Origin of the sequence: Actinoplanes sp. NPDC051343, assembly GCF_044455125.1 — a bacterium.
GTDB lineage: Bacteria > Actinomycetota > Actinomycetes > Mycobacteriales > Micromonosporaceae > Actinoplanes.
Genome location: NZ_JBITEL010000023.1, coordinates 56,461 through 107,135, shown reverse-complemented (window position 1 = coordinate 107,135; position 50,675 = coordinate 56,461). Strand labels below are relative to the sequence as shown.

General features: G+C 70.9%; 51 protein-coding genes and 1 pseudogene (1 of these 52 running past the window's edge). 23 read left to right on the top strand and 29 right to left on the bottom strand.

The window, feature by feature from the left end; genetic code table 11:
* The first annotated feature begins 87 nt into the window (after positions 1 to 87).
* Positions 88 to 426 carry a nuclear transport factor 2 family protein gene (locus ACIA5C_RS45710; protein WP_396067043.1) on the top strand — a complete coding sequence of 113 codons (339 nt, stop codon included), beginning with the start codon at positions 88 to 90 and terminating at the stop codon, positions 424 to 426.
* Between the two features lie 5 nt (positions 427 to 431).
* Positions 432 to 1,037, top strand: a complete 606-nt coding sequence (locus ACIA5C_RS45705) for a GrpB family protein (RefSeq protein WP_396067041.1) — start codon at positions 432 to 434, stop codon at positions 1,035 to 1,037.
* On the opposite strand, the gene ACIA5C_RS45700 is transcribed toward ACIA5C_RS45705, so the two are convergent.
* Both ACIA5C_RS45700 and ACIA5C_RS45695 read right to left on the bottom strand, forming a co-directional pair.
* Entirely contained in the window at positions 1,003 to 2,175 is a 1,173-nt protein-coding gene (locus tag ACIA5C_RS45700) for an ROK family protein (protein WP_396067039.1), read from the bottom strand. The genes ACIA5C_RS45705 and ACIA5C_RS45700 overlap by 35 nt on opposite strands.
* 74 nt (positions 2,176 to 2,249) lie before the next feature.
* A complete protein-coding gene (locus tag ACIA5C_RS45695) occupies positions 2,250 to 4,559 on the bottom strand; it encodes a fibronectin type III domain-containing protein (RefSeq protein ID WP_396067037.1) in 2,310 nt (769 codons plus the stop codon).
* 136 nt (positions 4,560 to 4,695) lie between these two features.
* On the opposite strand from ACIA5C_RS45695, the gene ACIA5C_RS45690 reads away from it, so the two are divergent.
* The 5 genes from ACIA5C_RS45690 to ACIA5C_RS45670 are packed head-to-tail and all read left to right on the top strand — an operon-like array spanning position 4,696 to position 9,755.
* Entirely contained in the window at positions 4,696 to 5,634 is a 939-nt protein-coding gene (locus ACIA5C_RS45690) for a carbohydrate ABC transporter permease (protein ID WP_396067034.1), read from the top strand.
* 9 nt (positions 5,635 to 5,643) lie between these two features.
* Entirely contained in the window at positions 5,644 to 6,519 is an 876-nt protein-coding gene (locus tag ACIA5C_RS45685; protein WP_396067032.1) for a carbohydrate ABC transporter permease, read from the top strand.
* A gap of 16 nt (positions 6,520 to 6,535) precedes the next feature.
* The gene (locus tag ACIA5C_RS45680) at positions 6,536 to 7,873 is read left to right on the top strand and encodes an ABC transporter substrate-binding protein (protein WP_396067030.1); all 1,338 of its coding nucleotides are present in this window, start codon (positions 6,536 to 6,538) and stop codon (positions 7,871 to 7,873) included.
* Positions 7,874 to 7,899: 26 nt separating this feature from the next.
* The gene (locus ACIA5C_RS45675) at positions 7,900 to 9,384 is read left to right on the top strand and encodes a glycoside hydrolase family 36 protein (protein ID WP_396067028.1); all 1,485 of its coding nucleotides are present in this window, start codon (positions 7,900 to 7,902) and stop codon (positions 9,382 to 9,384) included.
* Positions 9,381 to 9,755, top strand: coding sequence for a DeoR family transcriptional regulator (locus ACIA5C_RS45670; RefSeq protein ID WP_396067026.1), 375 nt, complete (start codon positions 9,381 to 9,383; stop codon positions 9,753 to 9,755). The genes ACIA5C_RS45675 and ACIA5C_RS45670 overlap by 4 nt, the downstream gene beginning before the upstream one ends.
* Here ACIA5C_RS45670 and ACIA5C_RS45665 read toward each other — a convergent pair.
* The 3 genes from ACIA5C_RS45665 to ACIA5C_RS45655 are packed head-to-tail and all read right to left on the bottom strand — an operon-like array spanning position 9,680 to position 10,776.
* Positions 9,680 to 10,030 carry a UBP-type zinc finger domain-containing protein gene (locus ACIA5C_RS45665; protein WP_396067024.1) on the bottom strand — a complete coding sequence of 117 codons (351 nt, stop codon included), beginning with the start codon at positions 10,028 to 10,030 and terminating at the stop codon, positions 9,680 to 9,682. The genes ACIA5C_RS45670 and ACIA5C_RS45665 overlap by 76 nt on opposite strands.
* 54 nt (positions 10,031 to 10,084) lie before the next feature.
* Positions 10,085 to 10,276, bottom strand: coding sequence for a hypothetical protein (locus ACIA5C_RS45660; RefSeq protein ID WP_396067021.1), 192 nt, complete (start codon positions 10,274 to 10,276; stop codon positions 10,085 to 10,087).
* Positions 10,277 to 10,314: 38 nt separating this feature from the next.
* Positions 10,315 to 10,776, bottom strand: coding sequence for an aminoacyl-tRNA deacylase (locus tag ACIA5C_RS45655; protein WP_396067019.1), 462 nt, complete (start codon positions 10,774 to 10,776; stop codon positions 10,315 to 10,317).
* A gap of 47 nt (positions 10,777 to 10,823) precedes the next feature.
* On the opposite strand from ACIA5C_RS45655, the gene ACIA5C_RS45650 reads away from it, so the two are divergent.
* Complete coding sequence (locus ACIA5C_RS45650) at positions 10,824 to 11,216, top strand: DUF427 domain-containing protein (protein WP_396067017.1); 393 nt, start codon at positions 10,824 to 10,826, stop codon at positions 11,214 to 11,216.
* 144 nt (positions 11,217 to 11,360) lie between these two features.
* Here the strand turns inward: ACIA5C_RS45650 and ACIA5C_RS45645 are convergent, their stop codons facing one another.
* From ACIA5C_RS45645 to ACIA5C_RS45630, 4 genes are read right to left on the bottom strand one after another with little or no spacing between them, the layout of a single operon-like run.
* Positions 11,361 to 11,924: a hypothetical protein gene (locus ACIA5C_RS45645; protein WP_396067015.1), complete on the bottom strand. Its 564-nt coding sequence runs from the start codon at positions 11,922 to 11,924 to the stop codon at positions 11,361 to 11,363.
* Positions 11,906 to 13,168: an MFS transporter gene (locus ACIA5C_RS45640; RefSeq protein ID WP_396067012.1), complete on the bottom strand. Its 1,263-nt coding sequence runs from the start codon at positions 13,166 to 13,168 to the stop codon at positions 11,906 to 11,908. Before ACIA5C_RS45640 ends, ACIA5C_RS45645 begins: the two co-directional genes overlap by 19 nt.
* A 42-nt stretch (positions 13,169 to 13,210) precedes the next feature.
* Positions 13,211 to 14,227 carry a TIGR03617 family F420-dependent LLM class oxidoreductase gene (locus ACIA5C_RS45635; protein ID WP_396067010.1) on the bottom strand — a complete coding sequence of 339 codons (1,017 nt, stop codon included), beginning with the start codon at positions 14,225 to 14,227 and terminating at the stop codon, positions 13,211 to 13,213.
* 13 nt (positions 14,228 to 14,240) lie between these two features.
* Positions 14,241 to 15,071: a class I SAM-dependent methyltransferase gene (locus ACIA5C_RS45630; protein ID WP_396067045.1), complete on the bottom strand. Its 831-nt coding sequence runs from the start codon at positions 15,069 to 15,071 to the stop codon at positions 14,241 to 14,243.
* A gap of 140 nt (positions 15,072 to 15,211) precedes the next feature.
* On the opposite strand from ACIA5C_RS45630, the gene ACIA5C_RS45625 reads away from it, so the two are divergent.
* Entirely contained in the window at positions 15,212 to 16,384 is a 1,173-nt protein-coding gene (locus ACIA5C_RS45625) for a PLP-dependent aminotransferase family protein (RefSeq protein WP_396067008.1), read from the top strand.
* Here the strand turns inward: ACIA5C_RS45625 and ACIA5C_RS45620 are convergent.
* The 5 genes from ACIA5C_RS45620 to ACIA5C_RS45600 form a co-directional block, all read right to left on the bottom strand.
* Positions 16,381 to 17,298, bottom strand: a complete 918-nt coding sequence (locus ACIA5C_RS45620) for an RICIN domain-containing protein (protein WP_396067005.1) — start codon at positions 17,296 to 17,298, stop codon at positions 16,381 to 16,383. The genes ACIA5C_RS45625 and ACIA5C_RS45620 overlap by 4 nt on opposite strands.
* Positions 17,299 to 17,407: 109 nt before the next feature.
* Positions 17,408 to 18,040 carry an SRPBCC family protein gene (locus tag ACIA5C_RS45615; protein ID WP_396067003.1) on the bottom strand — a complete coding sequence of 211 codons (633 nt, stop codon included), beginning with the start codon at positions 18,038 to 18,040 and terminating at the stop codon, positions 17,408 to 17,410.
* Positions 18,037 to 18,387: an ArsR/SmtB family transcription factor gene (locus ACIA5C_RS45610; RefSeq protein WP_396067000.1), complete on the bottom strand. Its 351-nt coding sequence runs from the start codon at positions 18,385 to 18,387 to the stop codon at positions 18,037 to 18,039. The genes ACIA5C_RS45615 and ACIA5C_RS45610 overlap by 4 nt, the downstream gene beginning before the upstream one ends.
* A 38-nt stretch (positions 18,388 to 18,425) precedes the next feature.
* Complete coding sequence (locus tag ACIA5C_RS45605; protein WP_396066998.1) at positions 18,426 to 19,289, bottom strand: P1 family peptidase; 864 nt, start codon at positions 19,287 to 19,289, stop codon at positions 18,426 to 18,428.
* A gap of 36 nt (positions 19,290 to 19,325) precedes the next feature.
* Positions 19,326 to 19,475, bottom strand: a complete 150-nt coding sequence (locus ACIA5C_RS45600) for a hypothetical protein (protein ID WP_396066996.1) — start codon at positions 19,473 to 19,475, stop codon at positions 19,326 to 19,328.
* A 56-nt stretch (positions 19,476 to 19,531) separates the two neighbouring features.
* Here ACIA5C_RS45600 and ACIA5C_RS45595 point away from each other — a divergent pair, with 56 nt between their 5' ends.
* Positions 19,532 to 21,646 (top strand): alpha-galactosidase, encoded by a 2,115-nt coding sequence (locus ACIA5C_RS45595; RefSeq protein WP_396066994.1) that lies wholly within the window; start codon positions 19,532 to 19,534, stop codon positions 21,644 to 21,646.
* On the opposite strand, the gene ACIA5C_RS45590 is transcribed toward ACIA5C_RS45595, so the two are convergent.
* The 3 genes from ACIA5C_RS45590 to ACIA5C_RS45580 form a co-directional block, all read right to left on the bottom strand.
* Positions 21,624 to 22,196 (bottom strand): NADPH-dependent FMN reductase, encoded by a 573-nt coding sequence (locus ACIA5C_RS45590; RefSeq protein WP_396066992.1) that lies wholly within the window; start codon positions 22,194 to 22,196, stop codon positions 21,624 to 21,626. The two genes, ACIA5C_RS45595 and ACIA5C_RS45590, sit on opposite strands and share 23 nt — an antisense overlap.
* The gene (locus ACIA5C_RS45585; protein WP_396066990.1) at positions 22,189 to 22,722 is read right to left on the bottom strand and encodes an AraC family transcriptional regulator; all 534 of its coding nucleotides are present in this window, start codon (positions 22,720 to 22,722) and stop codon (positions 22,189 to 22,191) included. Before ACIA5C_RS45585 ends, ACIA5C_RS45590 begins: the two co-directional genes overlap by 8 nt.
* A 234-nt stretch (positions 22,723 to 22,956) precedes the next feature.
* Entirely contained in the window at positions 22,957 to 23,355 is a 399-nt protein-coding gene (locus ACIA5C_RS45580) for a hypothetical protein (protein ID WP_396066988.1), read from the bottom strand.
* 25 nt (positions 23,356 to 23,380) lie between these two features.
* Here ACIA5C_RS45580 and ACIA5C_RS45575 point away from each other — a divergent pair, with 25 nt between their 5' ends.
* Positions 23,381 to 23,842, top strand: coding sequence for a MarR family transcriptional regulator (locus ACIA5C_RS45575; RefSeq protein ID WP_396066986.1), 462 nt, complete (start codon positions 23,381 to 23,383; stop codon positions 23,840 to 23,842).
* Here the strand turns inward: ACIA5C_RS45575 and ACIA5C_RS45570 are convergent.
* Entirely contained in the window at positions 23,839 to 24,711 is an 873-nt protein-coding gene (locus ACIA5C_RS45570; protein ID WP_396066983.1) for an AraC family transcriptional regulator N-terminal domain-containing protein, read from the bottom strand. The genes ACIA5C_RS45575 and ACIA5C_RS45570 overlap by 4 nt on opposite strands.
* A gap of 84 nt (positions 24,712 to 24,795) precedes the next feature.
* Between ACIA5C_RS45570 and ACIA5C_RS45565 the strand changes: the two genes are divergently transcribed.
* Both ACIA5C_RS45565 and ACIA5C_RS45560 read left to right on the top strand, forming a co-directional pair.
* Positions 24,796 to 25,878 carry an aldo/keto reductase gene (locus tag ACIA5C_RS45565; RefSeq protein WP_396066981.1) on the top strand — a complete coding sequence of 361 codons (1,083 nt, stop codon included), beginning with the start codon at positions 24,796 to 24,798 and terminating at the stop codon, positions 25,876 to 25,878.
* Positions 25,879 to 26,184: 306 nt separating this feature from the next.
* Entirely contained in the window at positions 26,185 to 26,580 is a 396-nt protein-coding gene (locus tag ACIA5C_RS45560) for a hypothetical protein (protein ID WP_396066979.1), read from the top strand.
* On the opposite strand, the gene ACIA5C_RS45555 is transcribed toward ACIA5C_RS45560, so the two are convergent.
* Positions 26,550 to 28,046, bottom strand: a complete 1,497-nt coding sequence (locus ACIA5C_RS45555) for a CHASE3 domain-containing protein (RefSeq protein ID WP_396066976.1) — start codon at positions 28,044 to 28,046, stop codon at positions 26,550 to 26,552. The two genes, ACIA5C_RS45560 and ACIA5C_RS45555, sit on opposite strands and share 31 nt — an antisense overlap.
* A gap of 170 nt (positions 28,047 to 28,216) precedes the next feature.
* Here ACIA5C_RS45555 and ACIA5C_RS45550 point away from each other — a divergent pair, with 170 nt between their 5' ends.
* Entirely contained in the window at positions 28,217 to 28,990 is a 774-nt protein-coding gene (locus ACIA5C_RS45550) for a SigB/SigF/SigG family RNA polymerase sigma factor (RefSeq protein ID WP_396066974.1), read from the top strand.
* Here the strand turns inward: ACIA5C_RS45550 and ACIA5C_RS45545 are convergent.
* The gene (locus ACIA5C_RS45545) at positions 28,987 to 30,072 is read right to left on the bottom strand and encodes a magnesium transporter CorA family protein (protein WP_396066972.1); all 1,086 of its coding nucleotides are present in this window, start codon (positions 30,070 to 30,072) and stop codon (positions 28,987 to 28,989) included. The two genes, ACIA5C_RS45550 and ACIA5C_RS45545, sit on opposite strands and share 4 nt — an antisense overlap.
* Positions 30,073 to 30,149: 77 nt before the next feature.
* Entirely contained in the window at positions 30,150 to 31,631 is a 1,482-nt protein-coding gene (locus ACIA5C_RS45540) for a GGDEF domain-containing protein (protein WP_396066970.1), read from the bottom strand.
* Between the two features lie 81 nt (positions 31,632 to 31,712).
* On the opposite strand from ACIA5C_RS45540, the gene ACIA5C_RS45535 reads away from it, so the two are divergent.
* Positions 31,713 to 32,594: a Ku protein gene (locus tag ACIA5C_RS45535; protein ID WP_396066968.1), complete on the top strand. Its 882-nt coding sequence runs from the start codon at positions 31,713 to 31,715 to the stop codon at positions 32,592 to 32,594.
* 4 nt (positions 32,595 to 32,598) lie between these two features.
* On the opposite strand, the gene ACIA5C_RS45530 is transcribed toward ACIA5C_RS45535, so the two are convergent.
* On the bottom strand, positions 32,599 to 33,027 hold the full coding sequence (locus tag ACIA5C_RS45530) for a GGDEF domain-containing protein (protein WP_396066966.1): 429 nt from the start codon (positions 33,025 to 33,027) through the stop codon (positions 32,599 to 32,601).
* 322 nt (positions 33,028 to 33,349) lie between these two features.
* Here ACIA5C_RS45530 and ACIA5C_RS45525 point away from each other — a divergent pair, with 322 nt between their 5' ends.
* Positions 33,350 to 34,510, top strand: a complete 1,161-nt coding sequence (locus ACIA5C_RS45525; protein ID WP_396066964.1) for an LCP family protein — start codon at positions 33,350 to 33,352, stop codon at positions 34,508 to 34,510.
* Here ACIA5C_RS45525 and ACIA5C_RS45520 read toward each other — a convergent pair.
* The 5 genes from ACIA5C_RS45520 to ACIA5C_RS45500 form a co-directional block, all read right to left on the bottom strand.
* The gene (locus tag ACIA5C_RS45520) at positions 34,507 to 34,758 is read right to left on the bottom strand and encodes a hypothetical protein (RefSeq protein ID WP_396066962.1); all 252 of its coding nucleotides are present in this window, start codon (positions 34,756 to 34,758) and stop codon (positions 34,507 to 34,509) included. The two genes, ACIA5C_RS45525 and ACIA5C_RS45520, sit on opposite strands and share 4 nt — an antisense overlap.
* Positions 34,759 to 34,789: 31 nt before the next feature.
* The gene (locus ACIA5C_RS45515) at positions 34,790 to 35,476 is read right to left on the bottom strand and encodes a cellulose binding domain-containing protein (RefSeq protein WP_396066960.1); all 687 of its coding nucleotides are present in this window, start codon (positions 35,474 to 35,476) and stop codon (positions 34,790 to 34,792) included.
* 32 nt (positions 35,477 to 35,508) lie between these two features.
* The gene (locus tag ACIA5C_RS45510; RefSeq protein ID WP_396066957.1) at positions 35,509 to 36,318 is read right to left on the bottom strand and encodes a polysaccharide deacetylase family protein; all 810 of its coding nucleotides are present in this window, start codon (positions 36,316 to 36,318) and stop codon (positions 35,509 to 35,511) included.
* 142 nt (positions 36,319 to 36,460) lie between these two features.
* Positions 36,461 to 37,576 carry a hypothetical protein gene (locus ACIA5C_RS45505; RefSeq protein ID WP_396066955.1) on the bottom strand — a complete coding sequence of 372 codons (1,116 nt, stop codon included), beginning with the start codon at positions 37,574 to 37,576 and terminating at the stop codon, positions 36,461 to 36,463.
* Positions 37,577 to 37,618: 42 nt separating this feature from the next.
* Positions 37,619 to 38,080, bottom strand: coding sequence for a universal stress protein (locus ACIA5C_RS45500; protein ID WP_396066952.1), 462 nt, complete (start codon positions 38,078 to 38,080; stop codon positions 37,619 to 37,621).
* Between the two features lie 149 nt (positions 38,081 to 38,229).
* Between ACIA5C_RS45500 and ACIA5C_RS45495 the strand changes: the two genes are divergently transcribed.
* From ACIA5C_RS45495 to ACIA5C_RS45480, 4 genes are all read left to right on the top strand, one after another.
* Entirely contained in the window at positions 38,230 to 41,817 is a 3,588-nt protein-coding gene (locus ACIA5C_RS45495; RefSeq protein WP_396066950.1) for a hypothetical protein, read from the top strand.
* Positions 41,818 to 41,898: 81 nt separating this feature from the next.
* Positions 41,899 to 42,942, top strand: coding sequence for an acyltransferase (locus ACIA5C_RS45490; RefSeq protein ID WP_396066948.1), 1,044 nt, complete (start codon positions 41,899 to 41,901; stop codon positions 42,940 to 42,942).
* Positions 42,943 to 42,965: 23 nt separating this feature from the next.
* Positions 42,966 to 43,958 carry a S1 family peptidase gene (locus tag ACIA5C_RS45485; RefSeq protein WP_396066946.1) on the top strand — a complete coding sequence of 331 codons (993 nt, stop codon included), beginning with the start codon at positions 42,966 to 42,968 and terminating at the stop codon, positions 43,956 to 43,958.
* A 364-nt stretch (positions 43,959 to 44,322) separates the two neighbouring features.
* Entirely contained in the window at positions 44,323 to 45,105 is a 783-nt protein-coding gene (locus tag ACIA5C_RS45480) for an SGNH/GDSL hydrolase family protein (protein ID WP_396066944.1), read from the top strand.
* Here ACIA5C_RS45480 and ACIA5C_RS45475 read toward each other — a convergent pair.
* Positions 45,078 to 48,080: a hypothetical protein gene (locus tag ACIA5C_RS45475; protein ID WP_396066942.1), complete on the bottom strand. Its 3,003-nt coding sequence runs from the start codon at positions 48,078 to 48,080 to the stop codon at positions 45,078 to 45,080. The two genes, ACIA5C_RS45480 and ACIA5C_RS45475, sit on opposite strands and share 28 nt — an antisense overlap.
* Between ACIA5C_RS45475 and ACIA5C_RS45470 the strand changes: the two genes are divergently transcribed.
* Together ACIA5C_RS45470 and ACIA5C_RS45465 are read left to right on the top strand one after the other, a co-directional pair.
* Positions 48,033 to 48,653 carry a hypothetical protein gene (locus tag ACIA5C_RS45470; RefSeq protein WP_396066940.1) on the top strand — a complete coding sequence of 207 codons (621 nt, stop codon included), beginning with the start codon at positions 48,033 to 48,035 and terminating at the stop codon, positions 48,651 to 48,653. The genes ACIA5C_RS45475 and ACIA5C_RS45470 overlap by 48 nt on opposite strands.
* A 58-nt stretch (positions 48,654 to 48,711) precedes the next feature.
* Complete coding sequence (locus tag ACIA5C_RS45465; protein WP_396066938.1) at positions 48,712 to 49,434, top strand: dienelactone hydrolase family protein; 723 nt, start codon at positions 48,712 to 48,714, stop codon at positions 49,432 to 49,434.
* On the opposite strand, the gene ACIA5C_RS45460 is transcribed toward ACIA5C_RS45465, so the two are convergent.
* A complete protein-coding gene (locus ACIA5C_RS45460; RefSeq protein WP_396066936.1) occupies positions 49,418 to 49,996 on the bottom strand; it encodes an O-methyltransferase in 579 nt (192 codons plus the stop codon). The genes ACIA5C_RS45465 and ACIA5C_RS45460 overlap by 17 nt on opposite strands.
* A gap of 145 nt (positions 49,997 to 50,141) precedes the next feature.
* Between ACIA5C_RS45460 and ACIA5C_RS45455 the strand changes: the two are divergent.
* Positions 50,142 to 50,675: pseudogene (locus ACIA5C_RS45455) on the top strand (NAD(P)H-dependent flavin oxidoreductase) (its annotated part continues 111 nt past the right edge of the window); the annotation flags it as partial.

The following is a 50,675-nucleotide window of genomic DNA, read 5'->3' as shown; positions in this document are numbered from 1 at the left end:
ATGCAATACCGCACCCGTCTGATCGACGGCTACCTCACCGGAACAGGTCTATCTCCACCAACACCGACCAGACCCTGACCGCGAAAGATGTCTAGAGGTGTCCCGGACGGGCGAGCGGCCCGCGAGCACGTCGACCGCTTCAACCGGGCCGTGACCAGCGGTGACTGGTCGGCTCTGGTCGCGACCCTCCACCCGGATGCGGTCCTCGAGTTCGTCGGCCCGCCGGTCGGGCCGTTCGAGGGTCGGGCGGCGATCGCCGCCGCCTACGAGGCGAACCCGCCCGACGACACCATGCGCATCCGCGGTGTCCGCGCCCGCGGGGACACCGACCTGGTCGCCTTCGAGTGGTCGAGGGGCGGCACCGGCACGATGGAAATCGAGCGGGCGGAGGGGCTCATCACGCGCCTGCTCGTGCGGTTCGACTGATCGCCGTGCCCTTTCCGGACGAGAGCCTCGTCGCGACCGTCGTCGACTATCGGCCGGGGTGGCCGCACGAGTTCGCGGCGATCGCCGCGGAACTGCGCGGCCTGCTCGGCGGCAGAGCGGTTGCCATCGATCATGTCGGGTCGACTTCGGTGCCCGGGCTGGCGGCCAAGGACTGCATCGACGTTCAGGTGCAGGTGGCGGCTCTCGATGAGGGGACGCTGGTCGCGCTCTTCGAGGGCGGCGGCTTCCGCGTCCGCCCCGAACCGTGGAACCGGGTCGAGGTGACCGGCGGCCGGGAGTTTCGCAAACTGGTGTTCGCGCCGCGAAAGGGCAGCCGGGCGGTGAACGTCCACGTGCGCGTCGCGCAGGGCGCCAACGCGCGATTCGCCCTGCTGTTCCGCGATTATCTGCGGGCCGACGACGATGCCCGGCGGGCGTGGGGCGCGTTCAAACAGCGCCTCGCGGCCGGCGTGCCCGATCTGCTGGCCTATGGCCGGATCAAGGCGCCGGCCACCGAGATCCTGATGGCCGCGGCCGAACACTGGGCGGCCGGCGGAAACCAGGAAAGCGTCACGGTCAAACGTCGCGCCGCGGAGCGACCGGCGCGCTGAGCCCGGCCGAGAAGAGGCGCTGGTCGACCTCGTTGAGCGCGAGCCGCAACGCCCCCAGCGCCACACTGTCGGCGCCGAGCGTCGACGCACGGACGTCGGGCACGCGGAGGCACAGTTTCTGCAACTCGCGCCGGAGCGGGTCCAGCACGAGGTCGGCCGACCGCGAGAACCCGCCGCCGAAGACCACGACCTGCGGATCGAGGGCGAGTACCAGAGCCGCGGTGCCCACGGCCAGGTCTTTCACGTAACGGTTCACGGCCGTACGCGCGTCGCGGTTGCCGTCGCGGGCCGCGTTGAAGACCCAGGCCGCCGCGTCGTCGGGGGTGACCGTGGCCGGCACGCCGGGGCACTTCTGCAGGTGGGCGGGGGCGGCCAGCCAGCGTACGGCCTTGAGCGCACCGATCTCGCCGGCCGCACCACCGAAACCGCGGCGCAGCACGCCGTCGATGATCAGGCCGGCGCCGGTGCGCATGCCGCCGAGGACGAAGACGATGTCGTCGGCGTCGCTGGCCGTCCCCCGCCAGCGTTCGGCCAGCGCCGCCAGCTTGCAGTCGTTCTCGACCAGGATCGGGCAGGTGAACCGGTCGCTGAGGTGGGCCGCCAGGTCGACGGTGCGCCAGCCGGGCAGCGGGGTGAACAGCGTGGTGCGGCCGCTGGCGTCGACCGGGCCGGTGACGCCGATGGTGACGGCCCAGATCTCGGAGGCGCTCTTGCCGGATTCCTCCAGCGTGACCGCGACGATCTCGTCGAGGGCGGCGAGGCGCGCGGACGGGTCGGCGTCCGCGTCGACCGAGCGCCGCACGGTGTGGGTGACGTTGCCGTCGAGGTCGGCGAGGAGGGCCAGTATTTTGTGCGCGCCGACGTCGATGCCGATGACGTAGCCGGCGGTGGCCCGGAACCGGTAGCGCCGTGCGGGCCGGCCGACCGTGCTGCTCGCGCCCGGCTCGACCACCTCGGCCCAGCCGCCGGCGACCAGCCCCTGGGCGATGACGTCGACGCCGGGGCGCGAGAGCCCGGTCAGACCGGCGAGTTCGGTGACGGTGGTCGGCGGCTGATCGCGCAGCGCGCGGACCACCGTCAGCGAGTTGAGCTCGCGCAACCGTGACAGGTCGGCTCCCGTAGTGGCCTGATCCGTCACAGCACGACCCCCCACCGCCCGGCAATATCGCTATGGAGTTTACGAACTGTCCCCGGCGATGGGAAACCGGTACATCAGGTGGTGAAGGAGAGGCTGTCGATGCTGATCGCGCTGTTTCCGCCGTACCAGAAGCCCATGGACAGCTGGCCCGGTGCCGATCGGCTGATGCCGTTGGCCGTCAGGGGGATCTTGATGTCCTGGTAGGACGTGGTGATCGCGGGGTGGCCGCCGCCGTCGAGCACGAAGTCACCGAAGATCTTCGTCGTCCCGCCGAGGCTCAGGTGGAAGTGGCTCTGCTCCCCGCCGCTCGCGCCCCTGATCCGCATGACCAGGTACTTGTACGCGGACAGGTCGGTGTTGACGTCGCTACCGAACCACCCGCAGTTGTTGTACTGCAGGGCCAGCGCCCCGCCCGACTCGACGCCGTTGCCGCCGCCGTTGAGGAAGCAGTTCCCGCCGGTCCACTTCCCGAGGTCGTTCAGCGCGGCGCCCGGGTAGACCGGCGTCCCGTCGAAGTCGTCGAGGACCAGGCCCGGCGGCGTAGTGTTCCCGGCCGAGGTGGTGACGGTCAGCGCGGAGGAGGCAGCCGACGTGTTGCCCGCGGCGTCGTAGGCCTTCACCGAGTACGTGTACGCGGTCGACGGCGCGAGCCCGCTGTCGGTGTACGAGGTCGTCGACGTCGTGCCGACCTGCGTGCCGCCACGCAGCACCCGGTAGCCGGCCACCCCGACGTTGTCGGTCGACGCGTTCCAGCTGAGCGAGACGCTGTTCGAGGTCCTGCTCGGCGCGGTGAGCCCGGTCGGCGCGGACGGCACGGTCGTGTCGCCGCCCCCGCCGCCCGAGCCGACCGAGAACGCGCCCAGGCCGAGCCACCCGTCCGCGTTCTGGGTCGCGTTGCCGAAGCGCAGCTTCTTGGCCGCCGGGCTGAGCGCCTCGAGCGGGTTCTTCACCTTCATGACGAGCTGATACGAGCCACCGGCCACTCCGGCCAGGTCGACCGCGGACTGGTAGTACTGCGGGTAGCCGTAGTCCAGGTACGTCGGGTCGGCGCCGACGTTCCAGTCCGGGAACGCCCGGATCTTCAGGGGCATGACCTTGCGCAGGTCCCACGAGGTGTCCCAGGTCTTGACCACGTTGCCCGACGAGTCCTTGAGGCCGAGCGACACCGTCCACGGGTAGTAGAACGGCGCCACCCCGTTGTTCGCGACGGTTACGCCCACGGTCGTACTCCCGGTGGCGCTGTTCGGGAAGTACGCGTGGGTAGCCGTGAAGTCGTACCCCATCAGGCGGACCGCCGCGGCGACGTTCGGATCCGACGGCGAGTAGCTCTCGCTGGTCTGATTGATCTTCCAGGTGGTGTGCTCGAGCTCGATGCACGCCTTCATGTTGTCGACCTGGCCGGAGCCGCCGGGCCAGGACGTGAAGGCCGAGCTCTGGATCTCCGGGCGCACCTCGCCGCCCATCGAGTCGGTGGTCCACTTGTTCTCGACGCCCTGGTTGAGCGCGCGTTGCAGCTGGGCGTAGTCGGCGCCGCCGAGTGACTGCGGCAGCGTGACGCCGGCCAGTGGCGAGCCCTCGCGATAGCAGAACGAGTCGTCGTGATAGCCGATGTCGCGGGCGTTCGCCGCCCCGCCGGCCGAGTCCGGGTAGCGGATCTCCAGCTTGGTCTTGTTGAACGCCGTGTCGTACGCATTGATGATCTTCGCCGCGTCGGCGTCGGTCGGCATCAGGTTGGGATAGCCGTCCGCGGTGTCGGTGTCGAAGGGCCAGGTGTGCCATTCGCCCCAGAGCCCGACGATGCCGAGGTTGATGAACCCGATCCGCGGGTCACCGTCGTAGCGGGCGCCGAACGCGGCGATGAATCTGGTGACCGCGTCGAGCAGGTACGGGCTGTCGTAGTCGGGCGAGACGGTGCCCCAGTACGTGTTGTTGCGGTAGGTCACGTGCCCGTCGAAGCAGTGCGGGATCGCGTTGCCGGGATGGCTGCCGGTGCCGCCCGGATATTCCAGGTAGAAGCGGATCGCGGCCTGGTTGCCGTACGACGCGATCTCGTCGAGCGCGTTGTCGACGATCGACCAGTCGTAGGTGCCGCAGTTGGAGGCGCTGGTCATGACCTCGGAGAGGCCGAAGTAGCTCCAGGCCAGCGAGCGGGGATAGCCCGAGTTCTGGTTGTCGCCCGGGAAGTAGAAGCGCGCGAACCCCTTCAGCGGGTTGTCGAGCGGGCTCGGGGCGGCGGTCAACGGGTGGTCGGTGAGGGACGGGCCCGGCGCCGACGGTGGCGCCGGTCGCGGGGGTGGGCCGGCCGGTGCCGCGGCGGCGGCGTGCGGTGCCACCAGCACCGCGGCGACCAGTACGGCCGGGACGAGGGATCGAAGGAAGCGCATGGGGCCTCCGAGCTTTTTTGAGGAGATGTTGACAAAGTTTCCATGAGCTTCATCATTATTAGCGGCCGCAGGGCCTCTACCGCAAGACACCGATGTCGACGAACTTCGATTGATGAAAAGAGGTCGGATCGTGGCGATGTCCCACCCCGTCGCGGCGCCCGCCCCACCCCTGCCGAACCCGCCCGCCGCGCCGGCCGGACCCCGCCGCAGCCGCGACGACCGCGGCGTGGCCTGGCTGTTCCTGCTGCCGGTGCTGCTCGGCTTCGCGGTGTTCTACCTCTACCCGACGATCCGCGGCGCCTGGTACTCGCTCACCGACTACAGCCTGCTCAACATCCCGTCCTTCGTCGGCGGCCGGAACTACGCCGACCTCGTGCACGACACCCAGTTCTGGAACTCGATGAAGGTCACGGCGTACTACGTCGTGCTCAACATCGCCTCACAGACGCTGCTCGCGCTCGGCCTGGCCGCACTCATGCACCGGCTCACCCGCTCGGTCGTGCTGCGGGCGACCCTGCTGCTGCCCTGGCTGGTGCCGAACGTGACCGTCGGCCTGCTCTGGATGTGGCTGCTCGACGCCAACCTCGGCTTCGTCAACCACCTGCTGACCGCCGTCGGCCTGAGCAACCAGGGCTTCCTCACCTCGCCGGGCTGGGCCATCCCCTCGATCGCACTGATCAACAGCTGGGCCTACACCGGGTACACCGCGCTGCTGCTCTACGCGGGCATGCTGCAGGTCCCGGAGCACCTCTACGAGAGCGCGTCGCTCGACGGAGCGGGCGAACTGCGGATGTTCCGCCGGATCACGCTGCCGCTGCTGCGCCCGGTGCTCGCGCTCGTGCTGGTCGTCTCGCTGATCGGGTCGTTCCAGATCTTCGACACGGTCGCGGTCACCACCAAGGGCGACCCGGCCGGGGCCACCCGGGTCATCTACTTCTACATCTATCAGCAGGCCTTCACGTACTTCCACATGGGTTACGCCGCGTCGGCGGCGATGGTCCTCGTGGTGATCCTCGGCCTGCTGACCGCCGTGCAGATGCGGTTGCTGCGCGCCTCCCGATCCGATCTGAACTGAGAGGCGCTGATGCGACTCAACCTCGGCCGCATCGGCGCCTGGACCGCGCTGATCGTCTTCCTGATCCTCACGATCCTGCCGTTCTACTGGATGATCCGTACGGCGGTCACGCCCGCCGCCGACCTCTACACCGACAGCACCGGCGTGCTCCCGGCCCACCCCACGATGATCAATTTCTGGCGGGTGCTCGGGCTGGTCGACGCCGACGCCGCCCGCAAGGCCGGCGGCTCCGGCGCGCAGATCAACTTCCTGCGCTACACGATGAACTCCGGCATCTACGCGCTGAGCATCGCGGCCGTGCAGACCTTCTGCTGCGCGATGGCCGGGTACGCCTTCGCCCGGCTCCGCTTCCCCGGCCGCGACCTCGTCTTCGGCATCCTCGTCGCGGCCCTCATGGTCCCGCCGATTTTCACCCTGCTCCCCAACTTCACGCTGGTGAAGAACCTCGGCCTGATCGACACGTTCGCCGGCATGGTCGCGCCCAACCTGCTGATGACCCCGTTCGCGGTCTTCTTCCTGCGGCAGTTCTTCCTCTCGGTGCCCCGCGAGGTCGAAGAGGCGGCGGTGCTCGACGGCGCCGGCCGGTGGGGCATCTTCTGGCGGGTCGTCATGCCGATGAGCCGCGGACCGCTGCTCACGATCGCGCTCACCACCGCGGTGTGGGCGTGGAAGGACTTCCTGTGGCCGCTGCTCGTCGGCCGCGGGGAGCAGACCCGGGTGCTGACCGTGGCGCTCGGGGTGTTCCTCCAGCAATCCCCCAACACCCAGCCGGACTGGACCGGGCTGATGGCCGCATCGGTGCTGTCCGTCCTGCCCGTCGGCGCGCTGCTCCTGCTCGGAGGTAAACGGCTCGTCCAATCCCTGAACTTCACCGGCATCAAATAAACGAAGGGAATTCACCGTGCTTCCACCCCGTACGGTCGCATTTTTAGCCGCCGCGGCGCTCGCGCTTCCTCTCGCAGCCTGCTCCCACGGGTCCGCCGCCGGCGATGCCGGCGGCAAGGTGACCCTGAACTACTGGCTCTGGGACGACAAGCAGCAGCCGGCCTATCAGGAATGCGCCGACGCGTTCACCAGGGCCAACCCGGACGTCACCGTCAAGATCACACAGACCGCGTGGACCCAGTACTGGCAGAACCTCACCACGCAACTGGCCGGCGGCAGCGCGCCCGACGTCTGGACCGACCACGCGTCCTACTATCCGCAGTTCGTCTCCAGCAACCAGATCCTCGACATCCAGCCGTTCGTCGACAAGGACAAGGTCGACCTCACGCAATATCAAGCCGGGCTCGCCGACCTGTTCGTCAAGGACGGCAAACGATATGGCCTTCCGAAGGACTGGGACACGATGGCCCTGGTCTACAACAAGCAACTGGTCAAAGACACCAGTGGTCTGACCGGCCTGACGTGGAACCCGGCCGACGGCGGCACGTTCGAAAAGGCGATCGCCACGGCGACCGTCGACACCGGCGGCCACAACGGGCTCGACCCGGCCTTCGACAAGGCGCACGTCAAGACGTACGGCTTCCTGCCCGAGTGGGCCGACGGCGCCCAGGGCCAGAACGGCTGGGGTGACCTCGCGGTCAGCGACGGGTTCAGCTTCCTCGACAAGAACCCGTGGGGGACCCACTACAACTACGACGACCCCAGGCTGGCCGAGACCATCGCCTGGTTCAAGCACCTCATCGACGCCGGTTACGCGCCGCCGTTCGACAAGCAGTCCACGCTCAGCCGCGACGCGGTGATGGAGAGCGGCAAGGGCGCCTTCACGATCACCGGCTCGTGGACGATCGGCACCTACCTCGGCGACGGCACCAAACAGAAGTACGCCCTCGCGCCGCTGCCCACCGGCCCGGCCGGTCGCAAGACCGCGATCAACGGCCTGTCCGACGCCATCTACGCCGGCACCAAACACCCCGACCAGGCCTGGGCCTGGGTGAAGTTCCTCGGGTCGAGTGCCTGCCAGGACATCGTGGCCCAGCACGCGGTGGTCTTCCCGGCGATCAAGACCAGCACCGCCAAGGCGCTCGCCGCGCACCAGGCGGCCGGCCGCGACGTGCGGGTCTTCACCGACGAGGCGGCCGCGACCGGCGGCACCTTCTTCCTGCCGATCACCGACCACGGCAACGAGATCAGCCAGATCGTCCAGGACTCGATCCAGTCGGTCGTGCTCGGCCGATCAGCGCCGGCGCCGGCCCTGAAGAAGGCCAACGACCAGGTCAACGGTCTGCTCAAGTAACTGTTCCTCGGCCTGATAGGAGAACCATGGCTCAGCTCGTGCGGTTGGACGGCCGGACCTTCGCCCTGCAGCAGTCCGGCCCCAGCACACCGCGGCCCGTTGACGGCGGCGTCGTGCTGCCCGGCGGCCGCGTCGCGATCCTGCACGGGCTGGGCGACGCGTCCTTCTACCGGCACGGGCAGAACTCGTGGAGCCCCACCGGCTGGCGGCGGCTCAGCGAGCCACCGCTGCGCGTACCCAACCCGGAACGCCTGGTCACGGCCGACGACCCGGCCTTCGACGACCCGGCGAGACATCACGGATCGGCGGTCGCGGCCCTGCAGGGCCGCGACGGTCGTACGCTGCTGCTGGGCGCGCTCGGACTCGGCACCGCCCGGCTCGTGGCCGATCAGGACACCGTCGCCGGCTGGTACGGATCGGGCTGTTCCTCCGAGGACGGCTGGTTCCTGGCGTACGGGAAAGAAGCGGAAGTGTTCCGCGCCTACACCGACCAACTGGCCCTGCGGTTCGGCGGCGGCAATCGCCGCCGGGCCGGAAACGTCTGGTGCAGCTGGTACGCCTACTACGAAACCGTCACCGAGACGCAGCTGGCGAAGGACATCGCCGACCTTTCCGGACTGCCGTTCGACGTCGTGCAGATCGACGACGGCTGGGAGATGATGGTCGGCGACTGGACGCCGAACCCGAAATTCCCCAGCGGGATGCGCGCGCTGGCCACCCGCATCAGCGACGCCGGATTCAGGCCCGGCCTGTGGCTGGCGCCGTTCATCGCGCTGCCCGGCTCATCGCTCGCCACCTCGCACCCGTCCATGCTCATGCGGAACTCCGCGGGCTCGCCGGTGATCGCCGGCTACAACTGGGGCGGCCCCTACTACGCGCTCGACATGTCGTCGCCGGACTGCCGCTCGCACGTCGCCGCGCTCATCTCGACAATCGTGCACGATTGGGGCTTCCGCTACCTCAAGCTCGACTTCATCAACGCGGCCGCGCTCGGCTCCGAGACGACCTACCGCTCGGCCCTCGAACTGGTGCGGTCGGTGGCCGGCGACGACGTCTATCTGCTCGGATCGGGCGCGCTGCTGCTGCCGTCACTGGGCCTGCTCGACGGCATCCGCAGCGGGCCCGACGTGGCGCCGATGTGGGACAACTACGCCACCACCGACCCGTCGGACGCCACCGCGCGCAACGCCGTCGTCAACAGCGTGCACCGGCTGTGGCAGTCACCGCTCATCGACATCGACCCCGACGTCGTCTACTTCCGCAGCAAACTCAACCTGCTCACACCCCAGCAGATGCAGTGGCTGCGCGACCTCGCCGTACTGTGCGACTTCCGGGCCGTCTCCGACCCACCGTCCTGGCTCAGCCAGGCCGAACTGGCCGCCCTGCGCGAATTCCTCACGGAACGGCCCGCCGTCGTACAGCTCGACCGCTACCGCTTCACCATCGACGGCCGCCCCGTCGACTTCACACCGGCCGTCGCCACCGACGGCCAGCTCTACCCGATCTCATGACCACCCTGGCGGCCGTCCGCCACCAGCGGATCCTCGACCTGGTGGCCACCCAGGAGTACGCGACCGTCACCGAGATACGCACCGCGACCGGCGCGTCGATGGCCACAACACACCGCGACCTGGCCCTGCTGTCCTCGACCGGATTCCTCGTCCGCGTGCACGGAGGCGCAGCCCGCCGCCCGGCCCGGCCCGCACCCACCCTGATCGCCGGGTGGCTGAGCCAGGCCTGCGACGCCCTCGACCGCGACGACCTCGCCGCGGTCGAGTCAGCACTGCAGGAGGCGCTGTCGGTCCTCTACCGGTGCAGCTTCGTACGCCAGTCGTCGGGCACCGCACCGGACGGCCCGGGCACACCCTGCTCGGCCGGATGACTGTCGGGCGCCATCAGAGCCGGACCCTCGCCGGCCTGCTCGCTCGAGTAGTCCCAGAACCAGTCCTCGCCCGGTTCGAACGACTGAATAATGGGATGGCCGGTCGCCTTCCAGTGAGCCGTGGCGTGCTGCGACGGTGAGCTGTCGCAGCAGCCGATGTGGCCGCACTGGGCACAGCGCCGCAGGTGGAACCACCAGCCGCTCCCGTCGAGGCATTCCACGCAGCCGGGGCCGGAGGGCGGGATGTCAGGCTGGATTGCTTCTTCGGTCGTCACGTTCCCGAACCTACCCGGTCCGGTTGCGCTTTGCGGGTTCGACTTCCCTGCCCTTCACCGGGAGTTGATCAAGGCTTCCAGGGCTCTGCGGGTGGAGAGATAGGTGTTCGAGCGAGTGCCGGGGCGGGTGGCACGGTCGGCGAGAGTCACGGCCAGGCCGCGGACCTCCGGGAGGGCGGCACGGATCTCCCTGATGTTGGTGGCGGTGAAGTCGAGACCCACCAGAGCCGCTGCAGGACTATTCACCGAAGCCGACTTCCGCGATTCCCCGGAGTGCGGAAGCCTCAAGCAGCCTCGGTAACGTCCGCGAACGTCCCGCCGAGAGCGGCGACCGCCTCGGACGCGGAGACCTGAAGGGCGACCCCGCGCTCACCGGCGCCCAGGCTGATGGTGCGCCCTTCGGTCCGGACATCGGCGATGACCGGCCACGGGGTCGAAGAGCCGAACGGCGTGATCGTCCCCCGCTCGTAGCCGGTCGCTTCGAGGGCCGTCGCCGCGTCCGGCATGGCGAGGCGGTTCACGCCGAGGAGGGCCCGGAGTTTCGGCCACGAGATTACCCGGTCGCCGGGTACCAGGACGAACAGGTAGTCGCCTTCGCCTCGGCGTACGACGAGGGTCTTCACCAGGTCGGCCGCGGGGATGCCCTGGGCCGCCGCGGCCTCGAGGAGGCTGTTGGCCGGGCCGTGGTGGACGAGTTTGTAGGCTAATCCGAGAGCGGCTGCGGCTGATTCGGCGGGTCCCGGCATGAGGCAGACTTTATCTCTGACGGATCACTATCAAGGAAGAAGGCGTCATGGCTGACAAGCCCGTTCTCCAGCCCGGACCGGATCACCCGATCACGGTCACGCCCAGCTCCAGCCGGGTGGTGGTGACGGTGGCCGGGAAGGTGATCGTGGACACCCGGAACGCGCTCACGCTGCAGGAGGCGACCTATCCGCCGGTGCAGTACGTGCCGTTGAACGACGTCGACGAGTCGGTTCTGCAGCGCACCGCGACCGAAAGCTACTGCCCCTACAAGGGTGAGGCAAGCTACTACTCGATCACGGTGGATGACAGCACGGCCGTCGACGCCGTCTGGGAGTACCGGAACCCGTACCCGTCGGTGGCCGCCATCAAGGGGCATGTCGCCTTCTACCCGGACCGCGTCGAGTCGATCGATGTGGAGGCCGACGGGGATCGTTCCTGAATGGGGCGGTCCGGCGCCGGCTGGTCGGCGCGCAGCCGCAGGCGTACGTCGTGGATCGCGGCCCGCGCCGGGCCGGCCGGCGCCCGGGCGGCCGGCAACCGGGCGGCCGGCAACCGGCCGCCCGTACCCGATCGGGTGACGCCCTCAGACGCCGAGGGTCAACGCGACCTTCGGGCCACCCTGGACGGAACTGGGTACGACGCCGAAGGCTCCCCCCTCGTACGCGTAAGCCGGGGAAGCCTGCAGCGGGAGCCGACCGCTGAGAAGGAGTCCGGTGGCCTTCGTCGCCTGGGCGACGCTGGGGTAGATCTCGTAGTGGATCAGGCCGTTGCCGGGGAAGACGCTGCTGAAGACGACCCGGCCGTCGTGGTCGGTGGTCTGGATGCCGCGCAGGAAGTTTTCGCCGGTCAGGCCGGGCGAGTAGAGCGAGTAGGCGCCGTCGCGGTCGGCGTGCCACAGGTAGACGGCGAGGCCGGCCGCCGGTAGGCCGGTGGCGGCGCCGGCGAGGCGCAGGTCGATGGTGAGCGGGACGCCGCGCGCGACGCCCTTGGCGGTGCCGAAGCTGCGGCGGATGTCGCTGCGGACCAGGGCGGCGGCCTCGCAGGAGAGGGAGCCGGCGAGGACCGCTACGGTCGTCCCACCGGAGAGGCCGAGCATCCGCCGGCGGCGCAGCAGCGGTACGTCGTGGCTCAGTCCGCGCTCGTCCATTCGTTTTCCCCCGTCCGCGGGTCGTCCGACCCGTCTTTCTGCCCTTCGGCCGGGAGGGTGCCTTCGCTGCGGCCGGCACCCAAGCTGCTCCGGGCTATCAACACACTCGCCCCCGCGGTGACCGCGGCCAGCACGACGAACGGCAGCGCGCGCCCACGGGTGTAGAGCACGGTGAAGAACGTCGGGGCGATGATCTGGGCGACGGCGAAGCCGTACTGCATGACGGCCAGGTAGCGGCCGCGCAGGTGGTCGGGGGCGGCCGCGGAGGCGAGGGCGTTCGCGACCGGTGCCATGATCAGCTCGCCGGCGGCGAAGAAGGCCATCGAGAGCGGCAGGTAGGCGATCAGGAGCGCGCCCGGGATGCGCACGGCGAGGGCCATGGCGAGCGCCCAGACGACCATGAACGCGCCGGCCAGGGCGAGCGCGCGGGTGCGGGGCAGGCGGCGGACCAGGCGGACGGCCAGGGTCTGGCCGGTGGCGAGCAGGACCGTGTTGAAGGTGAGCAGCGGGCCGGCGAGCCATTGCGGGGCCGGCAGGCCCTCGACGACGTAGACCGGGACGGCCGTGCCGACCATGACGGCGACCAGGTTGAAGATGCCGTTGACCGCGATGAAGCCCAGGTAGGGGCGGTCGCGGAGAAGATCACGGTAGCTTCCGGCGACTTTGTCGGTTTTGACCCGCGGCGCGCGCGGCACGAAGTACAGCGCCGCCGCCGACACCAGGTAGGACGCCGCGTTGATCACAACCACGAGACGGTAGGCGTGCGGGCCGCCGGACAGGGCCAGGCCGGCGATCAGGGACCCGGCGCCGAGACCGGCCGACTGCACCATGCTGAACAGGGCGAACGTGCGGTCCTGGGCGCCGCGGCCGGGTGGCGCCACCTCGGTGACCAGGGTGAAGACGGAACACCAGAACATCCGCTGGCCGACGGTCACGATCAAGGACGGAACCAGGACCGAGACCGGTCCGTGCGCTTGGACGTACGCCGCGAAGCCGACACCCTGAAGCACCTGGGCCGTGATCACGATGCCCCGCGGCCCGTACCGGTCGACCAGGTGACCGACCACCACCGGCACCGGCAGCGACGCGATCGTCGCCACGCTGATCAGCAGCCCGATGGTGGGCAGCGACAGGTCGGTGACCGCTTGGAAGTAGAGCAGCGAGATCGGCGCGAAGAGGCCGGTGCCGGCCATGTCGATGCCGAGCGCCGCCAGCAGAGCCGCGCGCCCCCGTCGGACAGACATTTTGGCGATCCTGCCGCGCCCGCCGGAGCGACCGCAACCGAGTTATCCGCGCAATTCGGCGTGCAGCGCCGTGACCTCGGCCGGGTCGGCCCGATAGGGCAGGTAGAACGAGATCCGGTCGATCAGGCCGGCGAACCGCTCGGTCAACCGCGCCGCCACGGTCGCCGCGTCACCCGACACCGCGAACGCGTCGAGCACGTCGTCGTCGATCGCCGCCGCCATCTCGTCCCACGCCTGCCGGCGCGACATCGTGTTGAGCCGGTCGGCCAGGTCGCCCCAGCCGTGCATCTCGAGGACCGGCCGGTACGACGGGGTCGAGGCGTAGAACGCGATCTGCCCGCGGACCGCCCGGTCGGCCGACCGCCGGGACTCCTCGTCGGCGCCGAGCACAACCAGTGCCGACAGCCCGAGCGTGAAGCCGTCGAGACTCCCCCCGCGGGCCTCGGTCAACCCCGGGATGGTCTTGTCGCGCAGGTACGGCGTACTGGTGAGGGGATGGACCAGAAGTCCGTCCGCGACCCGCCCGGCCACCGCGGTCATCCGTTCGCCGACCGCGGCGAGCAGGATCGGCGGGTTGCCGTGCGGGTTGGGGCCCGGGTTGAAGAAGTCGTTCATGAGCGTGTGCTGGTAGAACTCGCCCCGATAGACCAGGCGCTCGCCGGTCGCCCAGGCGTGCCAGATCGCCCTGACCGCGCCGACGAAGTCTTCCATGCGGGCCGCCGGCCGACCCCACGGCATCGAGAACCGGCGCTCGATGTGCGGCTTCACCTGGGAACCGAGCCCGAGCTGGAACCGCCCGCCGGAGATCAGCTGGACGTCGTTGGCGTCGATCGCGACGGTCATCGGGTTGCGGGCGAAGGCGACCGCGATCGACGACTTCAGCTCGATGCGGCTGGTCGCGCGGGCCGCCAGAGCCAGCGACGAGAAGACGTTGTGGCGGGTCTCGGCCGCCCCGAAGCCGTCGTAGCCGAGCTTCTCGGCTTCGACGGCGAGGCTTTCGACCTCGAGGGGGGACGCGCTGATCGGGGCGGCGGAGTCGACGAGCATGACCACAGTCATAGCACCTCGACCTCTACTTGAGGGTTAGCGCCGTGCTCTGCTCAACCTCTCGTAGACCTTGAGCCACGAGCGCGGCCGTAGGCAGCCTGAGCAGGCCTTTCTCGGTGCGGAACGGCTCGGTGACGGCGTCGAACGAGGCCCGGATGCGGGCCTGACCGGCCGGGGTCTGGCGGCGGAGCACGACGCCTGTCGCGTTCAGCCCGGCCGCCGCGCCGCCCCACCAGGCGTCCGGGGTCGTCTCGTGGATCCACTCGATCCGCTCGCAGGTGACCGCCGTCAGGTCCTTGCCGAGCAGGCCGGTGACGCCCTCGACGGTCCGCGGGAAGTTCTTCGCCGGGTCGACGCCGATCAGGCCGGACACCTCGACCCCGGCGTGCCGGTAGACCATCGTCCAGAGCGCCTGGGCGGTCGGCGCCGGGTGCGGCCAGACGGTGACCGCGACCCGGCCGCCCGGCCTCGCGACTCGCGTCAGGGCGGCCACGGCCGCCGCCGGGTCGCCCACGTGGTTCAGCACGAAGTTGGCGACCACCGCATCGAAGGCGGCGTCCGGGAACGGCAGGCCGGGCAGGATCGCCGGGCGGACGTCGGCCCCCGGCAGCCGGGCCGCGGTCGCCGCGACCATCGACGGCTCGGCGTCGACCGCGGTCACCCGGGCGCCGCGCTGGAAGGCCAAGGCCGCCACGGTCCCGGTGCCGGTGCCCACGTCGAGCACCGAGGTGCCGGCACCGACGCCTGCGGCGTCGAGCAGGGCCACGGCCGCGCCGGCGCAGAGGGGGCCAAAGGTCTTCGCGTACGCGTCGGCGCCATCCACCCAGCGGATGCGCTCGCTCTCGTCATAGGTCATCGGCACGCCGACGAGTATGCCGTTACCGCCCGGACCTTAACGTCCGCTAAGGTGAGTTCGGCCCCTCGACCAGGAGGCACCACTGCCGCCGGCTCCACCCTCGCCGGATTCCCTGTTCGAGCCTGTTCCTCAGGAGTGCCATGTCTGCCGCCCGCCGCCTGGCCGGTGTCGCCAGCTCGCCCGTCCGCGACCTGCTCGCCCTGATCGACCGCCCCGAGGTGATCTCGTTCGCCGGTGGCCTGCCCGCGCCCGAGCTGTTCGATCTCGACGGCCTGCGAGCCGCCTTCGACCGGGTGCTGTCCGCGCCGGACGCCCGCCGCCATCTGCAGTACGCCCCGACCGAAGGCAACCCCGACCTACGAGCCCAGGTGGCCGCCCGGATGACGGCGCGCGGCCTGCCGACGAGCGCCGGTGACCTGCTCGTCACCACCGGCTCGCAGCAGGGGCTGACCCTCATCACGACCGCGCTGCTCGACCCGGGAGCCGTGGTGGCGGTCGAGGAACCGACCTACCTGGCCGCCCTGCAGTCCTTCCAGCTGGCGGGCGCCCGCCTGGTGACCCTGCCCGGAGCCGACCTCGCGGGCTGGGAGCGGGTGCTCGCGTCGGAACGCCCGACACTGATCTACCTGGTGCCCAACTTCGCCAACCCGACCGGCCGCACGATGCCGGCGGCCTTCCGGGCCGCGGTGGTCGAGCTCGCCGAGCGGTACGGCGCCTGGGTGGTCGAGGACGACCCGTACGGCGAGTTGCGCTACCGCGGCTCGCCCGTCCCTCCGCTGGCGGCACAGCCTTCCGCCGAGGAACGGGTGCTGCACCTCGGCAGCTTCTCGAAGATCGCGGCCCCCGGGCTGCGGCTGGGCTGGGTGCGGACGCCGCCCTCGCTGCGAGCGGCACTCACCGTGGCCAAGCAGGCGGCCGACCTGCACACCTCGACGATCGACCAGGCGGCGGCCGCGGCCTGGCTGGCCGCGACCGACCTGGACGCGCACATCGGCCGGCTTCGCGACGCGTACCGGGAACGGCGGGACGCGATGATGTCCGCGATGCCGGCGACCGCGCCGGAGGGCAGCGTCTGGTCCGACCCGGAGGGCGGGATGTTCACCTGGGTGCGGCTGCCGGGTGCGGTCGACAGCGCAACGCTGCTCCCCCGGGCGCTGGCGAAGGACGTGGCCTTCGTGCCGGGCGCGCCGTTCTTCGCCGGACCTTCAGATCCGCCGACGCTGCGGCTGTCGTTCACCACGCACACCCCGTCCGAGATCACCGAAGGGATGCGGCGGCTGTCCGGAGTGCTTTCGGAGGTCCTGTCCGCTTAGGGCGTACCGCCGTTGACGGTGACCACGCCCTTGCCGTCCGGCTTGAGGCGGAACGTCCAGCGGCGGGAGACGTCACCGTCGCAGCGGTACTGCACGGCGCTCCCGTCCCGCTCGACGGTCAGGCAGCGGCCGGTCGACGCGTTGATCACGTAGATGCCGGTGCCCGGCGCGTCCTTCAGCCGCCAGGTGGCGCTCAGCCCGTCGCCGCAGGTGCCGGTCACAAGGTCGAACCCGACGGCCGGCACCAGACACCGGCCGCTGCCGGCGTTCTCGACCTTGAACCGGCCGTCGAGCGAGACCGGCACGAGCTTCCACCGGTACGCGTCGTCGAGCACGCAGCGCCGCTGATACGCCGGGCCGCCACCGGCCGGGGCGGCCAGGCACTGGAAGCTGGCGACGTTGACCGCGAAGAGACCGGGCAGCAGGCCGGAGACGTCCGGCACCGGAAACGGCCAGCCCCGGCCCGCACCGGCCGCAGCCGGCCTTGCGGGAGCAGCCGGCCTTCCAAGCGCAGCCGACGTCCCCGCCGCAGCCGACGCTCCGGGCGCGGCCGACGCTCCGGGCACGGCCGACGCTCCGGGCACGGCCGACGCTCCGGGCACGGCCGACGCTCCGGGCACGGCCGACGTCCCCGCCGCAGCCGGCCTTCCGGCCGCAGCCGAAGTCCTGACCGCGGCCGACGTTTTGGGCCCGGCAAGCGATCCCGGCCCGGCAAGCGATCCCGGCCCGGCCGGCGCGGTCGACCCGGCACCTGCTCCCGGCTCGGCGAGCGAGGCCGGCTCCGCCGGACCGGCGGGGGCCGCTGGGCCGGAGCCGGCCGGGGCTGCTGCGCCGTCGGCGGAGGCGGCGGTGGACGGGGTCATGGTCAGGGCGCTCGCGGCGAGCACGGCGAGGCCGGCGCGGCGAAGGTTCATGGTTATCGGCTTCCCGGCGAGCGTCGTCACTCGCCTCAGATCCGGACAAATCGGGCGGCGCACCGAGAGTACCGCCCGATTGTCGGGAGACCCGCCGAAACGCCGGTCGTCAGCCTCCGGTGTACGCCGCGTAGGACGTGTCGGCGTGTTGCCTGGCCTCGGCGGGGTCGCCGCCCGCTGCGATCTCGGCCTCGGCCCAGCCGTCGGCGCTCCCCCGCAGCATCGCCCGGCCCTCGTCGGAGGCGAGCCAGGATGCCACGTCGGCGTTGTCGGGCACCGCGGCCGGGTCGCTCAGGTGCTTGGCCAGGCCCCAGAAGCCGGAATCCCAGCCGAGCCCGGTCGCGCCCGGCCCGAACTGCGCCCACATGTCGTCGTCGACGTGCGCGATGTGCTCGAGCTCGAAGCGGGTGCGGCCGGGGCCCTCGGGCGTCAGCCGCACCTCGATCCAGCTCACCATCTCGCCGAACTCCCACGTCGCGGCGTAGCCGCGGGGCGGGTCGCAGGCCGTGACCGTGCCGCCCGCGTTGCCCGTCAGCTGGTAGTGGCCGCCCAGCTTGAGTTCGCCCTGGACCGGCAGGAACCACCGGGCGATGCGCGCCGGGTTGGTCACCACGTCCCACATGTCGTCGAGCCCGGTGTCGTAGACCTGGCTGATCGTCTGCACCCGTGCCTCGCCGGCCTCAAGCGTGCGCGTGCCCAACGTGCGGCGCACGCTGGTGATGTGCTGCCGGGCATCGGTCATCGGTCGTTCTCCTCTTCGGCAAGTCGTCGCTGACGTCGGCCGCGGGCCACCTCGGTGGCCATCGCGGCGAGGTGCGGCGTCCAGAAGCGCCGGAACTGGTCGAGCCAGGCGTCGGCCTCACGCAGCGCGGTGTCGTCGACCGCGTAGAGCCGGCGCGCGCCGTCCGGCCGGACGGTGGCGAAGCCGTTGTCGCGCAGCACCCGCAGGTGCTGGGAGACGGCCGGCTGGGTGATTCCGAACTCGGCCCGGATGACCTCGGTGACCGCGCCCGAGGTCTGCTCGCCGTCGGCCAGCAGCTCCAGGATGCGGCGCCTCACCGGGTCGCCGAGCACGTCGAACGCATGCACGCCGACAAGCTATCAGTTCTCTCTTATATAAGCCAGGACTACCGGATGACCGCGTTGCGGATCGCCTCGGTCATCGTCGAAGCCGCCACGGCACGCAACAGGTCGAGGTTGAGGTCGTCGGTAACCTCGCCGGTCGCCAGCGCGACCACCGCGTCCCCGTCGAACCGGGAGTGCGCCGGGTTCAGTGCCCGCGCGAAGCCGGTGTGCCCGCTCTGAGCGAGCAGGAAGCAGTCGGTCTTGGTCAGCCTGGCGTCGGTCAGCAGCACCGCGACCGTCGTGTTGGCCATCTCGAACGGGTTGGCGGCCTCCGGCTCCTCCTCATCGGACGAACCGACGAAGATCGGCCGCCCGTCGGCGCCGATCACGTCGCCCCAGGCGTTGACCACCGCGACCGCGGCGAGGGAGGCCGGCCCCACCGAGGTGACCGCGAGCCCGACACCACCCGGGTCGAGCCGCCCGCGCCACTTGCCGGTCGAGGCCCCGGCGCCCGCGCCGACGGCCCCGGTCGTGAACTCCTCGCCGCTCAGCGCGGCCACGACCGCGCGACGGCCGCTCACCGCGTCCGGCGGGGCGCCCGACACCGAGCCGTCGAAGATCGACATGCCGACGACGATTGGCACCGGGCCGAGCGGGGTCGGGAAGCCAACCGCGAGCTCGCGCAGCAGGCCGACCGCGCCGTCCCCGGCGGCGAGGCCGAAGGCGGAGCCGCCCGAGAGCACGACGGCGTCGACCCGATCGACCGTGCGGGACGGGTCGAGCAGGGCGAACTCGCGGGTGGCCGGCGCGCCACCGCGTACCTCTCCGGCGCCGACCGTTCCGGGCGGCGGGACGATGACCGTGACCCCGGTCCCCGTGCCGGTCCAATGACCGGCCCAGGCCGAAAGCAGCTGAGGTTCACTCACCCCGACATCTAATACCGGAAAGTCGCCACGAGCTGGTCAGCTCGCCCGGCCGGCTGCCGTGCCGAGCGCTCGCAGGGCAAGCACACCGGCCACAACGGCGACAACGACCCCGACCGCCACCAGTATCGCCATTTTGGTCCGCACGCCCATGTCGGTCAGCAGGTTGCGGCCGCTGGTCGCATTCACAAGAGATCACCATACGATTCGAGGTGGGAGCCGGAGACCTGAGTCGAGGAGCGCCGATGAATGTCGTGACAATGTCCGCTGCCGGAGTCACGGTGCTGATCGATGCGACCGGGCCGGGGCTGCCGGTCGTCGTGTACTGGGGGCCCGAGCTGCCCGGGATCGACGACGAGCAGGCTGCGGCGATGGTGCGCGCGGCCCAGCCGGTGGCCGGCACCAACAACGTCGACATGCCGCCGCGGGTGGCCGTGCTGCCCGAGCACCACACGGGGTGGACCGGGCGGCCGGGACTCAGCGGAGCGTTCGAGGACGGCTCGGGGTGGTCGCCGTTCTTCACGCTCACCGACTTCCGGGCCGGGGACAACCGGGTGGAGGCGGAGGCGGTCGACGACTCCGGGCGACTGGCACTGAGCCTCGAACTGGAGTTGCTGCCGACCGGAATCCTCCGGGCGCGGGCCACGTTGGGCAATCGCGGCGCCTCGGCGTACGGAATCAATGATTTTGTTCTGTCCTTTCCGTTGCCGGCCGAGGCGAGCGAAATCCTGGACTTCGGCGGGCGGCACAATCTGGAAAGGGTGCCGCAGCGCGGGCAGTTGCGGACCGGCGCTCACGTGCGGGAGAACCGGAAGGGCCGCACCGGGGCCGACAGCGCCTATGTGCTGCACGTCGGGGAACCGGGATTCGGTTTCGCGAACGGCCGGACCTGGGCCGTGCACACCGCGTGGAGCGGAAATCACCTCCACTACGCCGAAAGGGTGTCCACCGGGGAGCAGCGCATCGGCGGCGGCGAATTGCTGCTGCCGGGCGAGATCCGGCTCGCGCCGGGCGAGAGCTACCGCACGCCGTGGATCTTCGGCAGTTTCGGGAACGGGCTCGACGAGGTCGCGCGGCGGTTCCATCGGCACCTGCGGAGCCGGCCGAATCCGGTCGGCACCGCGCGCCCGGTGACGCTCAACGTCTGGGAGGCCGTCTATTTCGACCACGATCTGGCGCGTCTGCTCGATCTGGCCGAGCGGGCTGCGGCGGCCGGGGTGGAACGTTATGTGCTGGACGACGGCTGGTTCTCCTCGCGGCGCGACGACACGTCCGGGCTCGGCGACTGGGTGGTGTCGCCCGAGGTGTGGCCGCAGGGACTGCACCCGCTGATCGACCGGGTGAAGCAGCGCGGAATGCAGTTCGGGCTGTGGTTCGAGCCGGAAATGGTGAATCCCGATTCCGATCTGGCCCGCGCCCATCCGGAGTGGATCATGGCGGCGCGGTCGTCGTGGCCCGTTGAATCACGTCACCAGCAGGTGCTCAACATCGGCATTCCGGCCGCCTATGAACACGTCAAAGCGCAGATCTTCGCGGTTCTGGAAGAATACGACATCGACTACATCAAATGGGATCACAATCGCGATCTGATCGAGGCGGGCACCCAGCCGGCAGGCTCGCCCGGCGTCCACGAACAGACACTTGCCTTCTACCGCCTGCTCGACGAGATCCGGGCCTTCCGCCCCCGGCTGGAGATCGAGTCGTGCTCGTCCGGCGGCGCCCGGGTCGACCTCGCCGTGCTGGAACGCACCGACCGGGTATGGGTTTCCGACAACATCGACCCGCACGACCGGCAGCACATGCTGCGCTGGACGACTCAGCTGGTCCCGCCGGAATACCTGGGCTCGCACATCGCCTCGGACCACTCACACACCACCGGGCGCCGGCACGACCTGGCCTTCCGCGGCGCGACCGCGATCTTCGGCCATCTGGGCATCGAATGGGATCTGACCCGCGCGAGCGACGAACAGCTGGCCGAACTCGCCGAATGGGTCACGCTGTTCAAGACCGAGCGCGGCCTCCTGCTCGGCGGCGACGTGGTGCGAATGGACGGTTACGGCCCCGACGTGATGGTCCACGGCGTGGTGGCACCCGACCGTTCACGCGCCATTTTCGCGATGGCGACGCTCGACAGCCCGTACCCCGATCCGCCGGCCCTTCTCCGGTTCCGCGGACTGGACCCGGAGCGGCGCTATCGGGTGCGTCCGCTCTTCGGCGGCGCCGGTCCGCGACCGGCCTGGTGGAGCGACGACGACCTGATCCTCAGCGGTGCGGCACTCGCCCATTTCGGCGTGGCCTGCCCCCGGGTCCACCCGGATCAGGTCGTCCTCTACATGATTACTGCTGCCGAAGGGGCTTGAGCGCGGGCGCGACCTTCTGCAGTTCGTCGAGCATTGCCTTGGCGGCGGTGGTCATCACGTCGTTCGCGTGGATCTGGCCGTCGTCGCCGAGGAAATTGCGCACGAACGGGATGTTCACCGACTCGGACACCATGAAAAGCTTCAGCGCGTACGCCACGTCGTGCAGCGACATCGCCGATCGGGTGCCCGCCGCCACCCCGCCGTAGCTGACCACGCTGGCCGGCTTGTAATTCCACTCGTGGTGCAGGTAGTCGAGAGCGTTCTTCAGCGCCGCCCCGATCGCGTAATTGTATTCGGGGATGACGAAGACAATGGCGTCGGCCGCTGCGACCTTCTCACTCCACCGCTTGGTGTGGTCGTGCAGATAATTGCGCAGCCGGGGGTGGTGCGGCTCGTCCAGGAACGGCAGATTTTCCTCGGCCAGATCGGCCACGGTCACCTGAAAACCGCCGTGCTCCTTGGCTGCCTCGACGAACCACTGCGACACGGGCAGACCGATCCGCCCGGGCCGGGTGCTCGCCACGACGACCAACAGGTTGAGCTCACTCACGGGTACTCCTTGCGGGGGCAATATTTGCTGGGCGAAGCAATCTTACCGGGTCGGTCCCGGTTGGCGGTGCACGGCCTCCGGGCGTACGCGATCCGCCCGTGCCCCGCCGCCAGCCGGTGCACGGCCGGTCGAACCGGACCAGCCTGGCCGCCCGCTTCGGCGGCAGGCCGACCTGGTCGTGGAACCGCGCCCACAGCCGCTTGCGGCTCCACCCGACCTCGTCCGCCACCTCCTCGACCCGCACCCGGCCGCCGCTGCGGCAGATCTGCCGCCAGGCCCGGCCCACCTCGAGGTCGAGCGCCTTCCGTCGCTGGTTGAGCCACTTGTCTCCGAGCCAGGCGTCGGCCAGCCCGAACCGCGCCTCCCAGCCCGGTTGCTCGCTCAGCCGCTCGCCGAGCACGGCCAGCTCCCGGTCCCAGAGGTCGTCGGCCGACACCAGCTCCCGCAGCCCGAACCCGAGGATCGCCTTCGCCACCAGCGGGGAGAGCCGCAGCTGCAGGCACTGCATGCCGACGGCCCACCGCATGCCGACGGTGCCGTGCCAGCCGAGGCCGGTGGCGAGGGCTGCCCCGGCGCTCCCGCCTCGCCTCGTCGAGCAATACGACTTCGGACGGCCCGGACATCAGCGCCACGGTGACCGCGGGATGCGGGATCAACCGCAGGCCGGGCGGGTTCCGACCTCGATCGGCAAACCCGGTCATGGCAACGCCGGGCGTCCGCGGAGGATGCCGCGGAGCCGCTATGTCCCACAGGAAACCTCTCAACGCGGGCCGCCGGCGGTGCGGTCGTCGCGCTGGGCCACGAACTCGACCGTCGCGCCTCCGAGCCGCTCGCCGAAAACGCCGGCGATCGCGTCGGTGACGCCGCCCGCGAGCGCGCTGAGGATCGCCGGCGCGTCCGGCCGTTCGAGGGCGTCGGCGCGGATGCCGAAGGTCACGCTGGGCGCGGGCGCCTCCGCGGGACGCCCGCCGATGCCCCAGCGGCCCGCGGGCAGCCCGAACAGCCGAACCACGACGCTCGGCCGGACCCACTCGCCGTAGACCCCGGCCACCGCCGACGTCAGCCCACCGATCAGCGCGTCCTCGTGGCCGGTAAGGTCGCTCTCCAGCGCGTACACATCGAGGTGCGGCACGGCTTCCTCCTCAGTTACCTTTGACATCAAAGCTATTGGGGAGGCCAGCGGAGTGTCAACGCCCGATCCGGTCCGCGAGCTCATCCTGCTGATGCCCCGCCTGGTCGGCCGGGCCAAACGGCTCCGCCCACCGGCCCGGCTACGCGATTTCGACCTGGCCCCGCGCCACCTCTCCCTTCTCGCCCTGCTCCTGCTCGAAGGCCCGGCCACGGTCAGCGACCTGGCCGCCGCCCTGCACGTCGCCCCGACCACGGTGAGCCTGCTGGTCGGCGAACTGAGCCGCAAAGGCGTGCTGGAACGCCGCGCGGACCCGGCCGACCGCCGCCGCCGCATCGTCGGCATCACGGCCGCCAGCCGACCGGCGATCGGGGAGTGGCTCTCCCCCAGCGCTCGCGCCTGGCGGCAGGCCCTGGCCCCCTTGACCGCACCCGAACGCGACAAGTTCGTGGCGACGCTGCTCGCCTTCGAGGCCGCCCTCGATCCCCTGCCGCCATCCGGCGACCCCGGCAGCTAGACAGCCACCCGCTCAGCTTCCGGAACCTCGGCGAGGCGGGCGGCGTCCTGGCCCGGCGGCAGGCCGAACATGCGGCGGTACTCGCGGCTGAACTGGGAGGCGCTCTCGTAGCCGACCGCGAAGCCCACGCCCGCCACGTCGCCCGCGTCGGTCAGCAGGCGGGCCCGGGCCTCCTGCAACCGGATCTGCTTCTGGAACTGCAGAGGGCTCATCGTCGTCAGCGCGCGGAAGTGGCGGTGGAACGAGGTCGGGCTCATCGCCGCGACACGGGCCGGCTCGGCGATCGGAAAGGACTCCGCGTAGTGGGTGCGGATCCAGCGGATCGCGCGGCCGATCTGGGCCAGGCGGCTGTCGGCCAGGCCGATCTGGCCGACCATCGCGCCCTGCGCGCCGGTCAGCAGGCGCCAGACGATCTCGCGTTCGACCGCACCCGCGAGCACCGGGAGGTCAGCCGGGCGGTCGAGCAGGCGCAGCAGCCGGATGATCGGATCGAGCAAGTCGGGGGTGGCGTCGCTCACGGCGATGCCCGGCCGGTCCGGCGGGCGCCGGTCGAGGTCGGAGTCGAGGAGCAGTTCGGCGACCAGCGCTGGTTGCAGGGTCAGGCCGAAGACCAGGTACGGCGCGGTGGTGACGTGGGCGGTCACCGGCAGTTCGGTGGAGACGACCAGGAACTGTCCCGCGCCGTACGTCAAGACCTGGTTGCCGAGAACCGTGCGTTTCGCGCCCTGCGCGACCAGCGCGATGACCGGGTGGGTGACACCGGGCATCGGCTCGGTGACGGTCGTGGACGCCTTGATCGTGACGCCGGGCAGCAGCGTCTGGTCGACGTGCCGCCGGAGTAACCCGCAGAGCTCGGAAAGGTCCAGCACGCTCCCAGACTAATGGTCGGATCAGGCAAGAGGTTGGTTGGTCTGATCTACGCCGGACGGGCCCGGCGCAGGCTTACTGGGTACATGGCACTTGACTCCTACGTGACGCTCGGCCGCTCGGGTCTGCGGGTCAGCCCGTTCACCCTCGGCACCATGACCTTCGGCGAGGACAACGGCTGGGGCGCCCCGCCGGCGGACGCCGAGGCGATGCTCGACGAATACCTGGCCCGGGGCGGCAACTCGATCGACACGGCGAACATCTACACGCTCGGGCACGCAGAGCGGATCGTCGGCGACTACTTCGCGGCCCGGCCCGGTCTGCGCGACCGGATCGTGCTCGGCACGAAATTCTTCGCCAACCTGTGGCCCGGCGACCCGAACGGCGGCAGTTCCGGGCGCAAGGCGATGATCAAGCAGCTGGAGGACTCACTGCGGCGGCTGCGGACCGACTACGTCGACATCTACTGGCTGCACAACTGGGACCCGGCTGTGCCGATCGAGGAGACCATGCGGGCGCTCGACGACGTGGTGGCCGCGGGCAAGGTCCGGTACGTCGGCGTGAGCGATCTGCCGGCCTGGAAGGCGGCCGAGGCCGACCTGGTGGCCCGGTTCCGCGGCTGGTCGCCGGTGATCGCCATGCAGGTCGAATATTCGCTGCTCGAGCGCACCCCGGAGGGCGAACTGCTGCCGATGGCGGCCGAGCGCGGCATCGGCGTGCTGCCGTGGGGTCCGCTGCGGGGTGGCCTGCTGAGCGGCAAGTTCTCCCGCCGCCACAGTTCCTCCGGCCGCCGCGGTGAGAACGACAGCAAACGCGCCTGGGTACGGGCGACCGAGGCCGACTACGCCGTCCTCGAGGTGCTGGACGACATCGCCGAAGAAGCCGGAGTCCCGCCGACCCAGGTCGCGCTGGCCTGGGTCCGGAGCCGTCCGGCGATCACGTCGACCCTGATCGGCGCCCGCCGCCCCGACCAGCTGAAGGCCAACCTCGACGCCGTCGACGTCCAGTTGTCCGACGCGCAGGTCGCACGGCTCGACGAGGCGTCGACGCCGAAGCTGAACTTCCCGGCCGACAACAACCGGCTCCTCGCGCCCGGGCTCGCCTTCGCCGGGGCCACCGTGGACGGCGTGACCCACTCAGTGCCCGCGGCCCTCGAGAAGGCCCGGTGACCAGCGCTCGTAGGCCGGGCCGGCTCAGCGCTTTGGCAACCTTGGCGAGCAGGGTGCTCAGGTAGCTCGGCCCACGCCGGACAGAGCGGCGCCGACGGCATTGCCCAGGCCGCGGTGGGCGTCGTAGACGGCCAGAGGAACTCCGGCGCACAGTCAGGAATCTGAGAAAGGCCGGCGCCGTCCTCGACCGAGCTGGACTCGAGGCACGAGGAGTTCGCGGCCGCCGCTATCGGGGGGTGGTCGTTTCGGCTGCGGCTCAGCGGGCATCTCTTCAGGGAGACGCAGAGTGACCTGGGGAGGACGACGATGATCGCGGTAGTGCCGGCCACCGGCCGCTGGAAGCTTGTCGGCCGCACCGGCCGGGGGGCTGACGTGCTGGCCAGCGGGCGGCTGAGCAAGACGGCGCGCGGGGACGGGCCGGGGTGGCAGGAGGCGATGGAGCGTCTGCGCGACGCCGACGGCGACCTGCTCGTCAGCTCGCCGGACGACCGGCACTACCGGTGGATGCTGCTCGACGAGCAGGGGCGGGCGATCGCCAACTGCCCGGCCGTGCACCGCGACTCCACCCAGTGCCGGAACGCCTTCCTCACCGCGCGCCGGGCGGCCGACGCCGCGCTCGCCGACCACTACCACCCGATGGCCGACACCGAGGAACTCGCCGGCCACGATCATCACCCGATGGCCGACGCCGCCACCGGCTGAGCAGCCGGCGCGCCTGCGCCCGCCCCCGCGCCGGGCAGTGTGAAGATGAAGCCGGCACCGTCCCGGTAGTCCTCGTCGAGCCGGATGCTGCCGCCGTGGAACTCGACGACCTTCTTGCCGATCGCCAGCCCGATGCCGGTTCCGCTGTATTTCTCGCGGGAGTGCAGGCGCTGGAAGATGACGAAGATCTTGTCGGCGAACTCCGGTTCGATGCCGATGCCGTTGTCGCGCAGCGTGAACGTCCACTCGTCGTCGGTGCCGGACACCTCGATGCGTATGACCGGCGGGACGTCCGGTTTGCGGAACTTCACCGCGTTGCCGATCAGGTTCTGCCACAGCATGGTCAGCAGGGTCGCGTCGCCGACCACGGTCGGCAGCGGCGGCCGTTCGATCACCGCGCCGGATTCTTCCAGGGCCAGCGCGAGGCTTCGCTCCACCTCGTCGAGCACGTCGTCGAGCGGGACCGGCCGGCTGCTGTCGTACATCCGGCCGATCCGCGAGAACGTCAGCAGGTCGTTGATCAGCCTCTGCATGCGGGAGGCGCCGTCGACCGCGAACCCGATGTACTGCTGGGCGCGGTCGTCGAGCGCGTCCGCGTACCGCCGCTGCAGCAGCTGGCAGAACGACGCGACCTTGCGCAACGGTTCCTGCAGGTCGTGGGAGGCGACGTAGGCGAACTGCTCGAGGTCGGCGTTGGACCGCTGGCTGTCGGTGAGGGCAGCGACCAGGCGTTCCCGCATGCCGTCCACGTCCTGGCCGAGTTGCACCAGGTCGCGGGGGCCGCGCGGCTCGAGCCGGTGGGAGAAGTCGCCGTCCGCGACTCGCCGGGCGGCCTCGCCGAGCCGGGCCAGCGGCCGCAGCACGGCGAGCCGGAGCAGTACCGCGATCGCCGCGATCAGCGCCAGCAGGAAGATCACCATGGCGAGGAGCACCGCGTCGCGCCGGCGGCGGGCCCGGGTCAGATCGACCCGGGCCTGGTCACGCAGGCCGGTCAGTCGCGCGTCGAGCGTGGCGAGCTTGAGGCGTACGCGGTCGAATGCGGCCTTGCTCTGCCCGACCACCTCGGACCGGGGGTTATTGATGAGCGGTTCGGCTACCGCCGCGCGCCAGGTGGCCGCCTCCTGTTCGACGGCGGCCAGGTCGCCCAGCGCCCCGGTCTCGCCGGACAGCAGGTCGCGTAGCTGGGTGGCGGCGGTCTGCTCGGCGGTCTGCCCCTCGGCGTACGGGTCGAGGAACTGCCGGTCGCCGCTGAGCAGGTAGCCCCGCACGCCGGTCTCCTGGTCGACCAGGGCCGCGCGGAGCTGCCCGGCCTCGGTGCGGGCCGGCGCGATCTTGTCGCTGAGCCGGTTGGAGACCGCGGCGGTGCCGGCCAGCGTCTCGGCGCCGATCACGGTTCCGGCCAGCACGACTACCACCATTGCGGTCAGCACCGTGCCGAACCAGCGTTGGGTCGTCTGCTCGATCACCCGAGCACGATATAGACGTACCGTCGATCTTTGCACTACGGCAAACGCCCGTTCGAGTGAACACAGGCATGGTCACCTGCGGCACCTCATACTTTCGGCTTGCCATCCGTGGCCAAGAAGCTATGGTTTACACACTGCAAGCAATGAGCTGTCCGAGGAGGCAACCCCCGATGCCGGTCACCGCCGTAGCCGAGCCCCGCACCGCCGATCAGGCGACCGAGCTGATCACGGCGTACGCCACCGCCGACGCCGGCGATCCCGCCCGTCCCGCCCTCCGCGAGCGGGCCATCGAGAGCTGGCTGCCACTCGCCCAGCACCTGGCCCGCCGCTACGGCGGCCGCGGCGAACCGGCCGACGACCTGTTCCAGGTCGCGGTGGTCGGCCTGATCAAGGCGGTCGACCGTTACCAGGCCGACCGCGGCGTCGACTTCGCCGCGTTCGCGATCCCGACCATCGTGGGCGAGGTCAAGCGCCACTTCCGGGACCGGACCTGGGCGATCCGGGTGCCGCGCCGGCTCCAGGAACTGCGCCTGGAGATCACCGCCGCGAACAACACGCTCACCCACTCGCTGGGCCGCGCGCCGACGGTCGCCGACGTCGCCACCCACCTCGGCATCACCGAGGAAGAGGTGCTGGAAGGACTGGAAGGCGCCCGGGCGTACAACACGGCCAGCCTCTCGGCGCCGCTGACCGACGACGGCGCGACCACGCTCGCCGACACGCTCGGCGACGACGACAACGCGTACGAACTGGCCGAGCTGCGGATCTCGCTCGGCCCGGCGATCGCCGCCCTCGACGAGCGGGAGCAGCGCATCGTGGCGCTGCGCTTCCACGGCAACCTCACCCAGACCGAGATCGCCGACCAGATCGGCATCTCCCAGATGCACGTGTCGCGCCTGCTCACCAAGGCGCTCGCCAAGCTGCGGCGCACGCTCGACTCCTAGAGCCAGTTGCGTCGCCGCAGATAGAAGAAGAGGCCTCCGGCCAGAACGATCATCACCACGCAGCTGACCAGGAAGCCGTCGTGGTGACCGAAGCCCGGATAGGGCACGTTCTGGCCGTAGAACCCGGTCACCGCCGTCGGCACGGCAATGATCGCGGCCCACGCGGCCAGCCGCTTCGTGATCTCGTTGAGCTCGGCGCTCTGCTCGTTGAGCTGCGTGTCGGCGATCCGGTCGACCCGGTCCCGCGCCGCGTCCAGCGTCTCCGCGGCCCGCAGGGCATGGTCGTGCACGTCGTGGTAGTACGGCGTGAGGATCGCGTCGACGAGGTGCGCGTCGGTCCGCAGCAGCCGGTTGACCACCTCCTGCATCGGCGCGACGATCCTCCGCAACGAGGCGATGTTGGCACCCAGGTCGTACGCCTGACGCCGGAGATCCGAGCCGGTCTCGTCGGTGAACAGGTGCGTCTGGAGCTCGTCGATCGCGTCGTCCAGCTGCTCGACCGCCTCGTAGTGCCCGTCGACCACCGCGTCGAGCAGCCCGTAGACCAGCAGGCTCACCTGGTTCTCCGTGCTGACCAGGTCGGTGTTGAGGTCCCACCGGGCGATCAGCGCATCGATGTCGAAGTCCTGCTTCCGTACGGTGATCAGCGCCCGCTCGGTCACGAACATGCTGATCTCCCCCACCACGAGCGCCCCGTGCCCGTCCCGCACCGCCACCGCGTACATGTTGGCGAACAGGTGACTGCGGTACCGGTCGACCTTGGCCCGTTGCCGCTGGCTCATCGCGTCCTCGACCGCCAGCGGGTGCAGCCCGAACTCGTTGACCACGATCTGCAGGTCGTCCGGTGTCGGGTCGTAGAGGTCGAGCCAGGCCACTGCCTCCGGGTCGGCGTCGAGACGCCGGCTCAGCTCCTCGGCCGGAAACCCCTCGGCGAGCACGTGCCCGGCCCGGTAGAGCCGCGTCCGCGTCGGGCACCGCGGCGGAACCGCCTCGGTCACGCTGGCCGCGTTCGGCCCCGGCGTCTGGGGATCCCCGTTCCCGCTGACCGGCTGGGCAACCGGCTCCTCACCGATGTCCGTCATGGCTGTACCTCCCGGAGCAGACCAACCCCGAAGGCCTGCCCGCTTCGCCCGGGACACAAACCGGTCGCCCGTACTCCCTACGCCAGGTGCTCCGTGCGAACCGGTTCTGAGAGGACGCGGTCGGTGGCGCACTCCGTACGGTGGCGGCCGTTCGCCTTGGCCGCGTAGAGGGCCCGGTCGGCCCGTTCGATGAGTTCCTCGGCCGACTCGGTGCCGTCCCAGACCGCCAGCCCGGCCGAGAAGCTCTGCCCGGCCGGCGTCGCGGCCCGGAGGCGGGCCAGCACGTCGGTGGCCAGGTCGGCACCGGCCGACGGCAGCAGCAGGATGAACTCCTCGCCGCCGTAGCGGGCCAGCATGTCGACGATGCGCAGTTCGGCCGCCCAGGCCGAGGCGGCACCCTTGAGCAGGCGGTCCCCGGCCTGGTGGCCCAGCTCGTCGTTGAACGCCTTGAAGTGGTCGAGGTCGAGCATCGCCACCGTGAGCGGGGTGCCGTCGCGGGCGGCCCGGGCCAGCGCGCCGGGCAGCTCGTCGAACCAGGCGCGGCGGTTGGGCAGGCCGGTCAGGGCGTCCGAGCGGGCCAGCTCGCGCAGCTGGCGGGCCTGCCGTTCGACCTGCCGCACCAGCTGGGCCATCCGGGTGACGACGAGCAGGAACAGGGCGACCGAGCCGATCGCGATGGCCATCCCGTTGGTGACGTGGTGGCGGGACACCTGCAGGGCCAGGATGGCCGGGGCGATCATGGTGGCGGCAGTCAGCAGGGTCAGCTGGAGCAGGGTGAGGCGCGGCGGTTTGATCTCGCCGGGCCGCCCCAGCGCGACGACCGACGGTTGCCAGGCGGCGAACGCGAACAGGGCGTACGCGAGGAGGAAGAGCATGTCGAGGAGCCGGGTCGGTGTCTCCGGCAGCGCGACGCCGAGCTGGGACAGCGTGGCCCAGGCGCCGTCGCCGGCCAGGAAGAGCGCCATCGACGAGCAGACCAGCCAGAACGACGAGTTGCGGACGCCGCCGGAGAGCACCAGGTGCAGCAGCATCGCCAGCACCATGAGGTCGCCGACCGGGTAGGCCAGGACGATGACCTGCCCGACGGTCGTCAGGGTGTTGTCCGAGCGCACCGGCACCATCAGGAAGACCCACGAGAGCAGGCCGAGCCCGGTCGCCACGGTCATCGCGTCGACCGTGCTGGCCCAGTCCCGGGCGGTGCCGCGGGCCCGGATCAGCACGGCGACGCCGAAGAACAGGCCCGGGTAGAGCATCAGCCAGAACCCGTCGGCGATGTTCGGGTAGTTCCCCCCGCCGAATCCCTTGGTGTAGACGTCGGAAACCAGGGCGCCGAGCGCGTTGGCGGTGATGCCGAACCCGAACAGCAGCCAGGCGGCCATCGCCGGCGGCCGCCGCCTGATCGCACCGGTCACCAGCGCGACGCCGGCCAGGCAGCCGACCAGCGTCTTGTACCCCGTGACCAGCCAGCCGTCGAGCACCCCGGCACCGGGGATCAGGAGGTATCCGGCGACCACCACTGCCGTGACGGCCGCCCATAGTTGCCAGCTTCCTCGTCGCACGGACTCGGCATCGGCATGCGGGGCCGGAGGCTGAGGCAAATCGGCGGGTAGCGGGCGCCGTCACGGGGTAATCAGTGGAACATGGCGCGACCGATCTGGACCGGTGCGATCACCTTCGGGCTCGTCTCGGTGCCCGTGGCGATGTACTCGGCCACCCACGAGCACGAGGTGTCCTTCCACCAGTTCGAGAGGGACACCACCGACCGCATCCGCTACAAGCGGGTCAACGAGCGCACCGGCCGCGAGGTCGACTTCGACGACATCGTCAAGGGCGCCGACGTGGGCGGCGGCGACTACGTGATGCTCGACGCCGAGGAACTCGACTCGGTGGCGCCCGGCCGCTCCCGCAGTCTTCAGATCAGCCGCTTCGTCGACCTCGACGACATCGACCCGATCTACTACCAGCGGACCTACTATCTCGGGCCGGGCTCGGACGACACGGCCAAGGTCTACGGGCTGCTGCGGGACGCGATGGCGGGCGAGAACAAGGCCGCGATCGGGACGCTGGTGATGCGCGGCAAGGAATATCTGACCGCGATCCGGGCCGAGGACGACCTGCTGATGTTGCAGACGATGTACTTCGCCGACGAGGTGCGCAAGCCGAAGGATGAGATCGACTCGCTGCCGAAGCGGGGCGTGGCCAAGAAGGCCGAGCTGGCCATGGCCCACCAGCTGATCGACTCGATGTCGGGGGCGTGGAAGCCGTCGGACTACCGCGACACGTACACCGACCGGGTGCAGGACCTGATCAAGGCAAAGGCGAAGGGCAAGGCGATCTCCGTTTCCGAGCCGGCGCCCGAGCCGACCGGGGTCAGCGACCTGCTCGAGGTGCTCCGCCGGAGCGTCGACGAGGCGTCGAAGCGGCGCGGATCAAAGCCGGCGAAGAAAGCGCCGGACAAGAAAGCAACTCCGAAGAAGACCGCCAAGAAGACCGCGCGGAAAGCGACGAAAAAGGCCGCCTGAGGCATCAGGCGGCGAGTGCCACTCCGGCTCCCTTTTCGTACGATTCCCGCCAGGCCGCCCAGCGGGTCTGCGGCGCGAATTCCCGGGCCTTCTCCATCGCGACCGAGGCCCGGCGAACGAGCTCGCCGGGGCTCAGTTCGCCCGGCCCGGACACGGACACCCCGATGCTGACCGTCATCGGCACGAGTCGTCCGGCGACGATCACCGGGGCCACCGAGGCAGCGAGGCGTCCGGCTACCTCGTACGCGGGCTCGGGCGACCCGATGCCGGGCAGGACCACCGCGAATCGGCCGTCACCGAGACGGGCCGTCAGGCCTGGCGAGCCGACCTCGCACCGCAGCAGGCGGGCGAACTCGTCGGCCGGTTCGAAGCCGTTGAGGTCGATCATCAGCATCCCGGTGGTGCCGCGCGTCACCGCTCGCCGCAACGTCACACGGAACACTCTCCGTCGCATCCGGATCAATACCCACAGAACCACCGATCCGAGCACCAGAACCGTAATCCACGCCATGGACGAGGTAATCGGTCGCCCGGCGGGGTCACTTGACTCTTCAGGAAATTCTCATGCGTCCGTGCTTAGGTTCGGTCGAGATAGGGAAGGCCTGGCGCGAAGTCTTTGCCGCCGTCGGCCGACGGTATGAACGGGACATCCCGGGCGTTCCCGGCCCCTGGAAGCGACATAGGTCACTCCGCGACACGATCATGCGATCTTGACGCGTCTCGGAGATGGGGGCCCGTTGGCGAAAGGAACGACCTTGCCGAAGAGCGCAGGCACCAAACGCCGCTCACCGTTGTGGGCGCGTCTCACGGTTCTGTTCGGCGCGCTGCTGCTGATCGCCGGCGGCGGCTCGGTGGTGGGCCTCAAGGTGCTGGCCAGCTCGGCGACCAAGAGCGTCGACCAGGAGAACCTGCTCGGGGCGGTCAAGGGCACCACGGAACGCAAGCACGCCGACATCAAGGGCGCCAAGAACATCCTGCTCGTCGGCCTCGACACGCGGCCGTCGTGGTCGACGTCCCACGAGCCGAGCCGGTCCGACTCGATCATCATTTTGCACATCCCGGCCGACAAGTCCCAGGCCTACCTGATCTCGCTCCCCCGCGACAGCTACGTGAGCATCCCGGCCTACAACAACGGCGTGCAGTCCTACCCGGGCGGCAAAAACAAGATCAATTCGGCGTTCGCGTTCGGCAGCCGCGGCCTCGACGGCGCGGCCGCCGAATCACACGGGTTCGAACTGCTGGCTAAGACCATCAAGAACCTCACCGGCATCACACCGGACGCCGGGGCGATCATCGACTTCAGCGGCTTCACCAAGGTGCTGCAGATCCTCGGCAAGGTCTGCATGTACGTCGACGAGGACGTCACCTCGATCCACGTCGGCCACACCTCGGACGGCAAGCAGGCGGTGCCGTACAAGACCGACGCGGCCGGCCTGCACCCGCGCCACGTGTCCGGCGTCAAGCCGAACGTCTACAAGAAGGGCAACCACTGCTTCACGCCGACCGAGGCCCTCGACTACGCCCGGCAGCGTGACTTCCTCTCGCTCGGCGACTCCGACTACGGGCGGCAGCGGCACCAGCAGCAGCTGCTCAAGGCGATCCTCGAGCAGGCGGTCAAGGCCGGCTTCGACTCGCCGACCAAGCTGCCCAGCCTGATCTCGGCGATCGGCAAGGCGATGACGGTCGACAGCGGTGGCATCTCGCTCGAGGACTGGGCGTTCGCGATGAAGGGCATCAACCCGGACAGCCTGGTCACGATCAAGACGAACGACGGCAAGTTCAACAGCCGGTCGGTCTCCGGCATCGGCAGCGTCGAGGTTCTCAGCCCGACGACGCTGAAGCTGCTGAAATCGGCCAGGAACGACACCGTCGACCAGTTCGTGGCCGCCAACCCGTCCTGGGTGGCCGCCAGCTAGCTTCGCTCTGACGCTCTGATCCCGTTGATGCTCGTCGTCCCCTGCCGAGCCGGGAATCCCATGCTCAGCAGGAAGGCGTAGGGGAAGTTGAGGTCGGGCGTGCTCAACGCGTCCAGTTCGGACAGTTGCTCCGCGGTCAGGCTCACGTCGAGGGAGGCCCCCGGGCTCAAAACGGCCGGCGGCAGCGCCCCCGACGCCCGCCGGGCCGCGGTGGTCGCCTCAGCGGCGGCAATCGTCGACCACTTCACCGCCCGGAACAGCTGACGACGGGCCCTTACCTCACGGACGGTCGCACGAGAGCGCCATCGCTCCCGGCGGCATGCTGGTCGCGACGAGCATGCCGAAGGTTGTCGAGGCGCCCGGGGCCAGCTCACCGTTGTAGGAGGCGTTGCCGACCGCCGCGGCGCCCTGGGCGGTGGCGTTCCACAGGGCCTGGATGCGCTCGTCACCGGGCCACTGCCAGGAGACGTGCCATGCCTCGAGTGCCTCGGTGCCCACGTTGCGTACCGAAACCGTGGCGACGAAGCCGCCGCCCCACGCGCTACCGATCTGGATCGTCGCGCTGCAGACCGGGACCGGTGCGGTCCGGACGGACGCGAACACGTACGGATCGCGGTGGTCGCCGGCCGCGAAGCGGAACCAGTACTGGGTGTCCGGCGTCAGCCCGCCGATGGTCAGCTGCCCGGAGCGTTCCGGGCCGGACAGCGCCTCCCCGACCGGATCGGTCCACTGCTGGGCGTCGGCCTGGCTCGCGAAGAGGGCGATCGTGATCGGCGGGTCATAGCCGCAAGGCGGGCTGAGGAAGATCGAGTAACTGATCGTCACGCTGGTCGGAGTCACGGCGGAGGCCGCGCCGCTGACCGGCAACACGGGCGGGCACGTCATCGGCGCCGACGGGGACGGGGACACCAGGCCCGCTACCACCAGGACGGCACTGCTGAGGGCTAGGCCAAATCCGTACGGCATCGCCCCACCCTAGTTCGAGCATCGTCGATATGTCAGCGGCTCTGCGCGGCCGGCGTGGACGGAACATCCGCACCGGCGATCAGTTCGGACACGGTGACGAACTCGAAGCCGCGCGCCTGCACACCCTTGACGATGTCCCTCAGCGCCCCGAGCGCCACCAGTCGCCGCCGGTCGCCCGCGTCGTGCGCCAGGATGATCGAGCCGGGCCGGACCGTGCCGACGATGTCCCCGGCCTGGCCGGCCGGGTTCCCCGCGAAGCGCCGCTCGTGCATCTGCCGATCCCACAGCACCAGGTCGTAGCCGAACGAGTCGGCCGCCAGCACGGTGGATCCGCCCAGGTGCCCGTACGGCGGCCGGAGGAGCGTGGGCGTACGCCCGAGCCGCTCCCGAATGACCGCGTGAGTCCGCCGCACGTCGTCCTGAATCGCCCGGAGGTCCAGCGTGGCCAGATCCCGATGAGCCCACGAATGGTTGCCCACCTCGTGCCGCCCGAGGCGATCCGCGACCAGGCCGGCGTGGTCCCGGACGTTGCGTCCCACCAGGAAGAACGTCGCCGGTATCCGCGCCTCGTCGAGCACGTCGAGGAACTGGGGCGTGTACCGCGGCGCCGGCCCGTCGTCGAACGTCAGCGCCACCTGGGCACGCGACGTCTCCACGAAGTACCGGACGCGCACCGACGAGGTCCCGACCGCACCCTCGTTGTCGTCCGCGGCCGCATATCCGCCACTGAGCGGCGGATGATCCCACCCGAACCGCCGCTCGAGCTCGGGCAGGCCGAACGCCCCCGCGGCCGTTCCGGCCGCCGCTAGTCCCGCGCCCCGGAGCAGCCCCCGCCGACTCATCCGTCCCATGCTCAGTCCGCCCCTCGTGAATGTCCGCATCACGGTGGCTGATCAAGGAGGGTCGAGCCATCCCGCCAAGGTCAGAAACCTCCGGGCGCCGCATCGGCCGAAAGGAAGAGCGCCGGGCCGACCCGCGGGACGGTCAGGCGGCGGCCCGGGCGAGGATCTCGGCGGCGATGTCGGCCGGGGTGCGGCCATCGGTGCCGACGGCGAAATCGCCCACGCCCGTCCGCTCGAGCTCGGCGGCCTCGCGGGCGGCGGCCGCCGCGACACGGTCCAGCGCCGCCGGTGCGGCTCCCGACAGGAGGTCGCCGGCCATCCCCGAGGCCGGCGACTCGTCGCGGCCCCGGGCATCGACGCGATCCGCCAGCGTGGCCGGCGTGGCCCGAAGACGGCCGATCGTGAACGTCGCGGACGGGAGCGCGGCCCGGTAGAAAGCGACGGCGTCACGCGTCACCGGGCCGACGACCACGAGGTGGCGGGCGCCCTCACCGGCGTACGTCCGCCAGAGCGACGCCAGATTGGCGGCCTTGAGCCGATGGTTGCCGGCCGAGGCCGGTCGGCGGAAGCCGACCTGGTCGAGGTCGACGAAGGCGGCCCGCTCGAGGGCCTCGCGCAGTTGCCGGTAGACCTGCCAGCCGACGGCCGACTTGCCGGCCGCGGTGGGGCCGCAGACCCAGATGATGGTCCCGGGCAGGTGGCACGTCGCGAAGGCGCCGCCGGCAACCGGCGGGCCGGGCCACAGGGCGATCAGGGCACGGATGCGGTCGACAACCGTGGGCTCGTCGAGGCCGGTCGTGTCGAGGCATCGGCCGGGGAGGCGATCGAGAGCGTCGGCGTAGGCGACGAGTTCGGCCAGTTCGTCGGCCGGGCGGCCGCGGCGCGACATGCGCCGGCGCAGCTCGACGGCGTCGGCACGGAGGCGGACGGCGGTCAGGTCGACGTTCGGCAGGTCGACGACCGCCGGGCCCCGGACCGGATCGGCCACGCCCGGCACGATCAGGCCGGCCACGCCGGAGGCGCGGAAATTCGCCGCGACGGCGTCCAGATTGCGGGCTTTCATGCGGTGGCGCCCCGGATCGTACGCGGGTTCCGGCGCCCGGTCCTCCGCCGTCGGCGGCCCGTAACACATGCCGATCTGATCGATGTCGACGAAACCGACCGGCCCCGGCAGCTCCCGGAACAGTCGCCACGCGGCGGTGGTCTTCCCGACCGCGGCCGTCCCGTAGAGCCAGAGCGTCGGCAGCGGCCCCATCATGACCGCGAGTATGGCCACCGGGGTTGCCGCCGGGCGACCGATTTAGGCGGGCGGCGGTGCGGTCACCGCCGGCGCGGCCGGCCAGACCAGCAGGACGTTGCACGGGGCGTGGTCGACGACGAAGCGGGTCGGCGGAGCCAGGCTGTGCGGCCCGACCCGGTGGAGGTCGCCGTCGCGGGCCACGACCAGCAGGTCGAAACCCTGACACGCCGCGACCACCTCGCGTTCGAGCCTCCCCCGGCGGGTGACATTCTCGACCGACCGGCCCCGGCGCGACTCCGCGGCGGCCAGCAGGCGGGACGACGCGGCGGTCAGCGCGGCCTCGATCCCGGCGCCGGGATCGGCGTGGCGGGCGCCACGACCCAGCAGGCCGGCGAACGCACCGTGCGCGCTGCCGGCCGCCCCCGGGTCGATGACGTGCAGGAACGTCACCTCGTCGAATGGGGCCGCCGCGTCGACGACCGCCGGCCAGGTGCCCTCCATCAACCACGCGAGCACGTTCATGGTGATGACATTAAACGGGTGACTTCGCCGATCGAGCACGGGCGATGCCCACGTCCCCCGCCCGGGCGCGCGGTTTGGTTACATTGTGGCTATGCGCGTGACGGACGGCCCCAGCGATGCCGTTACCTGACCCGGATCACTCGCGTGCGGTGCTGATCGGCACCGCGAACTACCGCCATCTCGAGCCGCTGCCGGCCGTCGCCCGCAACCTCGACGGGCTCGCCGGCCTGCTGCGCGACCCGGCCGGCTGGGGTCTGCCGGCCGAACATCTCACGGTCGTGCTCGACCCGCCGACCGCCGACGACATGCTGGAGGCGGTGCACCGGGCGGCCCGCGCGGCCACCGACACCCTCCTGATCTATTACGCCGGGCACGCGTTCGCCGAGGAAGACCTTCTTTTGACCCTGCCGGGGTCCGACCCGGAGCGTCTCTTCCGGTCCGTGCGTTTCTCCGATGTACGCCGGGAGGTGGCGGCCAACCGCAAGAAGGCCGTGATCCTCGATTTCGCCTGCTCCGGTCCGACCCCCGACGTGGACGTCGCGGGCGGGTGGGTGCTGACCGCCGGGCCCGGCAACGACCTGTCCCCGGCCCCGCACCACTCGGCCCTCACCGGCGAGGTGCTGACCGTCCTCGCCCAGGGCATCCCGGACGGGCCGGCCACCATCGACACCGACACGCTGTTCCTGCGGGTGCGCCACCAGTTGCGCGCCAAGCAGCGCGCGGAACCCAAGCAACGCGGGCCCGGCCGGCTGATCACGCTGGCCCGCAACCGGGCGCGGCCGCCCGAACCGACCAACGGCACCGGGGACGTCGACGAACTGCCCTACCTGCAGATGACCCCGGCCGTACTCGCGGAAAGCGTGAGCAACCTCCGCGCGCAAGGAAGCCCGGACAAGGCCGCCGCGGCCCTGGCCGCGTGCGGCCGGCTGCGGCCCGACCAGGAAGTCGCCGCGATCATGGCCGCGCTGGCCGGCCTGCGGCGCCCGGCCGACGTGGCCGCGGTGGCGTTCGCGGCCGCCGGACGGGACGCCCACGACCTGCGGCGCATCTACGAGATCCTGGTCGAGCTCGATCAGCGGGCGCTCGCGATCGGCCTGCTCAAGGTGGTCGCGGTCGGCCTGCCCGAGCGCACGGCCCGGTTCGTGGCCGTGCTCGACGGCCCGGCCACGCCGGCGGCCGGCGATCCGGTACCGGCGCTGCTGCGGGCGGCCGTCGCGGCGGCCCGGCAGCGGCCGGCCCGCGTGGTCGACCTGCTCGACGCGCTGCTGATCGACCGGCGGGAGGCGGCCGCCGAACTGGCGCTGGGCGAGGCCGAACGCATCCTGGCGGCAGCCGACCTGGCAACGGTGGCCGACGCGCTGCACGACGGCGGCCGCGACGAGCAGGCCTACCGCCTGTACGCCCGGGCGGCCGACGCGGTCGTCCGGCGCGACCCGGCGGCGGTCGCGCGCATCGTGGCCGCCCTCCCCGCCCACGCGGGCCGGAGCGCGGCGAGGCAGGCGATCGCCGTACGCGTGCAGGCGCCACCGGAGCACCTGGCCGCCCTGCTGTCCGAGTTCGAGGCCGCCGGCCTCGACGACGCCGTCGCCGACGCGGTGGCCGCACTGTCGGGCGGCCTGGCCCGGCCGGCCCTCGATCAGGTCACCCGGCTGCTCCGCGACCGCGACCGGGCCGGGATCGCCCTGCGCTTGGCCCTGGCCGCGGTGGCCGACCGCCCGGTCGACGACATCCTGCGCCTGACCGAGAGCCTCAACGAACAGGGCCGCCCGGTCGACGCCCTCAACCTGCTGACCCACGCGGCCGAGGTGCGCTCCATCCCCGACCTCGACCGGCTGACCGCGGCGGGCGGCCCGGCAGCGCGGCGCGTGTTCGCCTCGGTGGCGTCCCAGTCTCCGGACCGGGTCGCCGCGTTCGCCCTCGCCCTGACCGCCCCGCCACCGCCCGCAGCCCCCCGGCCCACGTCCCAGCCGACCGGGGCGGCCCGATCCGGCTCCCAGCCGACCCCGGCGGCCCGGCCCGGCTCCCAGCCCACCCCGGCGGCCCGGCCCGGCTCCCAGCCGACCCCGGCGGCCCGGCCCGGCTCCCAGCCGACCCCGGCGGCCCGGCCGGGGTCACAGCCGACCGGGGCCGGCCGGTCCGGGTCCCAGCCGGCCGGGGCGGGCGTTCCCACAGCAGCCTCGGGCGGGCCCTTCGCGAGCTCTCCCCAGACAGCCGCGGGCGGCCCCTCCGCGAACCCTGCCCAGACAACCGCGGACGCCTCCCCCGCCAACCCGCGCCAGCCAACCGGGGGCGGCTCCTCCGCGAGCTCTCCCCAGACGACCGCAGGCGGCCCCTCCGCGAACCCTGCCCAGGCAACCGCAGGCGCTTCCCCACCCGACCCGCGGCAGACCGCTGCGGGCCGCCCCGTGGGGAACCCGCACGCTCCTCGCCCAACTGCGGATCCCCCGGCATCGGCGGGATCAGGCACGGTCACGGCCGGGGCGACCTACTCGACGGCCGGAGCGACCCGCTCGGCGGCGGCCGGCGCGACCTACTCGACGACTGAAGCGACCCGCTCGGCGGCCGGGTCTGAGTGGGCTGCGCCGTCGGCCCAGGACGGGCGCTGGGACTCGTTCCGGGCCGAGGTGCTGCGCCGGCCGGACGGGGTCATCGTGGACGTGGCGGCCCACCTCATCGAGGCGGGCGCCCTCTCACCCGCCGACGACCTGCTCAAGGCCCGGGTCAAGGGGCTCGCCGTCGCCGCGGTCGCCGCGAAGCGGGCCGAGGTCGTGCGGCGTCTTCTCGCGGTCGCCGGCCCGGGGGAACTGCCGTCGGTGGTGCGGGCGGTGCTCGACGGCTTCCCGGCCGCCGGGGACGCCGAGAATCGGATCGCGGCGCTGCTTACCGGGCTGCCCCGGCGGGCGGTCGCCGAGACCGTGGCCTATGTGACCTCGGCCGATGAGGGGCGGCGCACGCAGACGCTGCGGGACGCGATCGCGGCCCGCCCGGTGTCCGAGATCGTGACCGTGGCCGCGGCCGTGACCCGGCCCGATTCGGCGGCCGCCGCCCACGAACTGCTCGACGTGGTTGCCCGGGGGCCGGTGCTGCGGGTCGCCGAGCTGGTCGAGGAGCTGCGCCGGCGCGGGGAGCGGGCCCATCTGCGGGCGCTCGTCGAATCGTTCCGGGTGCGGAACCCTGACTCGCCGGACGTGTTCAAGCTGGCCGGCTGGTTGTCGGCGCTCGACGAGCACGATGTGGCGGCCCTGGCCGTGCGCGGGCGGCTGTGGCTGGGTGAGGCCGCGGTCGGTGACGCCCTGGCGTGTGCGGTTGCCGAGCTGCTCCACGCGTACGCAATAAGCTCTGCCCGCCTCGACCTGGCCTATCCCGCCCTGGGTGAGTCGGCGGCGGAGGAACTCCGCCGCTCCTACCGGATCGCCGACGACGAGGCGTTCCTGCTCGTGCTGTCGTCGCCCAAGCTGCGGAAGCCGACGCCGGTGCTGTTCACGCAGCGTGCCGTGCACCATGTGAACGGAGAGAAGTTGCTCTACGCCGATCTGGCCGGCGTGCAGCTGACCGCCGGGCGCCGCAACGCGGTCGTCCTCGACCGCGCCGACGGCGCGCCCGGCAGCTGGGCGATGCCGACCTCGGCGGCCGCCCGCGAGGTCGTCGAGCTGGTCGGGCAGATCCGGGCGCTGGTCGGCGAGCTGCACGAGAACGTCCGCGTGAACGCTCAGGTGCTGGAGGGTGAGATCTCCTGACCGTTCCGGCGAGCCGGAAAACCCGCATCGATCACTACTCTTCGTGTCTAGTCCCTTTCACGAATGAGCAGGTGAGCGGCCATGGCGGATCGGCGCGACCGCTATTTCGACACGCTCCGTGCTGTCGCCATCGTCCGGGTGGTGGCCTATCACGCCTTCCCGTACGCCTGGCTCGAGCTGATCTTCCCGTCGATGGGCGTGATGTTCGCGCTCGGCGGCTCCCTGATGGTGAAGTCGCTCGACCGCAACGCCGGACAGGCCGTCCGGCACCGGATCCGGCGGCTGCTGCCGGCACTCTGGGTGATGGCACTCATCCTGGTGCCGCTGATGATTCACCGAGGGTGGCCGGACCGCCCGTCCTGGCCGCACCTGCTGCTCTGGCTCGTGCCGGTCGCGGACCCGCCGGCCAGCGACTTCGGCTACTCGGCGGCCGGGGTGCTGTGGTACCTGGTGACCTACCTCTGGCTGGTGCTCCTGTCGCCCGTGCTGCTGTTCCTGTACCGCCGGGCCCGCCTCGCGACCGTCCTGCTCCCGCTCGCCGGGCTGGCCGTGCTGGTCGCCCACCCGATGGGCGGCACGGTGGTGCAGAACGTGTTCGCGTACGCGTCGTGCTGGGTGCTCGGCATGGCCCACCGCGAGGGTGACCTCGCCCGGCTCCACCCGCCGCTGGTGCTCGGCCTCGCCGCCGCCTGCGTCGGCGGCTCGCTGGGGTGGGCTTTCGCCCACCAGGACGGCAACGGCGTCGATCTGACGGGACGGCCTTTGGCGTACGCGATCTACTCGATTGGTTTCGTCCTCGCTCTTCTGCGCTGGTCCCCTCGCCTGGCGGCCGCTCCCGGTTTCGTCTCCATGGTCAACAACCGGGCGGTCACGATCTACCTGTGGCACAACGTGGCGATCACGCTCGCGGTGGCGCTGTTCGACCCGCTGAAGCTGTGGCGGATCCCCGGCCAGATCGCCGAGGACGCGGCCGACTTCGGCCTGGCGCTGGCGATGCTCACGGTGGCGGTGCTGGCGCTCGGCTGGGTCGAGGACCTGGCCGCCCGGCGGCGACCCCGGCTGTCACCCTTTGTCCGTTCTGCCCCTGCGGTCAGTGCCCCGGTCGTGGCTCTCAGTACGAGTTGACCTCGTCGGCGAGGCTGGGGCGGATGTCACCCCGCGTACCGTCCCGCCTCGCCGTCATCGCGACGACGCTGGCCGCCGCGCTCCTCGCGGCGACCGGCCCGGCCCGCGCGATCGCGCACGGCACCGCGGTGCCGGACGGGAAGTACGGCTTCGCGGTCAAGCTGACCGACTACGGCATCCCGGTCGCCGGCGGCGGTACGAGGGACAGCTCGTGCTCGGGCGGGCTGATATCGCCGCACTGGGTACTCACCGCCGGGCACTGCTACCACGACCTGAACGGCGCCCACGTGGCCCGGGTCGTCGCCGCCAGGTCGACCGCGACGGTCGGCCGCACCGACCTGACCAGCTCGGCCGGCCAGGTGGCGAAGGTAGTCGGCGTCAAACAGCACCCGACGTCCGACGTGGCACTGGCCCGCCTCGACCGGGCGATAACGTCGGTACGGCCGATGCGGTTGCCGCACTCCCGGCCCCACATCGGCGACAGCGTGCGGCTGACCGGCTTCGGCCTGACAACAGCGGACGGCGACGAGTCGCCGGAACGGCTGCGGACCGGGAAGTTCCACATCTCGTCGGTGACCGGGGCCGAGGCGGGCATGGACGGTACGTCGCCGGACTCCCGCACCAGCCCGTGCCCGCACGATTCGGGCGGCCCGTACTTCACCGAGGCCGCCGACGGGACGGCCACGGTGGTCGGGGTGGTCAGCCACGGCCCGGACTGCCCTCATTCCGGCCCGGACCAGGCGTCCCGCATCGACGTCGTAGCCGCCTGGATCCAGTCGATCATCGCCGGCGACGGGCCGTCGAAGCCGACCCGCAAACCGGCGAAGCCCCCGTCGCACGCCCCCTCGCACGCCCCGTCGGCCGCCGCGGCCCCGACCGCGTCTGAGCCGTCGCCGCCCTACTGGATCCTGGTGCCGGCGGGGGTGCTGGTCGCCGCGCTGGGGCTGGCCATCTTGTGGGCGCGCACCGAACGACGGCGCGGGCCCCATCGCGGGCGCCGTCGCGCATCGGGATAGGCGGCCCGCTTCGCGACCACTCGCTCGTGTGCGGGGCACGGCGGGGGGCCGGGTTAGGCGGCGCGGGGCCAGGCTGGGCAGGCACCTCCAGGCCTTCGAGGTGGCCGCGGAGGCGGTCCTGGGAGGTCCGGCCCGTCGAGGTAGACATCGTCGACGAGGATGCGGGCGCCGGCGCAGACCATGGCGGCGATGCCTTTCGTCCAGGCGGACGATGCCCCGAGCTGGACCCGCCGTTCACCACGATCACGCCGGCGCTCACCGGACGAGCCTATTCGCGGGCTCAGCGCGTACGGGAAGAAGCGGTTGCGATAGCCTCGGGCCGGACCACCGATGATCTTCGGTGGTGGTTTTCGGGAGGTTTTGCGTGACGCGCTACGTAGCCATCGGGGACAGCTTCACCGAAGGCCTCGGCGACACCCTTCCCGACGGCACCGAGCGGGGCTGGGCCGACCTGGTCGCCGCCGGCCTCGCGGCCGGGGAGGGCAAGCCCGTCTCGTACGCGAACCTGGCCGTCCGTGGCCGCCTCCTCGAACCTATCGTCACCGACCAGCTGGACGCGGCCCTCGCCCTCGACCCGCCGCCCACGCTGCTGTCGCTGAACGGCGGCGGCAACGACATGTTGCGGCCGGGCAGCGACATGACGCCGCTGATCGCGATGACCGAGCGGGCGATCCGGCGCTGCCTCGACGCCGGGGTGCGGGTGCTGCTGCTGAGCGGGGCCGACCCGTCCGGTGGGCTGCCGTTCGGCCAGACGATGCGTAAGCGGGGTGAGCAGCTGACCGTGGCCGTGGCCGAGTTCGCGCAGCGCTACGACATCGTGTTCGTCGACATGTTCCACGACGTGGAGATCCGCAAGCCGGGCTACTGGTCGGCGGACCGCCTGCACCTCAACGCCAACGGCCACCGCCGGGTGGCGAGCCGGGTGCTGACCGCGCTCGGCCACGAGACCGAGGCCCACGTGGTCGATCCCGGTCCCGCCGGGCGGCGCTCGGTGATGGCGGAGGCCCGCTACTACCGCGAACATGTCCTCCCGTGGATCGGCCGCCGTCTCCGGGGCGCGTCGTCCGGCGATGCGCGCACCGCCAAATATCCGACGTGGACCACCGTTTCGCCGCCCGCTCAGACCAGCAGTGAGCACACCTCGTAGATGTCCTGACCGATCCGGGCGGCCGCACCGACACCCAGCTGCGCCACCAGCGCCTCCGCCTCTTGGGTGAGGTATTCCAGGGCGAGCGGACGGCTCGTTCGCGACACGTTTCGCGTCAGGTTGTGGATCTCTTCGACGTAGTGGGCGGTCGGACGGGAGCTCGCCGTCCACGTGAAGTGTTGTGCGCGCAGCGCGTGGATGGCTCGCTGCGCCCGTCCCTCGTCGCGGATCGACGACGCCACCTGGATGACGGCCCGGATTTCCCGCGCCGATTCAGGGTCGGGCGCGCCTTCGCGCTGATTCGCCAGCCCGCGCAGCAATGTCTGTTCCACGACGGGGCCGGAGCCGGCGCCACCGGCGAGCTGCCGGCGCTCGGACTCCGGCACGAACGGAACCAGTGACAACAGGGCGGTCGGGCGGTTCGACGGCGCACCTGCCCGGGCAACCGCCAGCAGATAGTCGATCTCAGCTCTTCCCAGCGTATGACCGTAGGCATCGACGACCCACTGCCATTCGTGCGAGCCGGCGCGCCGGCGAACCAGTCCGAAGAGCTCCCGGGAGTTGTCCTTGGCGTGGGCCGCCAGTTGACCGATCACCGTATTCCACTGTTCGGCGCCCTCGAGACGGAAGGCCCCCTGCACGAGATCCAGCACGGCCTCGTACGGCAGGAAGCAGGATATCTGAGCGAAGAACTGGGTGGCCTTGTCGCGGTCGACGATGCAGCGGACGCCGAGTACCGCCTCGTGGGTGAGTTCCTGCCGTTCGGCGGGGTCGAGACGGGTCGCCAGAGCGAGAGCCATCGCCGTCGGAGCGAACTCGTAGAGGTCGCCGAGCGCTCGGGCGTACTCCCCGGCCAGCATCGCCTGGGCATGCGGCACGAACGGCGCCGCAGCGATCAGCAGGTCGAGCATCTGCCTCGGGTCGGGGCTGGCCAGGGCGCGGCTGAAGAGGTCGAGGGCCGAGCGCTGCTGACGGTCCGCCGGGCACGCCAGCAGGAGGCCTACCAGGACACCGACACGCTGACCGGGCACCGTGATCCGAGTGGCGATCGGAATCGATGCCGCCACGAGGTGAGGCGGGAGGAGCGGGATGAGGCCGAGAAGGACCATGCATCGCCGGGGTGTGTCACCGGCCTCCTTGAGCGCCTCGAAGGCGCCCTGCACGGCGGCGGACCGCTCCGCTCCGGAACTTGCGTGTGCCAGACGAAGAAACGTCTCGGCTCGTAACAACGGCTCGGCGATGCGCGACGCGTGCGATATCCCGTTCTTCGGCGACCAGAACTTCGAGTGCACCAGAGCCGCTACCGCCGTCGGCGAGATCGCCGAGGCCATCGAGTTCAGGCTGGCCAGAAGAATCGCATATCGGATTGCGAGTGTCGCCGCCGATATGGAGAATCTCTCCGGCGGCCCCATCCGGGACATCGCGTATTTCATCGCCCATTCAACGTGTTCCGCGTAGCTGTCCAGGAGGCCGGCGCGCTGATGGGCCCGCAACCAGACGACCGGAAGTGCGGCCGGCGGGAGGACTTCCCGGTCGTCGTGCCGACGCCCGGACATGAGGCGGTCTATATCGTCGAAACGGGTGGCGTGTTCGAGATGCCAGATAAGGTTTTCGAGGCCGTACTTGTCTATTTCGTCGAAGCGGTCGCGCTCGGCCAGCTTCCGCAGATCAGTATGGAGACCACCCCATCGGTCGAGATAATATTCCACCATGCCTCGATGCGAGCGGGCCGCCTCTGTGCGCAATTCCTCGCGGAGCGGGGAAAGCGCGTCGGCGGGGGCCGGGAAATCCCCACCCAGCAGGTAGCTCGAGCCCTTTGCTCCCGAAATAAAATACCTGAGGCTTCCGTGGTAAAGGCGATAAACGTTACCCGTGGTCGAGAGTTCGACATGGCAGAACGCGCGCAGGGGCCCGGTCAGGAAGGCCTCGATCTCCGACGTCCGTCCCGAGCCGACGATGCTCGCAAGAATATCGGCACTCAGTCCGGCGCGACTTGCGGCCAACGCCGCCAGCACGGGGAGTCCGACCGAATGCCAGCGTTCGCCGGCCAAGCGCCAGCGACGGATCGTCTCGGCGTAGTAATCCCACAGGTTCGGCGGCAGTCGCTCGAGTTCGGCCAGCGACAGTTGGCCCGCGGCCAACCCGGCCAGGACGAAGCGGAGATAGATCCAGACGCCCGCGCAGCGATTCAGCAGTGTCTCGATCACTTCTTCCGGATCTTTTTGATGCCGGGCGACAAGAGGGGCCAGGACGCCCGTGCCGACGACCTTCTCCAGCATCTGGCGCATGTCGAACATGTTGTCGTCGGACTCCGCGCGGATCAGCTCCCGTCGAGCATCCGCCCAGTGGTCCAGCACTTCCGATCCGGTACGGCACGTCAGCACGACGTAGACGCCGTCCGGCAGTGTGCCGGGAAAGCCCAACCGGAAGTCCAGGTTGCCGGTGGGCAGTTCGTCCAGGCCGTCGACGACCAGGACGATGTCCTGGCCAGGTTGTTCGGCATCACGCCGGGCTGCCGCGGCCGACAGGACGTCGGCAAACCACTCGGCCCGGCCGGCGCCCGGCGGAAGGGCATTCCCCTGGAGCAGGCCGGTAAGGTTCCATTGCCGGATCAGCAGGGCGGCCAGGTGCTTACGGAGCGTCATCGCCCGATCGCTGGGGTCGACGACGTGCAGGTGATAGCCCCGCACGTGGGCCAGCCGGGTGGCGAACGCGGTCTTGCCGAGACCCGCATTGCTCACCAGCAGAAAGAATCCGCTCGTCCGCGTGGCCAGGAACATGTCGACGCTGTCGAACAGGGAATCCCGTCCGACGAAGAGTTCGTCCGCGCCGAAGCTTGAGCGCTCGTACCAGCCGCCGCAGAAGTGGTCGTAGCTCTGACCGGTCGCGTAGACATCACCGTAGGCGTTCCCGGCGATGATCAGATTGTGATCGCCGGTCACCGCAAAGGGTTCGCCGCGCGGGCCACCGTCCACTTCGCATCCTTGCGTCGCAGTCCAGCCGTCATGCGGTCACTTACCGCACAGGAGGCGACCATGCTACGAGTCGATGTTCTTGACTTCAACCGCCACACTCTTTGGAGGTCAACCGGAGGGATCACCGTCGCCATGGACCCGGAAGTGATCGCGGCCGCCAGCGCCGTCGCGGGTGTCACGTTGCAGGAAGCGATCGGGTTCGTGCGCGATCAGCTCGCGCTGATCCTGCAGCGCCGGCGGATCGAGGCTCAGAACATCGACAGCGAACTGCTGGACGCACCGTTACGTACCGTGGTCGCCGACGTCAGCCTCGCGGAACGTGAACGTCAACGGCTCGAGGAACTCGTCGACGTCACCCGGCACCCCGGCGACAGCGACCGCGCCGGCTTCGAGGAGCTGCGCCGCTGCCTGGAGAGCATCCTCGGGCAGCACGTCACCTTCCGAGGCGAAGACCGGCCCGCCACCGGCTCGCCGACGGCACCGGCGCACGTCGAGGGCCAGCGAATCTTCCACGTCAACGGCGAACGTAATGTCATCATCGCCGGCGACCACCACGGGTCGATCAGTCTCTGAGGGCTGCGCGCGTGGCGATCGGAGGAGCGGAGCGGCCGACCCTCTAGGGTCACGAATCATGAAGGTGACCGAGGAAGAGGTCCGGCTGGCCGGGCAGATCCGTTCGATCGTCATCCGGCCGGTCGGCGACGGTCCCTGGCCCGGCGTGCTGTTCTACACCGACATCTTCCAGCTGACCGAGTCGACGCTGCGTACCGCCCGGCGCCTCGCCTCGGCCGGCTTCCTGGTCTGCGTGCCCGAGATCTACCCGCGCCGGCTCGACGGGGTGGTGCTGGAGTTCGACGACGCCGGCAAGCAGGCCGGCCTGGACGCCGCCGCGGCCACGACCACGGCCCAGTTCGACGCCGACCGGCAGATCGCCCTGGACCATCTCTCGCAGCGCGCCGACGTCACGAGGATCCAGGCGGTCGGTTTCTGCCTGGGCGGGCACCTCGCCTTCCGGGCGGCGTTCGACCCGCTGGTCGAGGCCACGGTCTGCTTCTATCCGACCGGCCTGCACGACGGATCGCTGGGCGCGGACGATCCGGCCACGCTGGCCAACGCTTCCTCGGTACGCGGACGGCTGATGGTCATTTTCGGCTCCCGCGATCCGCACGTGCCCGCCGCGGCCCGCGCGGCGACGATCCAGGCGCTGTACGAGGCCGGCCTGGAAGACCTGGAACTGCACGTCTATCGGGGCGGCGAGCACGCCTTCATGCGCGACGTCGGCCCCCGCCACGACCCGGTGCTGACCGAGCTCGCCCTCGCCGAGGCGGTGAGCTTCCTCAAGGAGCGCGCCTGACCGCCAGGTGCAGGCCCTTCCCGACGGCGACCGTCTCGCCGGTGAACTCCGGGTCGGCGTCGAGGAGGGCCAGCACCGGCGCCACCTCGGCCGGGTGCGACAGCACGTTGTCCATCGCGAGCACGCCGCCCGGCCGCAGGACGCGCACCGGGTGCGGCCACCAGCTTTCGTACTCGACCCGCTCCGCGTCCAGGAACAGCAGGTCGACGCTCGCGTCCGGCAGCCCTCGCAGATAGTCGCCGCCGTCGGCGATCACGCGCTCCGCCGGCACCCCGGCCCGCGCCAGGTTGCCGACGACGCCCGGCCACTCCTGCACGTCCACGCTGGTCACCCGGCCACCGGTGGCGCGCGCCGCGTCGGCCAGCCAGAGCGTCGAGTAGCCGTTGGACGTGCCGATCTCGACGATCCGCCGCGCGCCGGCGATGCGCAGCACCATCGCGAGCAGCGCGGCCGTCTCCGGTTCGAGGTTGCGCAGGCGGCGGAGCCGGTCCGGCTCCGCCGCGTCGTAGGTCGCGCCTTGCGCGAAGAGTTCCGCGGCGAACGTACGCATCGTCTGGTCCACACCCGCATTATCGTCCGTTCCGCTGTCCGGACCCGGACAGGCCTCATAGTTAAAATCCGGAACAGTCGGGGGATGGAACTCCACACGCACTTCACCACGGCGTACGGTCTCACCTCGCCCATCGCCCAGGCCGGCGCACGCGGCCGGCATCCGCGTCTTCGAACAGATCGGCTCGGTCGACGCGGCGAAGCGGGCGGTCGACGACGGCATCGACGTGGTGGTGGCGCAGGGTCTGGAGGCGGGCGGCCACAACTATGCGACGCTGCCGACGTTCGCCCTGGTGCCGCTCGGGGTCGACGCGGTCGCGCCGGCCCTCGTGCTGGCGGCCGGCGGCATCGCCGACGGCCGCGGCCTGGCCGCCGCACTGATGCTGGGCGCCGACGGCGCGTGGATCGGCACCCGCCTGGTCGCCACCGACGAGTCGGCGGCCCACGACGAGTACAAAGCGCGGCTGGTCGCCGCATCCGCCACCGACACCGTACGCACGTCCCTGTTCGGCCCCGAAACCCCCGACTTCAACCCGATGCGGGTCCTGCGCAACCGCGTCGTAGCGTCGGCGCCGGCCGACGGTGCCCGCCCGGTGATCGGCGAGACCGTGCTGGGCGGCGAACGCGTCGAGTTGCGCCGCTTCACCAGCCTGGTGCCGATGCGCGGCGCCACCACGGGCGACTTCGAGGAG

What these genes read in the sequence shown, in the direction of transcription:
- ACIA5C_RS45710 (WP_396067043.1), top strand. Translation starts at nt 88, where the DNA reads ATGTCTAGAGGTGTCCCGGACGGGCGAGCGGCCCGCGAGCACGTCGAC.
- ACIA5C_RS45695 (WP_396067037.1), bottom strand. Translation starts at nt 4,559, where the DNA reads ATGCGCTTCCTTCGATCCCTCGTCCCGGCCGTACTGGTCGCCGCGGTG.
- ACIA5C_RS45690 (WP_396067034.1), top strand. Translation starts at nt 4,696, where the DNA reads ATGTCCCACCCCGTCGCGGCGCCCGCCCCACCCCTGCCGAACCCGCCC.
- ACIA5C_RS45685 (WP_396067032.1), top strand. Translation starts at nt 5,644, where the DNA reads ATGCGACTCAACCTCGGCCGCATCGGCGCCTGGACCGCGCTGATCGTC.
- ACIA5C_RS45675 (WP_396067028.1), top strand. Translation starts at nt 7,900, where the DNA reads ATGGCTCAGCTCGTGCGGTTGGACGGCCGGACCTTCGCCCTGCAGCAG.
- ACIA5C_RS45670 (WP_396067026.1), top strand. Translation starts at nt 9,381, where the DNA reads ATGACCACCCTGGCGGCCGTCCGCCACCAGCGGATCCTCGACCTGGTG.
- ACIA5C_RS45655 (WP_396067019.1), bottom strand. Translation starts at nt 10,776, where the DNA reads ATGCCGGGACCCGCCGAATCAGCCGCAGCCGCTCTCGGATTAGCCTAC.
- ACIA5C_RS45650 (WP_396067017.1), top strand. Translation starts at nt 10,824, where the DNA reads ATGGCTGACAAGCCCGTTCTCCAGCCCGGACCGGATCACCCGATCACG.
- ACIA5C_RS45645 (WP_396067015.1), bottom strand. Translation starts at nt 11,924, where the DNA reads ATGGACGAGCGCGGACTGAGCCACGACGTACCGCTGCTGCGCCGCCGG.
- ACIA5C_RS45640 (WP_396067012.1), bottom strand. Translation starts at nt 13,168, where the DNA reads ATGTCTGTCCGACGGGGGCGCGCGGCTCTGCTGGCGGCGCTCGGCATC.
- ACIA5C_RS45635 (WP_396067010.1), bottom strand. Translation starts at nt 14,227, where the DNA reads ATGACTGTGGTCATGCTCGTCGACTCCGCCGCCCCGATCAGCGCGTCC.
- ACIA5C_RS45630 (WP_396067045.1), bottom strand. Translation starts at nt 15,071, where the DNA reads ATGACCTATGACGAGAGCGAGCGCATCCGCTGGGTGGATGGCGCCGAC.
- ACIA5C_RS45625 (WP_396067008.1), top strand. Translation starts at nt 15,212, where the DNA reads ATGTCTGCCGCCCGCCGCCTGGCCGGTGTCGCCAGCTCGCCCGTCCGC.
- ACIA5C_RS45620 (WP_396067005.1), bottom strand. Translation starts at nt 17,298, where the DNA reads ATGAACCTTCGCCGCGCCGGCCTCGCCGTGCTCGCCGCGAGCGCCCTG.
- ACIA5C_RS45615 (WP_396067003.1), bottom strand. Translation starts at nt 18,040, where the DNA reads ATGACCGATGCCCGGCAGCACATCACCAGCGTGCGCCGCACGTTGGGC.
- ACIA5C_RS45595 (WP_396066994.1), top strand. Translation starts at nt 19,532, where the DNA reads ATGAATGTCGTGACAATGTCCGCTGCCGGAGTCACGGTGCTGATCGAT.
- ACIA5C_RS45585 (WP_396066990.1), bottom strand. Translation starts at nt 22,722, where the DNA reads ATGCGGTGGGCCGTCGGCATGCAGTGCCTGCAGCTGCGGCTCTCCCCG.
- ACIA5C_RS45580 (WP_396066988.1), bottom strand. Translation starts at nt 23,355, where the DNA reads ATGTCAAAGGTAACTGAGGAGGAAGCCGTGCCGCACCTCGATGTGTAC.
- ACIA5C_RS45565 (WP_396066981.1), top strand. Translation starts at nt 24,796, where the DNA reads ATGGCACTTGACTCCTACGTGACGCTCGGCCGCTCGGGTCTGCGGGTC.
- ACIA5C_RS45560 (WP_396066979.1), top strand. Translation starts at nt 26,185, where the DNA reads ATGATCGCGGTAGTGCCGGCCACCGGCCGCTGGAAGCTTGTCGGCCGC.
- ACIA5C_RS45550 (WP_396066974.1), top strand. Translation starts at nt 28,217, where the DNA reads ATGCCGGTCACCGCCGTAGCCGAGCCCCGCACCGCCGATCAGGCGACC.
- ACIA5C_RS45545 (WP_396066972.1), bottom strand. Translation starts at nt 30,072, where the DNA reads ATGACGGACATCGGTGAGGAGCCGGTTGCCCAGCCGGTCAGCGGGAAC.
- ACIA5C_RS45535 (WP_396066968.1), top strand. Translation starts at nt 31,713, where the DNA reads ATGGCGCGACCGATCTGGACCGGTGCGATCACCTTCGGGCTCGTCTCG.
- ACIA5C_RS45515 (WP_396066960.1), bottom strand. Translation starts at nt 35,476, where the DNA reads ATGCCGTACGGATTTGGCCTAGCCCTCAGCAGTGCCGTCCTGGTGGTA.
- ACIA5C_RS45510 (WP_396066957.1), bottom strand. Translation starts at nt 36,318, where the DNA reads ATGAGTCGGCGGGGGCTGCTCCGGGGCGCGGGACTAGCGGCGGCCGGA.
- ACIA5C_RS45505 (WP_396066955.1), bottom strand. Translation starts at nt 37,576, where the DNA reads ATGATGGGGCCGCTGCCGACGCTCTGGCTCTACGGGACGGCCGCGGTC.
- ACIA5C_RS45500 (WP_396066952.1), bottom strand. Translation starts at nt 38,080, where the DNA reads ATGAACGTGCTCGCGTGGTTGATGGAGGGCACCTGGCCGGCGGTCGTC.
- ACIA5C_RS45490 (WP_396066948.1), top strand. Translation starts at nt 41,899, where the DNA reads ATGGCGGATCGGCGCGACCGCTATTTCGACACGCTCCGTGCTGTCGCC.
- ACIA5C_RS45485 (WP_396066946.1), top strand. Translation starts at nt 42,966, where the DNA reads ATGTCACCCCGCGTACCGTCCCGCCTCGCCGTCATCGCGACGACGCTG.
- ACIA5C_RS45465 (WP_396066938.1), top strand. Translation starts at nt 48,712, where the DNA reads ATGAAGGTGACCGAGGAAGAGGTCCGGCTGGCCGGGCAGATCCGTTCG.